The sequence below is a fragment of the Fructilactobacillus fructivorans genome (genome assembly GCF_000814735.1).
Taxonomy (GTDB): domain Bacteria; phylum Bacillota; class Bacilli; order Lactobacillales; family Lactobacillaceae; genus Fructilactobacillus; species Fructilactobacillus fructivorans.
In genome coordinates this window covers 1-57,671 of record NZ_JOJZ01000010.1, presented here as the reverse complement: position 1 = coordinate 57,671, position 57,671 = coordinate 1, and the positions used below count along the sequence as shown (strand labels likewise).

Sequence of the window (57,671 nt, the reverse complement as noted above, 5' to 3'; positions counted from 1 at the left end):
ATAAAGGCGGTAAGTCAATTACTCCAAACAGATAGTTTCCAGAAAACCTATCCTCTCTGTGAATCTTGTAATTACTCATATCCTTAACAACTATCAGTCTAAACAACGACTTGTTTCATGTCAAGAATAATCCTTATTTATTCCGTCGGTTTCTGCCGTTTAATTCGACTGGCCTTGATAAAAATTTTATCCGTTCCATCAAACGCTTGGCCTTCAAGGGTTCGTCATCACCCTGCGAATTGATTTTTAGATGCTCTTCTTCCAATTGATCCATCGAAAAATTAGAACTGAAAAAAGTCGGAAGTTCATTTTGCATTCGATATTCTAAAATTACGCCAAGGATATCATCCCGAATCCAAGATGACATCGAGTCCGCCCCAATATCATCAATCATCAAAATCGGCGCGGTTTTAATTTCATCAAGTTTTCCACCAACTTGATTATTTCCAATTGCATTTTTAATTTCCACTGCAAAGCTAGGAAAGTGAATCAAAACAGTACTAAAGCCATCTGATGCTAATCGGTTAGCAATTGCTCCAAGTAGATAGGTCTTCCCAACTCCAAATGGACCATACAAGTACAATGCCTGCTGAAATTGCTTGGGATTGTCCTCATATGATTCAATAAAGTCAAGGGATTTCTCAAGCGCCTCAGCCCGATCAGCCGTTTGATCATAATTACTAAGACTTGCTTTCTTGATTCCCTTTGGCATTGAAATGGATTTAATTCGAGAAGCAAATTGTTCCTGCTTCTGTTTATTAATCAATGCTTGAGTTGGTCGATAAGAAACATCAATTAGATGATCACTTAAAACTAACGTGGGTTGATAACCCTTCGCAAAGTTTTCATTACCATCTTTTAATTTCTTCTTTTCATTTACAAACTCATACAATTTAGAAGCCGACCGTTTCACTACGTCATCACTAAGCTCTTTTTTATGTTCTTTTAAAAATTGTTTTACGTCCGGATCAGAATAAACAGAATTCATTAATTGTTGGTAATTCTGATTGAGATTTTTCTTTTTCATCAACTCACTCATTTCATCACTAACATTTTTCATGTTTATTCATCTCCTGACTTTTTATTCAATGACTTTAATTTTTCCGAAATTCGTTTCCGTTGTTCATCAGAAAGTTGCTTATCACTTTGCTTTGCTTTTCCTGGCTTTGCCCAATCAGGAAGAGTTTCTCTGACGTTTCCATGTTTTCTATAGTTTCTTTTTCTATTACCTTTACTCTGAACTTGATTTTCCTGATGATGCTTAATGTCATTAATTGCTGCCGCAGCACCATTAATTTTTCTTTGTGACCAATCATTAGCAATGGTATCAATCAAATTTTTATTGATAGTTGGTTTCTCCTCATCAATTAAAATATGATAAACAAGCATGTTAATGGCACCGTTACTTAACGTATTACGGTTAACTAATTCCGATAAAATTCGTTCTTCCGCAGAAGTCGTGAATCCACCCTTCTCATTCTTTAAAGAATCAAGAAAATCAACCGGAGCGGAAGTCTCCGCAATTTGCGCCAACTGTTGTTCTTGAGATGATAAATCTGATTTACCCTTAACCGCTTCAGCAGTTTGGTTAGATCTATCGTTTGAATTCTTAACGTTCATTTGATTTCTTCTTGAAACTAAAATCTTAAACTTTTGGGGATCAAAGCGATTATTAACTAAATTACTAGCTTTTTCAACGTATTGGGCCATCTCGATTTCACTAATTCCGTATAAACGATTGGTGTTACTTAATAACGTTTCATACTTCTTAATGCTCTCGGTTTCAACAAAGGAGTTATCTAAAATATTCAATAATAACTTAAAATCAAATTGATCATTTTGGAGTTTGTCATTGGATTGATCTTCAACTTGACTGGTTTTATCTTTGACCTTTTTAATCACATTGGGTTGGTTATTTACCCGATTATTATTAACGGAAAATACCTGTAAAAAATTATGAGTTTGATCATCTAAATCACTAAAGTCCAATTGTTTCGGTAGCATCTGATCCGATAGTTGTAAATAACGATCTTCGCCCACCATTTCTAATAATAGTAAACTAAGCAAACTATCATTAAAAAACAAATCAGGCTCCAAGGGAGTAACAACATCATACTTGTATAATCCCATTTCATCAGAATGATCCAGGTATGTTTTAAGTAATCCAGTACCTTCAAGCTTCATCAATGCATCCTGAAGTTCCTTGGCATCAATTCCCAAATCAGACATTAATTCAAAGTTAACGTGCCGACTATCATCAACTAACCATAAAAAATTGTATAAAGCATACGCATTTTTCCCAATGATTGGCATGTACAATAAGTCAATATAATGGCGTTCAACGTTACTAATTGGTCGTTTTCGATAAACTTCAAAGTCACTTTTAGGATTAATTCCGTTGATCATTCTTTATTCTTATCCTCGTTATTCTCTTCTTCATCATCCATCAATTCTTTGAGTTTGTTATAAAAGACAGACATATCTTTAAACTGTCGATAAACACTTGCAAAGCGAATATAGGCAATCTCGTCAACCTCTTTTAATCCCTTCATAACACCCTCACCAATTGTCTGGCTTGAAACCTCATGACTACCATCATCAGCGTCATAGGCAATTTTTTCAACTTTATCAACAATGTGATTCATCTGTTCCATAGAAACTGGTCGCTTTTCAGAAGATCTTACGATTCCTCTTAAAATTTTAGAGCGATTGAATTCTTCTCGATCACCATTCTTTTTTACAACTAACAGTGGCGTGGATTCAATGATTTCAAAAGTAGTGAAGCGAAATCCGCATTCTTCGCACTCTCTTCGCCGACGAATACTTTCGCCATCTTTAACACGACGACTTTCTAAAACTTTTGAACCAATATGATGGCATCGTGGACATTGCATTTTTTCACCTTCATTAACTACACATCACTTACTAATGTGTACCAATCTTTAACCAATGATTTCAACTGAGCTGGAGTTCCCGAATTATCAATGCACCAATCCGATAATTGGGACTTAATCGACTGTGACCATTGCGAACCAATCATTTTACTTGCTTGACTAATCGAAACGTTATTTCTTTTCATTAACCGTTTTATTTGAATCATAGGATCACAAGTAATCATAAGATTACCATCCGTCAGGGTTTGAAAACCATTTTCAAAAAGAGTCGGCGCATTTAAAATTACTAAATGACGATCTTGTAACTGATTTAGTTCCTCTTTGACAGTCCGAAAAACAAACGGATTAACGATCTGAACCAATTGCTTCATTTTATCATGATCGGTAAACACCATTTTACCCAAAGCCCTTCGGTTAACTTGGCCATTACTAATTGATGCAGGGCCAAACAATTCGTAAATTTGTTGAATTAAATCATGGTTATTCTGTTCTAATTCATGTGTAATTGCATCTAAATCAAGCGTAGGAATTCCCAGTGCAATTAAATCATCACTGGCTGCCGATTTTCCAGTTGCAATTCCACCCGTTAACCCAATTACTTTACTCACTCAAATCACCATGAACTCTTTGACAGTATGGACAAAAGCTGGTTCCTCTCTGAGCAACTTTGATTTTTTCGATGGGAGTTCCACATCGTTCACATGGTTGTCCCTTCTTACCATAAACATGAAGATGATTTTGAAAGCTACCTTCCTCACCAAAAGCATTTTTATAGGTAAAAACCGTGGTCCCATGACCTTTGATTGCCAACTGAATTTCTTTAATAATATTTTCTCTTAAGGTCTCAATCTCTTGATCACTTAAATAATTAGTAGCTTGTTCGGGATGAATTTTTGACAACCACAGTGTTTCATCAGCATAAATATTTCCAATCCCAGCAATATTAGATTGATCTAACAAAAAAGCTTTGATTTTTCGATGTGATTTATGCAACTGCTTTTTTAAATAGTCAAACGTTAAATCTTCTTCAGTCGGCTCAGGTCCAATTTTATTCAATCCTGACAAGTCATAAACTTGAGAATCCTTAACTAAATTCATTTTACCGAATTTTCTTGTATCGTTATACCGCAATTCACGTTCATCATTTAAATGAAAAACAACGTAAGTGTGTTTTTGGTTCTCAGTTCCCTCAGGAACAACGTCATATTTCCCTTCCATTCGCAAATGAGAAACTAACGTATAATCATCGCTTAAGCGAATTAAAAGATACTTTCCTCTTCGATCAATCTGTAGAATTTCTTTTCCAGCTAACATGTTTTCAAATTCCTTAGCTGGCATATTCAACATTTTTGGATACAAAGCATCCACAGATACAATTGTTGTACCTTGTACAAGATTGGTTAAACCTCTTCTGATTGTTTCAACCTCAGGTAACTCAGGCATCCCTACACCCCATTATTTTTTAATATCATACCAATTTGGACCATAATGACTTTCAACCTTTAATGGTACATCTAAATCAACTGCTGAATCCATAATACTTGGAACTAATTTTTCCAACACTGGAATTTCATCCTTTGGTGCTTCAAAAATTAATTCATCATGAATTTGAAGTAACATCGTAGCTTTTAAACCACGCTTTTTTAATTCCCTTTGCATCCTAATCATCGCAACCTTAACAATATCAGCAGCACTCCCCTGAATTGGGGAATTCATTGCGGTTCTTTCAGCAAATGAACGCTTCTGAAATTGTTTAGAGTTAATGTCTGGCAAATAACGGCGACGCTTCATAATGGTCTCCGCGTAGCCATGATCCTCAGCAAATTTTACACTATCTTCGGTATACTTTTTAACACCTGGATATTCCCTAAAATACTTATCAATGAATTCCTGAGCCCGTTTTCTGGAAATTCCAGTATTTTTAGCCAGTCCATAAGCACTAATCCCATACACAATTCCAAAGTTTACGGCTTTAGCCTGTCTTCTAAGCTCTGAAGTTACATCCTCATTACTTGGTAGTTCAAAAATCCTTCGTGCAGTAGCGGCATGAATATCTTCACCATTTTTAAACGCTTCCTGCATATTCTTATCCCCAGAAATGGCCGCTAAAACTCTTAGTTCAACTTGAGAATAATCAGATGAAAAGAGCTCCCAATCCTTGTGACGTGGAACAAATGCTTCTCTAATTTTGCGTCCTTCCTCAGTTCGAACGGGGATGTTTTGCAAGTTTGGATCAACCGATGATAATCGACCAGTCTGAGTTAACGTTTGCAAATAACGGGTATGAACCTTATGATCACGAGAATAAATATCCTTCTTGATTCCATCAATATAGGTTGAAATTAGTTTTGAAAGCTGTCTGTAAGCTAACACATTATCGATAATTGGATTTAATCCGGCCAGTTTTTCTAAGACATCAACTGAAGTTGAATACCCGGTCTTAGTCTTTTTAACTACTGGCAGTTTTAGTTTATCAAACAGAATCTCACCCAATTGTTTTGGCGAGCCAATGTTAAACTCTTCACCGGCTTCTTGATAAATAGCCTGTTCAATTTCAGAAAGATGCTCGGTAAACTTACTTTTAAGTGCTTCTAAAGTATCAACATCAACGGTAATTCCCTCAATTTCCATCTCGCTTAGAACATAAGATAAAGGAACTTCCATGTTGCGATAAAGATCCAATTGATTGTGCTTTTTCAGATCGTCAATCATTTTATCCTTTAATTCGTCAATTGCCAATGCTTTTCTAACAATGTGAGTAAAAAAGACATGATCATCAGCCGGAATTTCTTTTTTCTTCCCGGTTCCATAAACTTCACTATCCGGCTTAACCCCATAGTAATTATGACGATTAGCCACCTTAGCGAGATCATTACTGTTATCCAAGGTGTTCAACAGGTACGATGCAAGCAACATATCAAAATCAACACTATTTAACTTTATGTTCTCCCGATTTGCAGCCACAATCTGAGCTTTGGCGTCAAAAACATTCTTTTTAATGTTTTTATTCTCTAAAATGTTTTTTATTTTGGGATCATCTAAGAGATCAATATCACGACTTACATACCAGTGGTTCTGATTACCAATAACAAAACCTGCAAAGGGTGCCACGTGATAATTTTCCTCCAGCATTTCAATGTTAAACACAATTTCTCCAGATAGCTGGTCTAATTCATCCAAATTATCCTTAGTTAATACAGTATATTTAACGTCTGGAAGCTTTTCAGCATCCTGATTACTAGCACCTTCCATTTCTCGTAAAAATGATTTCATATTCATTTTTTTATAAAAATCAACTAATTTGTCATTATCAGCTCCATCATATTTCAAATCTGACAATGAAATTGTGAGTGGTGCATCACGATCAATAGTAGCTAATTTTTTCGAAAGCAAAGCCTGATCTTTGTCCCTAATTAGATGTTCTTTTAATTTTTTACCAGAGACCTCATCAATGTGCTCATAAAGGTTCTCAATACTTCCAAATTGCTGAATTAATTTTACAGCGGTCTTAGGGCCAACCTTTTCAACTCCAGGATAGTTATCCGAATTATCACCTTGAAGTCCCTTAACATCAATAATTTGTTCTGGGGTAATTCCCATCGTTTCTTTTACAAATGAGGGGGTATACTTCTCAATTTCACTAACACCCTTTTTGGAAATCGCAACGGTCACTTTATCCGAACAAAGTTGAGTAAGATCACGATCACCAGTTATGATGGTGACGTGATAACCCTTTTTTGAGGCTTCTTTAGCAAGGGTTCCAATAATATCGTCAGCTTCATAATTTTTTAGTTCATAGGTTTTAATACCACGATCATGCAGTAAGTCCATAACAAATGGAAACTGTTCTCTCAATTCATCGGGCATTTTGGCGCGTCCAGCCTTATAATCTTCATACATTTTGGTTCTAAAGGTTGTCTTTCCTGCATCAAAAGCAGCAAGGGCTGACGTAGGTTGAACATCCTTTAAAATATCGTCTAGCATTCGGTTAAAGCCATAAATGGCACTGGTATGCAAGCCATCTTCGTTGGTAAAACGCTCCAATGAAGTAAATAACGCAAAGAATGCTTTATACGTTAAAGAGTTCCCGTCAATTAATAATAATTTCTTGTCTGCCATAAAATTCTCCTTTAGAATTAATTACTATTATTTTAACACTTATAATCAATTCAACTGCGAAAAAAAACATGACCCGTTCGGTCATGTTTTTTATGTTAATCTCGATTATTTCCAAAAATACCAAAGATTTCGAGAAGGAAAGTAAATAAGTTAAGAAAATCAAGATATAACTGAAGTGCTCCTGAAATTGCTAGCCCATTGACATTAATTTCACCAGCATATTGATTGTACATTTTCTTTAAGTTTTGAGTATCAGTAGCACTCAAAGCAGTAAAGATAATGATTCCAATTGCTGAAATAAATAATTCAATCCAAGGGTTTCTTAAGAACAAATTAATTACCATCGCAATGATTAAAGCAATCAAAGCGGCAAATAATTGAGTACTCAACTTAGTTAAATCCTTATGGGTGGTAAATCCAATTGCACTCATCACTAAGAAGATACTTGCGCTGGATACTAATGCTGCCCCAATGGTTCCTAGGTTAAAGGCAATGAAAATGTAACTAAGCGAAAAACCAGTTAGAACCGAGAAGACTAATAAACCAATAAAACTTAACGTCGGATTGCTTTGAGCAAATCCTGAAATCACAAATGAAATAATAAACCAAACTACTAATATGACTAAGCCAGAAGCTCCACTACTAATGTTTGGCATAAAAACACTACTTAAATATGCAGAAATAGCAGAAATCAACACTGCAATTCCCATAATCCCGTATACTTTGGTAAAAAACGCGTTGAGTCCTGCGTTGTCTCCAACCATTCGACGACCGCTTTCTCCATCAAAATTATTCATTTTTTATTCTCCTTTAATTAACCTTCTTGCTCAAGTGACTTAATAATTCTTCATACGCCCTCTCATATTTTTGAATATCTCCAGCACCCATAAATATTACCACGGCATCGTGATATTGCAACAGAGGAGACATATTTTCTTCCTCAATCAGGTCACCATCTTTGGTAATCTTATTGACTAAGTCCTCACTTTTAACGTGTCCAGACTTTTCTCTAGGCGAACTATAAATTTTAGTAACGTAAACCTTATCAGCTTTACTCAAAGTTTTAGCAAAATCATCAAGGTACGCAATGGTACGACTAAAAGTATGGGGCTGAAAAACAGCAATAATTTCCTTATTTGGATATTCTTGTCTTGCAGCATCCAAAGTAGCTTTAATCTCAGATGGATGGTGAGCATAATCATCAATGATCGTCATATCGCCAACTTTAATCTGAGAAAAACGACGCTTAACTCCCTTAAAGGTTTGAAGTTCTCGTCTAATTTCATCTAAGTTAACGTCTTCAAAGTAAGCAACTGCGATTACGGCTAATGAATTCAAGACGTTATGTTCACCATACAATGGAATACTAAATTCTCCGAGATCTTTTCCATTATACTTAACGTTAAAAGTTGATCCGGCAGTTGTTCTCTTGATGTCAACGGCCTGAAAATCATCATCATCACTAGTTCCATAGTAATAAATGGGAACCGACGCCTTTAGCTTTCTTAAGTTCTTATCATCGCCCCAAGCAAAAATAGCTTTCTTCACTTGATTTGCAAACGTTTGAAATGCATCAAACACATCTTCAATCCCGGTGTAATAATCAGGATGATCAAAATCAATGTTAGTCATAATTGCATAATCTGGATAAGTAGCTAGAAAATGTCGGCGATACTCATCAGCTTCATAAACAAAGAAACGAGCATCAGGAGTTCCCTTACCAGATCCATCACCAATCAAAAAGTCAGTTGGAGCAATGCCACCAAGTACGTGAGATAGTAACCCAGTTGTACTGGTTTTACCATGGGCTCCACAAACCCCAATACTCGTGTAACCTTCAATTAATTCTTCAAGAAAATCTGGATAACTATAAATTTTTAATCCTAATTCTTCGGCTCTCTCAATCTCAGGATGAGTATCAGGGAAAGAATTACCTTTAATAATGGTCATTCCCTTTTTGATATTATCAGGATTAAATGGTTCAATCTTAATTCCAGCATTTTCTAGTCCCTGCTGGGTAAATGTATATTTCTCAATGTCAGATCCCATGACCTTGCAGCCACGATCATGCAGAATCAGTGCCATTGCACTCATTCCGGTACCTTTAATTCCCACAAAAAAATAAGTGGTATTTTTATTAATATTAGTCATTTTAGTTGGAATCCCCTTTTTATTGTCTGATTTAATCATACCAATTAAAGTAACGAAAATCTAAGAATTTAGATATTCATTTTAGCAAGTTCTTTCTCATTCAAATAAACATCCCGCGGCTTCGAACCATGCTCACCTGAAATGAAGTTATTTTGTTCCAGATCATCAATAATACTAGCTGCTCGATTATATCCGATTGAAAAGACTCGTTGCAACTTAGAAGTAGAAATTCCATCTTCTTTGGCAATGTACTTTAAGACTGATTTCCATAAATCATCGTGTTGTTGAGCTTGTTCGGCACTTTTCAGTAATGATTTAGGTTGAAATTCATATTTTGGTGTTTCCTGACTCCGCACTTGCGCACATACTCTCTCAACTTCTTGATTCGTCACAAATGCACTTTGAAGTCGGACTGGCTGACTGGCCCCACTACCAAGATAAAGCATATCACCCTTACCAAGTAGTCGTTCTGCCCCACTTTGATCAATAATGGTTCTCGAATCAACCTGACTAGATACCATAAATGCAATCCTAGTAGGAATGTTATTTTTAATTGTTCCAGTAACAATGTCCACACTTGGTCGTTGAGTAGCAACAATCAAATGGATCCCAGCAGCTCGGGCTTTCTGTGTAATTCTTACAATATAATCCTGAACTTCATTTGATGCAACCATCATTAAATCAGCAAGCTCATCAATTACAACCAAAATTTGAGGCATCTTATCAGCATCACGTCCACTCTTGTGAGCCTGTTGGTTATATTGTGTAAGATTTCTTACCCCGGCAGCCGCCAATCGTTCGTAACGATTATCCATTTCTTCCGTAACCCATTTAAGGGCTGCCGAGGCCTCTTTTGGATCAGAAACAACTGGTGTCAAAAGATGTGGAATTCCATTATAAGGTGCTAATTCCACCGCTTTAGGATCAATCAAAATCATTCTTAAATCACGTGGAGAGTTTCGATACAATAAGGAAACCAACAAACTGTTTATAAACACACTTTTTCCAGAACCAGTTGCTCCAGCAATCAAAGCATGTGGCATTTTCTGAATGTCAGCAGTCTTGGATACTCCACCAATACTCATTCCAAGTGCAACTTCTAAAAGTGATTGACTATCGGAAAAAGAACTTGAATCCAAAATTTCAGACAACATTACTGGTCTTGGCTTGGGGTTTGGAATTTCAATTCCAACTGTTGACTTTCCAGGAATTGGTGCTTCAATTCGAATGTCCTTTGCAGCTAACGCCATCTTTAAATCATCAGTAAGATTGGTGATCTTACTGACTTTAACTCCCAACTCTAACTTTACTTGGAACTGAGTTACCGTTGGACCATCCGTCCAATCAACCACATGACCATGAACCCCAAACGCCTTTAAAGTATCATCTAGCGTCTGGACTTGTTTTTCAATCCATTCACTTAACCCATCATCAGAAGAAGAAACTGGTGGATTTAACAGATCCTTTTTAGGAAATTGATATTCTGCACTTCCCTTATTAGGCTCTACTAAATGGTCAGTTTGATCGTTTGGGTTTTCGATGATTGAATTACCATGTTCCTCAACTGGTTTTGTTTTCTCTTCAACATCATTTGGCTGATTAATTTCTTTTCTCGATTCATCATTTACATTATCGTGATGAGCTTTGGGTGCCGACTCATTTGACTTTAACTTAGCACCTTCATCCTTGCCATCACTAAATAATGCCAAATTAGCTGCCAATCCACTTTCCTCTTTAAAAATATCAGCAAGTGAATGGCCAAGTTCCCTGTCACCATCAGGACTTTCTTTATCATTTTCTGAGTTATCCACAGCCTTTGAGTTATCCACAATGTTTTCATTATTATTTACATTATCCTTCATGATTGGCTGTGTATCGTTATCCCAAACATTTAGGTCATCATTCGGGATGGCACCCGGATCTTTAGGATCCAAATAAAGAACAAAATCATCATCGCTTTTTTCCAATTCAACTGCAGCATCCTCATATGGCTTACTAATGGAGTGATTAATTGAGTAAAAATTATCATTTTGAGCACGTGAACGTGGAGTAAACTCCTTAGTTCTTTCAACTAAAGAATTCCGTGATTCAACATAGTGCTTTTTATCATCCTTGAATCGTAGTTGGAAATTACTCCGATACTTGGGTTGATAACGAGAACTAAAATGATTCTGTTTAACATCAGAATCATCATTATGAATGACTTTTTTATTCGGTTGCTTGGTTGATTTTTGCAAATCATTAATTTTTCTATCGCTATTTTTAAAGGGAACTTTCCCATTAAAGTACTTACGATAAAATGCTGGTCCATCATAATGTTCCAATTTACTCACCCTTAAAGAATTATGTATAAAAAAACGAATAGAAACTATTCGTTAAAAAGATTTTTTGCCTTCTCAAAATCAAATGGTTCCCCAACTTGGTAAGAATCTGGCAAGATAAGTGCTCCAGGTCGATCCGGAGCATTAGGAATTCTTAGTTCTCTTCCAGAACAAATCATCCCATCGCTTTTTACTCCCCGAAGTTCACCAGGCCAAATAATTTGTCCATTTGGCATCATGGCACCAACTTCAGCTACTACAACTTTAATTCCTTGCTGCATGTTAGGTGATCCACTCACTAATTGAAGTACTTTATCATTTTGCACTCTTGTCTGGGTTACATGCAAATGATCAGATTTGGGGTGATCCTCCATTTTTTCAACATACCCAACGATAAATTTAGGATCACTTTTAAGCGGTAATTTTTCTTTAAATCCCGCTTGATTTAATTTGTTATTTAATTTTTTTACGTCCGCAGTTGAAAGCTCAACCTGACCGTCTTTAGATTTCAAATCATCAAGGACTTCGCTGGCATCAAAAATATTATAACCAACTACTTCTCCAGCCTTATCCTTAATTTGAACAACATTGTCTGATTCAGACACACTCTGTGGATCTGATCCTTCGCCCAGAACGATAATTAAAACGTCACCCATCTGAGTTGGATTATAACTTGCAATCATCAAATTTAATCACTCCCGAGTTTATTGTGGAAGAGATTTAATAAAGTCTTCAACTTGTGCTTTAGTCTTACGATCCTTATTAACTAATCTTCCTGTTTCAACACCATTATCAAACGCAACAAAACTTGGAATACCAAAAATGTTCATTTCTTTAGCTAAGTCAAGATTGTCATCACGATCAACGGCAATAAATTTGTAGTTTGGAAAATCTTTTACAATTTCTGGCATAGCAGGCTTGATAAATGTGCAATCCGGACACCATGTGGCCGAGAAAAACAAAATGTATTTTCCGTTCTTGATTTTTTGCTTTAATTCTTCAAGATTCATTACTGGTAATTGTTCCATAGTATCCCTCCTAAACATTAATATTATAACCCACTAAGATTAAAAATGTTATATAATAAATTAAACAAATCCAATCGAAGGGATGCTTTTATGATCGTAAAACATAAATTAGCTTTCATTACCGGGACAGCTATTGCTGGGGCAACATTGTACTCACTGATTCGACACAAACAAGAACGTGATCAAGATAAGGTTAGACGTCATTTATCCGATACTCTTACTAAGAAATTTGATAACAGTGAACTTTATGGGTATTGGATTGATTTCAATCAAAATGAGGATGGTCAGTTTATCGGTGGTATCAACCTACTAGATGATGATAATCATAATATCAAATCCTATGGATTTACATTCGATCTAGCTAACGATGAGATCAATAACATCAAACTTTTGAATACTGAATCAATTAATTAGTCAACGAATTGGGCCACAATCTTATAGATTGGGCCTTTTTCTTTAAATTTTTCTTCATATTCAGTTTCGACGTTATCTTTCACTGCATCACTATCGTGCAAGTTAAGGTTTACCGTTTCAAACTTCATCCCAAAATTATTTAAACTAACCAAAGAATATTCAAACAATCCTCGATTATCTGTTTTAAATTCTAATTCAGCCCGATCTGGTAGAACATCTTGATAACTTTGCAGAAAATGTGGCGAGGTTAATCGACGTTTGGTATGCCGTTTTTTAGGCCATGGATCAGAAAAGTTTAAGAAAATTTTTGCAATCTCACCCTTTTTAAAAAAGGTATTAACTAAGCCACCATCAGTGTGAATCAGTTGTACATTACTTAAGTGGTCATTTACAACCTTCTTTAAAGTCATGGCAATTACTGACTTTTGAATTTCAATCCCAATGAAATTAATGTTGGGATTTTTTTCTGCCATTTCGGTAATAAACTTACCCTTTCCACAGCCAATTTCAACGTAAATTGGCGCATCATTAGGAAATCGACTTTCCCATTTACCAATGTATTTCTCCGGATCATCCACAATTGATTCAGGATGGTCCAAAATAAATTGATTTGCCCATGGTTTATTTCTAACTCTCATTATTTAACCTCAATTTCTAATTTGTTTTGCTTTCTTGTTTAAGTATGGAACCGTCAAAACATATCCCTCAATCAACCAAACAACCATTGTAATCAAAATAATTGGAATGGTAATTCGGGCAATTAACATCGCAATTAATAGGACAAAACATTCAAACAACAGTAAAAGTTGCACAATTGCCCGAAAATTTTGGAGCTGTCGCTTTTGATTAACTGGGTAAATATGAGTAAATACATTACTATCAAAGTGCTCGTAGAATGGAATCAATTGGAAACCAACCAAGTATACGAAGATAACGGTCATTAACGCTCCAATAATTTGATTTGGGATAATCAATACCAAAATTAAAGCAATAATTACCAACCGAAAATAAAGAGACCCTGGCCCACTATCTCGTAGTAATGATCGCAAATATAAGTTGGAATATAAATGTCCTTGATCCCTTTTTAATAGCTTAAATACTGGATCCAAATATTTTCTGCGATGAATTCGCCCAGATAATTCAGGGACTTCAGTGAAGAGACTATAAAAATGATAAATTCGATTCATTCGGGCGTCTTCATGATTAATGGTATAGTTCCAATTTAAAAGTTCATTTTTAGTCAAACTAGCTGCATATAACAAGGATGCAGTAATGAGCAATGCTAAAAGAGCTGCTGCCCAGACATTAAAATACAGTGCCAAAACCAAAATAATCAAGGGAAGAACCCATTCGGTGACAAAAGCCATTACCACATGATGATTCAATTGAAAATACAACTTAACGACTTGATATGACATCCATCCAGTTTTTAGTAATAAGATGACCAATAACAGTCCAATTAACTGAGAAATTCCCCATCCAATTGAAACACTTAAAAATGGCATCAAAACAAACCAGGTGATTAAGTCAATTATCATCCCCATTACGAGGCTATAAATAAAAGCTCCACTAAAATAGCTATGAAACTGGTATTCTTTGGGAGCCATAAAGACTTTATCTGCAGACTTGACCAGAGTTGCTAATCCACCAAGTTGCAATCCAATCAATAAAACAACGATAGCAACGGGACGTTCCCACCATAAATTGCCAGATAATTGCTTTAAGAATCCAGAGTAAGCATAACCAAGTCCACCAATAAAAAACATGAGAGCAATCACAAAGAAATCGTTAAATACATACTTAAGGTATTTGGTCATTTCAATCAAATGATTGCTTAAGCGTTTTTGAAAGATCTTATTCATTTTTACCATCCCTTGCTAAAGATAGATAAATATCTGAAAGTGACTTCCCAGCATCAGGATATTTTTCCCTAATCTGATCCATTGTTCCCTCAGTCTGAATCTCACCCTTACTGATCAACACAAAGCGATCACAGTATTTTTCAGCAGTATCAAGAACATGGGTTGACATCAAAATACTTGCACCAGCTTTTTTCTTTTTTTCAATCAAGCGCAAAAGATCATCAACAGCAAGTGGATCAAGCCCTAGAAACGGCTCATCAATTACATATAATGACGCATTCGTGATAAAAGCGCATACGATCATTACCTTTTGTCTCATTCCTTTAGAAAAGTTAGCTGGGAACCAATCAAGTCGTTTATCAAGTCGAAACATTTTTAGTAACTCATTGGCTTGATCCCATGCTTCCTTTTGATCTAAGTTATAAGCCATAATGGTAGTATCAATGTGTTCTTTTAGAGTTAAATCTTGGTATAAAACCGGCATCTCAGGAATGTAAGCAATCTGTTGTTTATACTTTTCAGTATCCTTACTAATTTGCAATCCATTAACTTTAATGGTCCCTGAAAATGGTTTCATTAATCCAATAATATGATTAATTGTAGTTGATTTTCCCGCTCCATTTAATCCAATAAGAGAAACTAGTTCCCCATTCTTAACATCGAACGTCTCATTTTTTAAAACCGGAACGCTAGAATACCCACCAGTTAAGTCTTCTACTTGCAAGCTCATAATTAACCTTCATTTCTTATTCTTATCATTATTATAATTAGTATACCATATTGCTTGGTGGCACTTATTATACAGGTAATGTTAGTGTATAATTGGATTAAATTGAAGGGAGAAATTTATATGACTGATTACGATCCAAACTGTGTTTTTTGTAAAATTGTTAAGGGTGAGATTCCAAGTTATAAAGTTTATGAAGATGATGAAATTTTAGCATTTTTAGACATCTCACAAACCACTCCTGGACATACTTTAGTTATTCCTAAAAAACATATTCAAGATATTTTTCATTTCGATGCTGAAACAGCTGGCAAAGTATTTTCCAAAGTCCCTGAGATTGCACGTGCAATCAAAGATTCCAATCCTAATATTAAGGGAATGAACATTGTTAATGACAACGGAAAAATTGCTTATCAATCGGTTCCCCATGCTCATTTCCATTTAATTCCGCGTTACACAAAGAACGATACCTTTTCCATTAACTTTTCTGATAATTCAAAACAATATGACAAAAATAAATACCAAAAAATTGCTGACTCAATTACTAAACAATTGGAGGAATAATTTATGAAAAAAACTACCGTTACGTTGGTTGCTGCAGGAGTTTTAACTGGGATTACAATCACCGGCTTATTAATGCTCAAAAAAAAGGGTGACTCTAATCCCAAAGATAACGTTACCTTGGATGACTGGAAAAACATCTTCAATTCCGCTTCAACGGTTCAAAAAAATTTGAATCGATTTAATCATGCATTAGAAAATGCTCAGCCAGTAATGAAAAGCTTAGATAGGGACGTAGAACAAGCTAAGTTTCAATTAAAGCCGCGGGTTAACCACCTCTCTGATCAGTTAAATAATTTTTAATTTCAATTAAATTATTTGATCAATCTTAACTTGTCACTAATGTATGTTATATTAAGAATGAATGGTGTACATAAAGTCCTTGTGTGCCCAATATTTTGAAGAAATGGATGTGCTAATATATGAAGAAGAAATGGCTCGTTGGAGCTGCAGCATTACTTTTGAGTGTTTCACTAGTTGCCTGTGGTAGTAGTAAGACAGTGGCTACTACAAGTGGTGGTAAAATCACCGAAAGTCAATATTACAATAGTATGAAGAAAACCCCACAGGGTAAAACCGTTCTTCAAACTATGATTTTGAACAAAGTTCTTAATAAAGAATATGGTGACAAAGTTAAATCATCACAGGTTGATGACCAATTTAATCAATACAAGTCACAGTATGGTTCCCAATTTAAGGCCCTTCTAAGTCAACAAGGATTAACCGAAAAGAGCCTGAAGGAACAAATCAAGGATAACCTATTATTGAAACAAGCTGTGATTGCTAACACTAGTTTCTCCGATAAGGATCTTCAAAACCAATTCAAGAAATATCAACCTAAGGTAACGGTTAATGAAATCACCACTAAGAATCAGGGTGACGCTGAGAAAGTAATTTCTGGCTTAGAAAATGGTCAAAAGTTCTCTGATTTAGCTAAGAAATACTCAACTGATGCCAACAAGAAAGATGGTGGCAAGATGGCTCCATTCGATAACACTGATACCAGTCTTGATAACAACTTCAAGAATGCGGCTTTCAAGCTTAAGAATGGCGAGTACACTAAGGAACCCGTAAAGACTAAAGCTGGTTACCAAGTAATTCAAATGGTAAATCATCCTTCTAAGGGTAAATACGAGGATCACAAGGCTGAATTAAAGGATCAACTTGCTACTGAACGTATGAGTGATAATACTGTTCTACACGCGGTTGTATCTAAAGTTCTTAAAGATGGTGATGTAAAGATACAAGATAAAGACTTACAAAATATCTTGGCTGATTACACTTCAACTCCTAAGGCAATGAAATAAAATAATTTAAATATAAAAAGGTGAGTAACTTAAGTTACTCACCTTTTTCTTTACTCTCAGGTTTATAGAATTTATTTCGATCCATTCCAAAAATTCGTTTGCTAAACGATCCAAATTCTGTGTCGCTTAAAGCACCAGTAATCATGTTAATGGAAGCATCCAAATCATCTAAATCGTGTAAAATTTGAGCTTCCAATAGTTCTGGCGTCACTGGTGATCCATATTCTTTGATACCATGATGCGATAGAACCATGTGTCTCAAAAGAAGTAAATCTTCAGAATGTTGATTAATCTTTAACTGATCGGCTGCCTCGACAATTTCACCATCAATAATACTAATATGTCCCAGTAAGTCTCCCTCACTAGTATAAGATGTAGCAACTGGACCAGATAACTCGGTTGTTTTGCCTAAATCATGCAAGATTGCTCCCGCATAAAGAAGCGATGGATTTACCTGTGGGTATAATTTAGCAACTCCCTTAGCTAATTTTAAAATCGAAATCGTATGAAACGCCAATCCACCAGCATAAGCATGATGATTAGTTTTAGCTGCTGGATAAGTGAAAAACTCATCTTGATGTTTTTTAAGTAGGGTTCGAACAACTCGATTCCACGTTGGATTAATGATTTCAAAAATAGTTTGACTAATGTATTCTTCCATTTCGAAACGAGTCATCTGAGCATGCTGCATAAAACTACTGGGATCATTGGGTTCACCAGTTTCAGTTTGACGAATATGATTAATCTTAATCTGGGGACTTCCTTGATAAGCTTCCCGTTTTCCATTAATATGAACAACTTGTCCAGATTTGAATACTTTTACATCATCGTTACTAGCACCCCACAATTTTCCGCCAATTTCTCCCGAATTATCTTCAAATACAAAGGAAATAAATTGTTTCCCATTTTTCGCAATTCGAGCATCGGCTGATTTGATCAATACAAAAGCATCAATGTCTTCATCCAATTGATATTCTTTTAATTTTTTGCTCATTTGACTCCACCTCCACTATTTTAATTCAATTAAGTTCTCATCATTTACGTCACTTCTAATTCGATCATCGGCCGTGAAATAAACTACCTGTGTGCTTTTAGCTAGTTCCTTCATCAGGTCGATGGCTTTATCGGTTCGAAAATGATCAAAGTCAACAAACCCATCATCGATCATAATTGGCATTGGATATTCATCACTAAAAGCTAATGTTAACGCAAAAACAAGTGAGAGATACAACTGTTGCATCGTTCCCTTTGACAACTCTTCCACTTTAAATTTGATGCCATCATCACTTAGGACTGAAATACTCTTCTTATTGTAATCAATCTTCTTGTAATGACCATCGGTTAAGGTCTTAAAGAACTTAGCGGCATCTTTTCTGACCTTTGGAATTCGACCACTACTTGCAGCATCAAGAACTTTTTCAATCCACTGGTTGGTTAATCGGTAAACTAACCATTTCTCAACTAACTCGTTAACCTTAGTATCCATGCTTGCTAACTCCTGAGTTAATGAATCGAGTGTTCCATCCTTTTCCATATTTTTAATCTGAACGTTTAATTGAGCAACCTGGTCTGATTGGTCAGCAAAATCAGAATCCAGTTGATCGATTTGTTCCTGAAGATCATGCCTAACATTCTTCAATTGATCAATATTGTCATACTTTTGCAGTCTTTCAATAAGAGCTTGATCCAGTGAGTATTCTAACTCCTCTTTTCGTTTGCTTTTCTCAGTTGTATTTCGTTGCTCATCATACTCTTTCTTGAATTCAGTACCGTTTGTAACATCACGTTCTCTTAAGAAACGATTCAACCTACCATTAACATCCTTCATTTGTGCTCGATGGGTATCAGCATTTGACGTTAAATAACTGAGCTCATGATTAATTTGTTCAGACTTTCTTTTTTGGTCCCTAACGTTTGAAAGAAACTGTTTAATTTTGTTTAAAGCCACCATTTCGCTATCATAATCACTCAAACCCGTTCTATTTGCCGCAAAATTCCATCGATCTAGATAACTTTCTACCCTCTCATTCATAGTCTTTTGGGATTGCACAAAATCACGTAAATGATCACGATCCGAATCACGTCGTCTCATTGCCTTTTGCAGGGAGTCATTCCACTGATTATAAGGGATATTTTCAATATGATGTTTCTCCCCCATCTGATCTAGCATTTGGTCAATTTGCTCCAGCTTAGTCTGAAAATAATTATTTTTTTCATCCTTATTTTCAACTGGTTGTTTGGATTTCTGTACATAACGATAAAGGCCAAAGCCCATGCATAATAACCCAATTACAACTAAAATCGGAATGGCTAATCCGCCCATAAAGATTCCAATTCCAATAAGTACTAAACCAGTAGCACCAACCACTAGTGATAAAGTATTATCTCCATTACTAGTAGTGGAGCTAGATTGGGCATAATAATCCATTTGTTCCTTGACATCTTGATATTCATTCATAAGATGATTGATTTGATCAATTTCATCATCATCAAATGGAACACTTTCGCTGCCACCCGCATCAGGTTCATCCTCAGACAAACGGACCTGGGCACTTTTAATATCATGATCCAGTCGTTCAATCCGGCTTACTTGTTGAATTTGACCATCAAGTTCTATTTCTAAACTCCGAATTAAATCAGCATTATCATTATAAAATTGTAAATCGTCATTTGATTCATGATGTTGACTTTTAAATCGATCAATTTTTTGCTCATCATCTTGAACTTCAGATTGAATATTAGCAAGCTTATTTTGGATATCCTGAAACTTTTCAAAATCACTTTCCGCAAAGCCTTGTTTGATATCCAAGTCATCGTTTTGAAGGTGTTTTAGTTGGTCATATTTATCCCAACTAGATAAATCTTGATCAACCCGACTCAGTTGTTGAGATAACTCATTACGATGAATTCGATTTTGACGCTTCTTTTCTTCATCCTTCTTTGCTTGAATCGTCAGTTCACGGTATTTTGGGTATTCATTACTTGCTTCATGAACCTTGGCGTTTAATCTTTCCCTTTCAACTAGTAATTGATTTAACTCCGGCTTTTTACCAGTTGGCTTATAAATCTTCCCACCATTTTCTTGGTTTTCATTCTCTAAATCGATCCAACTGTCAATTCCAACTACTCCGACACGCTGAATTCGTTTAGAAAGTTCTTCCTTATTTAAGCGAGAAATATCATTTAAACTGACGTTTCCAAAATAAAACAAATTATCATAAGAATCACGATTAATCGGTCCTAAAATCCGATCCAAGATTCCATCCGGTAACTGATTTTCATCTTCATCGAAAACCGTCAGTTTTCCGCCGTTTTTTCCTTCATTTCTCTGAATAATGTAGGTCGTTCCGTCTTGCTCGACAATTAAGCGACCACCCATCTTATAATCATCCTTCGGGGTAAAATCCCGTTTACTCCGACTATCTCGAAAGCCAAATAAAACATCTTTAATGAAATTCAAGAGGGTTGTTTTTCCAGCTTCGTTTCTTCCATAAATCACTTGAAATTCATGAAAATCAAGTGTTAGATTATGAAGTTTTCCAAAGCCAGATACTTCAACTTTTTTAATCCTCATCTTCCACGTTTCCCTTCGTTTTATTAGTAATTAAATTCATACTCTCATCAAGTAACTTGGTAATGGCATCATCACTTGAAAAATTATCGCGAATATAAGAGTGCTTAAATAATTTCTTGGCTAAACTCTTAATATTTTCATCATTATATACTTCATGCTTAGTCTCATCCCAAAATTCTTGGTCAAGATCATTAAACTTCATTTCCGCATTTTCAACCACATCAATTTCATAGACCCAGGCATGAAGATTTTCAAAATCATACTGCAACTTTTCTTTAATTCGATCTAGTAAATCATCTGATGAGATTGTTCCATCATCAACAAAATTTAATTTTACATCCAACAAATGAAGCTTCGAAAAATTTTGTGACTCAATGTTGTCAATAATACGATTAACAATTCCTTCTTCAGTCTCATTACCATCTAATTTCATTGTTAACGTTGACCACACCATGGGACAAGTAGGCTCAAAATGCACTTGTAAGTTGCCATCAGTACCATCAGTGACAAGAAGATATCCCTTTTCACCAGCTTCATTTTTATGACGCCCTTGAATGTTTCCAGGATATTCAATTAAGGGATGATCATCTAGTTGTTGCCGTTTATGAATATGTCCCAGTGCCCAATAATCATATCCTAAATTTTCCATTTCGTTAATAGTAAATGGCGCATACTGTGAATCTGTGCCACTTTTAATCGCTCCATGGACCATTCCAATCTGGTAATCCGCATCGGAACGTTCTGGAAATTCAGAAATCATGTCGTTTACAATATTACGAGTCGCATAACTAAAGCCCGTAACCGCGACGGTTTTACCGTCCTTAAGCGTTAAAGTATGAGTTGTTACCTCTTTAGGAAATACGTAAACATTTTTGGGAAAGGCGAAATCTTTGGCCCCTTCACTTTGATAATCGTGATTACCAAAAGAAAGAAGAACGGGAATCTGATGTTCATCTAATCGATTTAACTGTTCAATTAGGAAACTAATAGCCTTTACACTCTGGTGACTCCCATCAAAGAGATCGCCTACTAGCAAAACGAAATCAACATTTTCATCAATAGCATCATCAACAATTTTCCTAAAAGAATCAAATGGAGCTTTATGTAGGATTTTCCACAACTCACTGGGAGTAGTAGTATCTTCCTTTATTCCTAAAAATGGACTATCCAAATGTAAATCTGCAGCATGAATAAACTTCATTATAATTTCTCCCATACAAAAAAATCGGAGCACCAATGGGCGCTCCGATTAATGATTAATTAAGCTTCGTACATATCACGCAAAGGCTTAGTAATTAACATATTAGCATCATCAATAACCTTACCCATTGCTTTTTCTTTACCCATCAATTTTTTGATGATATCAAGACTGTTCATCTTATTAGCAAGTTCTTGAGCTTTTTTCATGTCATCTTGCGAAATTTGTTGACCAGCCATTTGTTTTTGTCTTAATTCATTTTGGTTAGTTTGAAAGTCCTTAAATGTCTTGAAGGCATCCTGATCCTTCTTTAACTCATCATATGTTGCTTGGAGTTCTTTGAACTCATCAGTCTTTACTAATGCATCTTGTAAAGTTTGTGCATCTTTCATTACATCATTTTCTGCCATAATTCCTTACCTCCTTAAATGTTGTTACAATACACATTTTAACATACGTAAAGCTATCGTCCTAGTAAAGCCTTTGCTCCACTAATAACTTCTCCAGCGCCTTTTTTAATTCCACTGGCTCCTTCTTTAACAATTCCCTTTACAACTTTACCAGTATCATTAGTAATTCCCTTAAATAATTTGGAATCATGATTGTCATTATTAGTGTTATCACCGTCACGTGCAACCGTCTGGGCATCTTGAACCCCAAACTGGGTATTGTTAGTGTACGGTAAAATTTGTTGCATTTGGGTCTTATAAAGCGGCCCAACATCGGTCCCGGTTAGATTCTCTAAATGATGAGTCGAATTGGTACTATCAAATCCTTCCCAAGTTGCCACAACCACGTTCGGTGTATAACCAACAATCCATTTATCTTTAGTGGCATCAGAATCAGGAGTGTTATCGGCCTCAGTACTTCCGGTTTTACCAGCAACTTGATAACCACTTGGTTTGGCGTCAACCCCAGTACCATTATCAAAGACGCCAAGCATCATACTGGTCATCTGACGAGCTGTCGATTCAGACATAATTTGTTTTGAACTTGGATGCTCATTATCAACCACGGTCTTACCCGTCGAATCAACAATCTTAGTAATGTAGAAGGGCTGTGAAATGCGTCCCTTATTCGCGAAGGCAGTGTAGGCACCTGCCATTTGCTGTGGCGAAACCCCGTTTGAGAGCCCACCAAGTGCTAAGGCTAAGTTTTTGTCTTTATCTGTAACTGGTAAATTGAATTTCTTAACCGAATCGTAACCCTTATCAACACCAATTTTGTTTAGTAACCACACTGCAGGTGCATTCATACTTTGAGCCAGTGCTTGATACATTGGTACTTTCCCGGTGTAAACATCATTATAATTGTGTGGAGTGTAATGATTAGCTCCATATGATTTCTTCTCATTTTGAAGTTCAGAATCATAGTAATAGCCATTTTCGAGCGCCGGCGTGTAAACCGCAAGTGGTTTCATGGTTGAACCAGGTTGACGTTTAATATCTGTCGCACGATTATACCCACGGAACACGGTCTTTCCACGTCCACCAACCACGGCCTGAACTCCGCCATCTTTAGGATTTAAGGCCACTGAAGCAGCTTGAACCTTGGTTCCGTCGGCTGCATCATTAGGAAAAAGACTAGGATTTTTAAAATCAGTTTGAAAACTTTGTTGTTGCTGCTGATTAAGATTGGTATATATCTTGTATCCGTGATTCATAATGTCAGATTCAGTTAACCCATACTTCGAAATGGCTTCGTTAATTACCGCATCAAAGTAATACGGATACTTGTAGCCATTGGTTGATCGATAAGAATTCCTGGTATTCAGTGGCATTGCTTGATACTTCTTAGCCTCTGAATTCGTAATCTTATGATTCTTTGCCATCAACTCAAGGACGACGTTTCTTCTTTGTCGAGCTGCCTCAGGATGATCAATTGGATTATTGCTAGGGTTTGATAACATCCCCGCAAGTACCGCAGCATCCTGAACCGGTAAGTCTTGAGCTGATTGACCAAAGTAACGTTTAGAGGCATCTTCCACCCCATACACTCCATTACCAAAGTACGCATTGTTCATATACATTGTTAAAATTTGATTCTTTGAGTAAACATTTTCAATTTCAATGGAGATAAACAATTCTTTTAATTTTCGGGTCAATGTTTGTTGTTGCGAAAGAAATGTATTCTTAGCTAATTGTTGTGACAGCGTACTTCCACCACCGCTAATGTAATCTCGACCCATGACTTTATTCTTTACGGCTAGTAAAATGGCTCGTCCATAGCCACTTACTGAATAACCATGTTCTTTATAAAAGTTACGGTCTTCCGTTGAAAGAATCGCATTGGGAATATTCTGCGAAATTTTATTCATCTGAACATAAGTACCCTTTTGTGCGTATAACTTGCCAGCTTCATGATGATGAGAATCATAAATTACAGTAGATTTTGATAAATTCGACTGTAAATCACGAACGTGCGAAGTTTTTGCCACAATTGTTAAATAACTACTTAAAACTAGGGCAATGAATAAAACAATTACAATAATCCATTTTGTGATTTGAAATCGTCGCCAGAACCTTCTGAAGTAACCCCAAATCTTTTTAAATATTGACTTGTGTTTGCTGTTGTTATCCATAAAAGTCCAAATCTCCTTTTATCATTAATTGCTATTGTACCACATGGACATTAATGGATTTTAAAAGATAAAGGATGGACATCGATTGACATCCATCCTTTTTATTACATTTGATCTGGAGCTTCAATCCCCAACAATCTTAACGATTCCTTTAAAACGATTGCTACACTTTTTACTAGGTCTAAACGAGCATCTTGTTCGTCATCATCAGCCAAAATCTTAGAATGAGCGTAGTATTTGTTAAATGCTTTCGCCAATCTCAGAGAATACTTCGCAACATCAGAAGGCTCGAATTCATTGCGAGCTTGCTTAACTACCTCTGGAAAAGCTTGAAGCAATTTGATAACTTCCCAGGCACCCTCATCAGTTAATTCGTTAGCTGACTCATTTAATTCTTTTTTGCCTGATTTTCTTAAAATACTTTCTGAACGTGCGTGAGCATACTGAACGTATGGCCCAGTCTCACCCTCAAATTTCAATTGATCTTCAAGAACAAAATCAATACTATTGATTCGTTCACTCTTAAGGTCACCAAAGATAATAGCACCGACACCAACTTGTTTGGCTACTTCATCCTTGTTTGGCAGGTCGGGGTTCTTTTCAGCAATTTGTTGTTTAGCCATTGCAATTGACTCGTCCAAAACTTGATTAAGCAGAATGATGTTACCCCGACGAGTCGAAAGTTTCTTACCATTGACCGTAATTAATCCAAACGGAATATGATGAACTCCGTCCGCATTTTCTACTCCCATCTTCTTTAACACCGCTTTTAACTGATGGAAATAATTAGTCTGCTCAGAGCCCACTACATAAAGATTCATAACGGGATGATATGTCCGTTCACGGTATAACGCGGTCGCAATATCCCGGGTGATGTAAAGGGATGCCCCATCACTTTTAAGGATCAAGGCAGGATTCAAATTATCATCACTTAAATCAACGACTTGAGCTCCTTGAGATTCCTGAAGTAATCCGTCCTTTTTAAGAATATCAACGACTTCATCCATTTTATCGTTATAAAATGATTCACCGTTATAAGTATCAAAACTAACCCCAAGTGTCTTATAGGTATTATTAAAGGCTTTAAGAGACACGTCTCTAAACCATTCCCACAATTTAGTGGCTTCAGGATCGCCATCTTCAAGCTTCTTAAACCATTCTCGTGCTTCTTCGTCTAATTCGGGATCTTTTTGATCTTCCTTATGAAACTTAACGTAGTACTGAACCAGGTAATGAATTGGGTCACGCTTGACATCATCCTCATTTCCCCACTTCAGGTAGGCCGTAATTAGCTTACCAAATTGGGTTCCCCAGTCTCCTAGATGATTATCTTTAACTGTCTTATATCCATTTTTCTTTAGAATTTCAGAAATTGAATTACCAATGACAGTAGAACGTAAGTGTCCCATTGACATGGGTTTAGCAATGTTAGGAGATGACATATCAATGGTAACCGTCTGATCCTTACCATCATAGTTATCACCATAGTGTTCCTTGTCAGTCAAAATATCTGACATAACTTGTTTACTTACTTTCCCTTTGTCCAAGAAGAAATTAACGTAGGGACCAACCGCAACTACCTTATCAAACTGACTCCCATCAATATTGTTTACAATATCTTGTGCGATCATTTGAGGAGCCTTATGCAACTCTTTTGCTAAAATAAATGCTGGAAAGGCAAGGTCCCCGTTCTCAGGTGTCTTTGGTTTTTCAATCTTTCCATAAATATCATTGGTTGAAATTTGGTTGTTAATCGAATCTGCAACTGCATCAGCAACTTGTTGTCTATAATCCATAATTCTCCTCCTCATAAATAAAAAAAGTCTCTTACACTAATTCAATTAATGTAAGAGACGAGATTACCCGCGGTACCACTCTATTTGGAAATACCCACTTGTTATTAACTTATATACCTAGAAAGGACGCCTTCACCATCATCGTTTGTCTAACTCACATCAACTTAGACTTGCTTTAAAACCATCACGACTACTACACTTTCATCATTGGTAGCTTCCCAAAAGCGGGTGACGGGAATCGAACCCGCGACGTAAGCTTGGGAAGCTTAAATTTTACCACTAAACTACACCCGCAATACATAAATAATTGTATCATGAATTATATCAATTGTCATCAAGACTTCCATGGTGCCTTATGATAAACTTTGTTTGGAGGGACAAATATCATGTTAATTTACATAATTACTTTCTTATGGATTCTTTTATTAATCTCATTAACAATTGGTATCACACGCAAACAAGACAAGCAGATCATCAAGGGTGTCATTTACACGCGAGCTTTTTACATTCTCTTGTTGATTGCCGAAGTAATCTTCACCATTAACCATTTCAATGAACACCGTTACCTGGTCTTTTTAAGCTTTGTCATGACAATCGTGGCCATTTCTTTCATTGACATTTGCTATCAAAGAAAAATTCAAGGGAACTTAAAAACGTATATTATTTTACTAACGTTAATTTCAATCTTGGCTTCAGTTGGATTACTTTTCTTTATCCAATAAAAAAGCATCCCATTGTTAGGATGCTTTATTTTTTTGCATTTTTTCGGCAAGACGAATTGATTCATCAACTAATTCAGACTGCGCATCGATTACCGGATAGTCATGGTTTCCAGCTCGTTCCTCGGCCACGGAAATTTCTGTGCAACCCAAAATAACTACATCACTACCAAGTTCATTTACCATTTGGTTCAAAATATGATGATACAATTTCGGGTCAACGTAATCTTGCTCTTTAACGCCTTTATAAATCAAATCCATTGTTTCATCAGCAATTTCATCGGTGGGATGAACAATTTCGTAACCAGCGTCTGCAATTTCTTTATCATAGACTTTGTCTTTAAGTGTCCCCTTAGTGGCAATCAAGCCCACTTTTCTTGCATGAGGAAACTTTTTAGCAATAGCACCTACTGCCAGCCTTGGCATATGCAAAATTGGAACATCAGTTACACTTTGCAACTGATCATAAAAATAATGAGCGGTATTACATGGTAACGCAAAAAATTCTGGACCCAATTTACTTTGCTGTTGAATGTCTTCTTCAAGTGGTGGTAATGGGCTTGGATTATTTTCTGGATCAGTAATATAAGCAGTCCGATCAGGGACAGTTGCATGATTAACTAGTATATAGTTTAGATAGTCTTGATCATTGTGAGCTGGGGTACGCTTATTTAACAAATGCACATAACTTTCAGTGGCTTGGGTACCCATCCCTCCAATGATTGTAAAAAATTTTTTCATTCGCTTATTCCTTATTTATGTGAAAATACTTTTTAAAGTTCTTTGCGTAATTATGATCCATCCACTTCATTAGAAGCCAACGCATAAAGTTTTCGTCCTTTTTATACCAGAACGTAGTCCCCCACTGGCCTTTTCGAATCAATTCTTCCGCTTTTTCTTTATCATAATTCTTCTTGGCGTATTTTTTAAAGACGCGATTAGGAACTCCTAGCCACAAATAGTAATTTTCCGGATCCTTATTTGCATAAACGGTCTGATCATTAGCTAAATTATCCTGCACGTAATCACGAACAACCCATTGAGCTAAATTATAACCATTTAGAGTCACAAAAAAGCTACTTCGACCCTGACGCAAATTAATTTCAAATAACTTATAGGTATCATCCCGCACGTCATACTTCATATCAAAATTAGCATAACCCGTGAAATTGATTGATTCCAAAAACTTTTGAATTTGATCATAAATACGTTGATCAAAGTCGGGAATAATTGTGACATAATTACCAATTGCTGATGGAGCGGGATCTTCCAGAAGTGGGTGACCCAAGCACATCATCTTAACGTGATGATTCTTATCAACATAGGCGTTTAAGACCCGCATGTTACTGTCATCACCAGGGATAAAATCTTGAACGATCAAATCCGAAGTATAGCCATTATTATAAATCTTTCCAACAATATTCCGATATTCAGCCTCACTTTTAATGGTGAAGGCTTTTTTTCTACCTTCAAAGTGAATGTCCAACCACTCCACACTATTAGTTGGCTTGAGTGCAATCGGATAATCAAAAGGTTGAGCAAAGTTATCCTTTTCAAAATTATTTTTAGAAATAATCTTGGTACCGGGATATGGCATCCCATACTTGTCACACATTTTATAAAAGTTTTCTTTACTATTCAGTTGTTTTATCAGTGAATAATCCACGTATGGACATACAAAGACATCTTCTAAATCCTTTTTGTGTTTTGAGATTAGTTCAGCATACCCATCACCACAACCAATTAAAATCACTGGTTCTTTATGACTAGCGTACTTTTGCTTTAATTTCTTCATTTCTTCAAACCAGACTGGATCTTCACTAAAGCCTGGTATGAAAGTAAGGTCCACAATCTTGGTAAACCTAGTAGGTGCAAGTCGTTCCTGAGCGTAGGCCTTAACACGCTTCCCATATAATTCGTAGAAAGAACGTGCCATTCCGTATACATTAAAATCACTTCCTAAAAGAACGGGAGTGAAATTTGGAACATTTTCATTTGTCATTACTGTTTAAATCCTCCAAGTAATCTTCCACGATAACTGAATCAGTAGGATAAGGTGTGTCAACACCGTTAATCTTTTGATAAGGATCGCGACCCTTTCCAGCAACTACAATAATATCACCAGTTTTACCAAAATTAATGGCGTCTTTAATAGCCTTTTCACGGTCCATTTCAAAATGAACATCAACCTTATCATGATCGATATGGTTATCAATTTCTTTTGCAATTTTCATTGGATCTTCATAAGCTGGATCATCAGTGGTTAAAAAGGCAACATCAGCATTTTGAGTAAGGGCTTTACCAAACCCCTTTCTGCGATCAATTCCTTTATTACCCGGGCTTCCAACCACTACGATCACTTTTCCATTGGGATCTTGACGCTTTAAAAATCCTAATAATGCATTCATACTAGCATAATTATGTGCATAATCGACGTGAACATTTCCATGATTTTTGGATTTAAAAATCTCCATCCTACCTGGGATCCGAGCACTCGCCAATCCGTCTATCATGTCACCACGTTTAAATCCGGCAAGTCCCGCTGAAATAATCGATGCTGTTGCGTTCGATTCATTATAATCTCCGGGAATTCCGATTCGATAATTTCCATCCAATCCTAACTTCTTTGCTTTTTCAGAAACTGAGTTCAACTGAATATCATTATTGGTTAGACTGTCCGAAATTGATTCATAAACAAAGTCCAAATCAACTTCAATTTGTGGCGTAGTTCCCTTTTTACCAAATAAATAAATGTTTTCCGGATCAGTGGTAGTTTTAGCTGCATAGTAAATATCAACTAAATGATCCGAATCAGCATTTAAGATACACGTATGGGAGTTAACCAATAGTTGTTCCTTACAGTGTAAATAATTAGCAAACGTGGGATGCTCATTTTCCCCGATATGATCAGGTGAAATGTTCAGAAAGTTTCCCACATTGTATTTTAATCCGTAGACTCGATTCTTAAGGTAAGCTTGTGAAGAAACCTCCATAATGAGATATTTCATACCATTATCGACAGCTGCCCGCATATTCTTAAACACATCTAATGACTCAGGTGTGGTTAAATGAGACTTAAAAGTTTGATCTGGTTTATTTCCCACTACCGTGTTAATGGTTGAAAACAATGCCGTTCGATCACTAGTTGCTTTTTCAATGGCATCTCTTGTGAAATAAGACGAGGTGGTCTTCCCTTTCGTACCTGTAAAGGCAATAATAAACAAATCATCTTGTGGATAGTTAAAGAAAGCGGCAGAAATTAGTGACATTGCCTTTTGAATGTTAGTAACCAGGATTTCATTCATTCCATTACTTTCAGATAAATGTTTTTCACACACAATGCCTGTTGCACCAGCATCTTTAGCTTTAGTAACAAACTCTGGCTTAAAATTTCCTTTTCCAAAGAATAACGTATTGGGTTTAATATCTCGCGAATCATAACTAACGTAATCAAAGTTATGATCGCTAACTTGATTAATCGACTTCAGCAAATCATGCTCGCGAAGAATGTTTTTAATTTCTTGAATACTTAGTGACAAAAAGATTCAGCTCCATCCCATTAATTTTTGTAATGGAAATCTAAACAATTCGTTTAGATTTTAATTTTAAATTCATTTACTCTTAGATAATTCTACCAAAATAACAAGCCAATGACTAATTCAAAACAACTAATGAAACCATAAATTAATATAATAAAAAACATTCCATTCAGATTAGATAAATCTAATCTAAACGAAATGCTTTAATTACTCGACATCTTTTAATTTTTGTTCACTAACATTATCCAAACGATCGCCGACGGCATTAACCATCTTTAAGCACTTTTGGATATCTTCTTGACTCATGTCTAAGACGGAAAAGCACTGATTGACGTGTTCATATACTTTATCGCGTTGTTCCTTTGCATAATCGGTAGTATCAACGATAACTACACGTTCATCTTTATGACTTCTAGTTCTGGTAACCCATCCTTGTTTTTCAAGGCGTTTTAGTAGCGGCGTCAACGTTCCACTATCAAGATCGAGGTATGAGCCAAGCTCACGAACGGTCATTGGTGCATGCTCCCAAAGTACCAACATGGTAATGTACTGGGGATAAGTTAAATTAAATTGAGATAAGACGATTTGGTAGTACCGACTAAACTTTTTACTTGTATTATAGATTCCAAAGCACAGCTGGCTTTCAATCTTACGTGGTTCAACCATAATAATCTCTTCTTTCTAAAAACTCTTGTACTATCTTATATTTTACACAACTAAATAACAAATACAAGGATACATAGAAATTAAGTGTTTATTTTATGATATTTTTATTGTATGATTGAAAAGTAGTAATTGCCCGAGTGGCGGAATTGGCAGACGCGCAGCGTTCAGGTCGCTGTTCAGTTTACTGAGTATGAGTTCGAATCTCATCTCGGGCATTTTGTGTGTTTTGGCTTATGTGTGATTACTGTTATATCAGCATTCTTATATATATGATCTAATCAAAACTAACCAAACCTAATTAAATTGTGTCCTTTTTGTGTTCTTATAAAAGACGTTACCAAAATTAATTGGTTACGTCTTTTTTGTTGTTTTCTTCAAACCTCTTTTTGATTATTTCAGAAAATCTATTCAAATCATCTTGAGTAGCCCATTCTTTCGATAAACTTTTAACCTAATTGATTAATGCTTGCACAAAAAAAGAGCAGACATAACGTCTGCCCTTCTTACATATCTTAATTAATATAATCACCTAAGTCATAAATTAACTTATTCTTTGCTTGATAATAGTAATCACGCAACGGATGAAGGCGATTATTTTTAATAATCCATGGTTTCTCGAAATTAGTGTAATGAACAATTACAGGATTCTTAAGTGCCTTTGCTTCAGCTGCTCGACGCTCAGGGATTGGGTTTAATCCACTCTCACCCTTAACCAAGTGACTTTGCAAATTATACTTAGGATCAAGCTTCTTCCAATGGCCATTAAAAATGGCATTAAGAGCATCTTGATCTTGGTACTTCAACATTTCAGGCTTATCAAGTGCCAATTTTCTTACTTTTTCAGAAGTATCATTATCATTCCAAGCTTTGGTGTCGATTAATAACAATCCAGCATTAAAATACTGGCCTGGTTCATCACTAACATGCATTTCTTTTAAACGATCAACGTATCCAGAATCTTCCACTGCTCCAACAATGTTTCCATCTAGATCAGTGTCCCAAAGATCTGAAATATTACCAACACACGTCATATCAGCATCCAGATAGAGAATTCTTGGCCTGTGAATTTCTTCAGGAAGCTCAATTCGATAGTAAGTGTTTTCTTTAATAGCACTATCTGGAGATGTCACGTTAGCACCCTTATATGCTGCGGTGTTGGGTTTAAGAAAGTTAATCGACTTACAATTATCATAGACTTTGGCTAGTGATTTTAACAAATCAACGCTATCAGAACTTAAATGATCATCAACGACATAAAATTCAAAGTCGGAATCTTTATTATTGTTCAATATTGACGAATAATTAACCGCAAGCGGAATCGCCATATTGTTATCAGTAGTAGATGCAATTGTAATCATACACATCATTCCCTTCAAAAAATTATTTGCAAACATTACTTAAAATGTTTTTGTATACCTAAACAAGCATTATCGATTAAAAATGCGCTTGATTTAGGTACTAAATCGTTTTACTCTATCTGTTTCTAACAACGACACATTTACCATACTAACTGTATTTGGAGTTTTTAAGATTGTCTTATCACCTAACTTAATTTGGTGAAGGTTACGTTCACCATTCATGAAAGCGGACAATCTGTCCATTTTAGTAACGTGGAATTTGTCTAAATTGTTTAATCCATTCTGACCTATGTGCCATAATCATACGATAATTTAGCTAATTCTGGTTTTGCTTGTGATGTCATAGAAGCATTAGTGTTTACTGACACCGCGTATGTAGTTTCCATATGATCAACTGAATAGCTAACTAACTGAAAGCCAAGAAGTGCTACTCCTACACTAATCATTATGGCTCTCTTAATCGCTTTTTCATTGAATCATCCCACTTTGATATATTTCGTTACACTTATAAAGTAGGCCATAAATGCCGCCAAGTCAACATTTATGCCTTGCTATGTGAAAAAAATATCATAATTACACAAAAAGAGATAATAATTAACATTATTATCTCTTCATTTTTTGGTTCTCTTGAACCTATATTAGTGGATTTACATAATCTTAATCAGTCCACAGAAACTTTAATTAAATCATTACCACATCAATAAAAATTATCGGAGTCTATGTAAGAGACAGAAGAATAATCTTCTGTCTCCCCCATCATAACTAGTCGTTTAGACGAATAGTAGCATGGTACGAACTACCATCTGTGGCTCTGCCAGAGTAGTCGTCTGTGATCGAGCGAAAAACAATATTACCATGAGGTAAATTCAAATACTCAGCATCATATGGAAAAACGACTGAGTAGTTGTTCTCATTTCCAATACTGTAATAGTAAATTGTTCTTCCATTAAGTTGAACACTACGATCTGTACTTGGAACTACTAGCTTAAACTCCTTCATTATGACTCACCTCCTTTCCCACAATAAAAAAAGAGGTCACACTACGAAGTAGCGTGACCTTAATGGTATTTCAGAGTATTCATCATATTGAAATATACGAATAAATTCGCATAATTGTTTTAAATTCAAATTTCTAACAAGACATAGTGCTCCCACTAAACGGTTGTCTTCACCATTAATGAGTCATAACATCTGATATAAAAGGCTTCTCACACCCCGTAATATCTTAGTTAGAGTTAGCTCCTACACAAGCTCTAACTAAATTGTCTCGTTGTTTAATCTCAACATTCAATATTTCACTATGAAACTCTTACTGCTTACTTCTCGTTTTAGATTATAAACTTTATTAAAAGCAACGACAATAACGTCTTTAACTTTATAACTTATAATTATAAATCCTTTTATACCAGCATTTAAATTTATTTTCAATCTAATTTTTACTTATAATATAATAATTATTATCATGTATTCGAAGCAATATAACTATTTAGTTTTTCCTGCATGGTGACGTAATTTTAAAAGATTCTTGGATAGTTTGCTATAATTAGTTCATGGAGGGAAAACTATGAAAACAAAAGCTTACGAAACATATAATTTAGTGGAATATGATAAAGACTTACCTTACGAAATCGGTGATTTAGTTGAGGTTACCTTTGTTAACCCAACTGGAATGGGTGATAATCAGGATGACTGGTTAAAGGTGGTTAGACATGATGTTGGTGAGTCAACCAGTATTCATGATGAGTTTAGATTTGATTCCAAGTGCATCAAAGCCGTAAAAAAAGCAAAATAAAAAAGATCCTCACCAAATAGTGAGGATCTTTTTTTAAGCATTATCATGTGCAATTTTGGCAGCGGCTGCTCCAGCAAGGGCTCCTACAATATCATCAATAAATGTATTAACCAACTGACCATTAGTATCCAATTCTTTTACAATCCCATTTTTATTGGTATCAATTTCACCATAGTTAGTCACACCAATTGTTCCATAAATAGAAGCAATCCCAAGTGCCAAAGTTTCATCAACTCCAAACACTCCCAAATCGTGTGAGACGATACTCTCTAGTGGTTCTTCTAACTCGCCTGCTTGAGCTAATCGATCAAGCTCTAGTCCCACCATGGCATTATTTAAAACTTCCCTTTTATGCAGAATGTCATTGACAATTCCACATACATAATCTAAATCAGGAACATTTGAATATTTTCGTTGCAAATCCACCGCAATTTTTGCGATATCTTTAATTGTTACCCCATGCTCATTCAATCGCTTAACCACAAAGTCATACGCTTGAGTATCAGGATATTTATAATCTCTTCGATCTACCATTAATTATCTTCCTCCGTATCTTCAATTCGGGTCATATCATATTCATTTGGATAGTTATCCTCGGAAATCATCATAGAAATAACTTCTTGCTTACGCAGATGATCCTTGATAATTTCATCGACATACAATTCTTTACTAAAAAACTCTTGAAAATGAGTAAAATCTGATAAAAAGTTAAAGTGAAGAATTGTATCACTGCTATTTTTTGAACTTGATATTTCCGTAACTTCTACCATTTTACTCTTTTTCATCTTATCAATTATCGGAATAGCACTATTCTTATAAAATCTTTCAACTTCCGTCAATTCATGATTAAGTTCTTGAACTTGTTCCTTTAAATACTGACATTTCTGAAAATCGGTATTATTTAACATCTTCATATTACTCAATAAATAATTTTCATCATTGTTAAGTAAGGCATTCTTGATATCATCAGTCTTCTGATCATCATCACCATTGTTCAAGACACTGGCAAGTTCATCAATGGTATCAACATCATAATCATTTTTTAATTGATCCAAATCAGCAACCCAGCTTAAATAACGTTGCTTTTGCTCTTCTAATTCTTCACTGACGTTGGCTAATTGATTTTTTAACTGATTAAAATAAGCAAATTCAGATATATTCATTTTTTTACTCCATTACAGTACAGCAAGTAACATAAATCCAGTTGCGATCAGATTATTTAAAAAATGAACTCCAATCGAAACTTCAATTTTCCCTGTTTTTTTGTATACATAAGCTAAAATTATCCCTAGGATGGCATAAATCATGAAGCTAATGACGTTTGAACTCATGTGACCACAAGAAAAAAGTAGGCCACTGAGAACAATTGGTAGCCAGAAAGCATTCTGATTAAAAAAAGCATTGATGAAAAAGCCTCTAAATACTAACTCTTCTAAAACTGGTGATAAAAAAACAGCCGAAATGCTCATTAAAACAAGCACCGTGGTATTACTCTGAAAAAGACTCAGAATCGCATTATTATTTTTCGTACCAACTTGATTGAAAATCAATTTATTAAAAAATTGCAGCACAATTTCAATAATAAAGAAACTCAAAATTGCCATTAAAATAATTTTTAAATCATGAAAAGTAATCTTATGGCTATGCTGACGGTACACACTTCGATAAGCCCAGAATGCCAAACCAATGATCACTAAAAAAAGAGCAAGGTAAAAGGCACCCCAAAGAAATGCTTTTATCCCATGATAATTTTTAATCCCAATCAACTGCACCGGTATTTGAACGGCAAAAATCAATAGGATTAAACCAATAAAAATGACTGCTCTTTTCAAAAAATTAATTAGATTCATTTCCCATTTCATTAATTAAATTCATCTCCAAATTTTCTCACTTACATAGAATACCATAATACCAATCTCTCAGACAAAGGGGGTGATTTTGACTTCATATCCATCATTAACCTTAAAGATTTGAAATGATATACTAAAAGACGTTATTAAACTAAAAGAGGAGCTAAGCATGGTGATTATTACAGCTGGAATGATTGGTGTGGGGAAAACCACCTTAACGGGAAAAATCGCTGCACATTACGGAACAGAGCCCTTCTATGAGCCAGTAGGTGACAATCCTGTCTTGCCACTTTACTATAAGGATCCAAAGCAGTATGGCTTTTTACTTCAGATTTATTTCTTAAATAAACGGTTCTCGATGATTAAAAAGGCACTAAAACAAGATAATAATGTACTTGACCGTTCGATTTACGAAGATGCTTTATTTACCAAAGAAAACAACGCCGAAGGAAACATTTCAGACGTTGAACTTGAAGTGTACTTAAAATTATTAGATAACATGATGGCCGAATTAAAGGAACTTCCAAAAAAGAGTCCTGATCTGTTGGTCTATGCTTATAGTGATTTTGATACGATTCTATATCGCATTAAGAAACGTGGTCGTGATTACGAACAGTGGGATAACGATCCTGGCCTGGAAGAATATTACTACAAAATGTGGAAAGCATACCAAAAATGGTATGCAGACTATGACATTAGTCCTAAGATGAAAGTAGATCTGCAAAAATATGATCTAGAAGATCCCAAAAACGTAAAAATAATTTTGAATCAAATTGACGACAAATTAAAAACCATCAGATAAAAAAGGAACCTCGATCAAAATGATCTAGGTTCTTTTTTGTATCTTACTTAGATAATTCATAAATTGATTGACCATAAATGGACATTGCCAGAATCAAATCATTAACTGGCGAATACTCATTAGCCTGATGCATTGTATCTTCAGCTCCAGGGAAAAGTGCTCCAAATGCTACACCACGCTTCATCATTCGGGCATACGTTCCACCACCAACAACTTCTGGTTGAGCATCATCCTGATCGGTTTGTTCTCGATAGATTCCCATTAATTTCTTAACAATTAGATCGTTTTCATCAACGAAATGAGGATCCATTTGTGAAATTTGCTTAGTTGTTCCATTGAAACGATCTGCCGCATCCTGCATCTTAGCTAGGATTGTATCAGTAGTAATTCCCTTAGGATACCTGAAATTAGTGTTGACCATTCCTCCGTCTTTGTGACTAAAGTTCATTAATCCAACATTCATGGTTAATTCACCCATTACATCATCCGTAAAATTAAGTCCGAGTTTATGGGCCCGAGAATCATCATGAAGCTTTTCATCAATGAAATTAATAATGTTGGCACCGCTAGTATCAAAACTGTAATCCACCAGAAAATCTGCCAAATAAGTCCCGGCATTGATTCCATTCTTAGGTTCCATCCCATGAGCAGCTTTACCAACGACGGTTAGTTTGATGTTGTCACCCTCAATTTCATAACTTCCAGTAACTGGAACTTTATCTAAGTATTGCTCAAACTGGTCTGCCATATTAGATACATTGGCCGCCGTAACCTCAGCTTCAGCATCTCGTGGAACCATGTTTTCACGTAATCCAGCTTTAAAGTTAATCAGAGTATTATCTCCATCACTTTGATTGGAATCAAAATGAGTTTCAAGGGTAACATTCCCTTTTTCACCATTGATTAAAGGGAACTCTGCATCCGGCGAAAAGCCAAACGAAGGAGTTGGCTCGACTTCAAAGTAACGTTTCATACCAGTCCAATCACATTCTTCATCAGTTCCAATAATCAAACGAATCTTAACTTGGGGTTCAATTCCCTCATCCTTAAGCATCTTAAGTCCATAGTAAGCGGCAAGTCCAGGTCCCTTATCATCAGAGACACCTCGTCCAATTGCATTATCTCCATCGATTTTCAACTCAAATGGATTAGTATCCCAACCAGCTCCACCAGGCATTTCGTCTGCATGTGACAAAATTGCCATGGTTTCATCTCCAGAACCATATTCAATGTAACCAACTACATTATCAATGTTCTTGGTGGTAAAGCCATCTCGATCACCAAATTCAAGAAATTGTTGTAGTGCATGTGCTGGACCTGGTCCTAACGGGAACTCATCCGTTGCGTTGTCGAGATCTCTAGAACTATCAATTGAAACTAATTTTTTTAAATCATTTAAATAATCATTTTTATAATCTTGTGCTTTACTTTTCCAGTCAATTGCCATGTTAAAATCCTCCTACGTCATTATTTCTTATTTTAACATAATCAAGAAAGCAGCAACTCGTTTAACCAACATTCAATCTCTGAATGATATAATGCAAACGAGGTGAATAAAATGAAAAAAATTGACAAATCAATCTTAACTAAAACCATTCGAATCCGTCCTAAAAATAGTTTTAAGGGAACTTACGGCAAAATTGCTCTAGTTGGTGGTAATGAAAACTTTGGTGGTGCAATTATCATGAGCTCGCTTGGAGCAGTTTACTCAGGCGCTGGACTCACTACCACTATCACAGATCCCACCAATCAAAGTTCTCTTCACGCTTGGCTACCAGAAGCCATGTTTGCAGATTATAACGATACTGATCAAATGGTTCAATTAATTAAATCAATGAAGGTCATTACGATTGGTTCTGGTCTTGGAACTGATGATCATAGTTGCGAAATCATGGAAACCGTCTTTGATACTGTTACTCCAGATCAAATTTTACTAATCGATGGGTCAGCCATTACCATGGTTGCTGAACGTGGTCTCAAGCTTCCAGATGCTAAATTAATTTTTACGCCACATCAGATGGAATGGCAGCGTCTTTCAGGAATTAAAATGGCGGATCAAACCGAAGAACGTAATAAGGCCGCTCGTGACAAGATCGGTGGAATTGTCGTTCTCAAATCCGATCGAACTGAAGTTTACACTCCCGATGAAGTCTATCAAAATACGACTGGAACGCCTGCTCAAGCAACTGGTGGTATGGGTGATACCCTTGCTGGAATTATCGGTGGATTTGTAGCCCAATTTGATAACGAAGTTGACGCGGTTTTAGCCGCTGTTTATTCTCATAGTGCCATTGCTGATGAATTGGCAAATACACAGTATGTTGTCCTTCCCCATCAGATTTCAAAGAGACTTCCTCAATTTATGCATGAACACGAAGCATGAAATTAATCATAATAAAAAATGACAGGATTTAAATCCTGTCATTTTTTTAATTTTATCGAATGTGTAATAATCTTCTAACACTCTTCATTTTATTTCCTAAAACTCGATCCGCAACCCGGCTCCTTAGTACTAAGAATAAGTACACAAAGCCACCAGCTGCTGTTGCTAAAACAGAAACAAACAAACTAATCAGTGAACTATTGTAATTAAATATCAATCCAAGTCCAAAGTTAGCTCCGTATACAACAATCAAAGCCACCAGATATGTGATTAGTGCAAACGTTAAAATTTTAACTGAGTTAGTTTTAATATCATCTATTTCCAATCCGAATTCACGTTTAAGAGAATGAATAATCAGATAATTAGCAATTGTAAATCCAACTGCAGTAGCCATCAAAGCACCAAATGCACCGAAAAAGTATACAAGCGGAACTTGAGTAACTAATTTAATGATGGTCCCTACCACAAAGTATTTAACAGCCCGTTTGTTCTCCGAAATTCCTTGCATTAATGCGGTTACAACGGTAAATAGTCCAAGACTGATCGAAACAATGGCAGAAAAGGTTAAAACGTCTGCCCCAAGATCCATATTAGCCGTCCCGTAAAAAGTTCGGTTAATCGGTCCAGCAATGGCAGCCATTCCTAATGCTGCTGGGAACATCACAAATTCAAACAAAATCAACGCATTACTAAGTTGTTTACTAATCGAGTGATTATCACCCTTAGTACGGGCTTCTGATAACAATGGCACTACGGTAATTGCTAAAGCCGATGCTAACGAAACCACAATCATAATTAATTTATTAGCATTGGCGGCAAAAATTGCATAGATATATTGAAGATTAGTATTAGTGTAATTAGTTGCCCAATGCATAATGTTAAAGAATGAGTATTGATCAATCAATTGAAAGATGGTAATGCCAGAACCTAGGATGATAAAAGGAACCGCTTGACTAATAATCTCCTTATAGAGGTCATTGGTCTTAACGTTAATGGCATTATCACTTGAAGCAATCAATCCTTGAAAATGATCACGTCGGCGCCAGTAATACCAGCCAAGGGCCAGAAAACCAAAGACAGCACCAACAAAGGCCGCAAACGTCGATTGGGTAACGGCCGTTACCCAACTACCATGAATAATCACCATAATGAAAAAGGCGGAAGCCAACATATAAATGACACGCCCTAATTGCTCAACAAATTGAGACATGGCAGAAGGAGCCATCTGTTGGAATCCTTGAAAGTATCCACGGGTCAAACTCATGGCTGGAATGATTAAAATTGCCCATGCCAAGGAACGAATAACTGGAATGGCATTTTTTCCACCACTACCAGCTAAGATAGGCGCACAAAAATAAATCAAAAGAGCACAAACAACTCCGGTCACAACCGAAAGCGTAATTCCCTTTTTATAAAGCTTGGCACTCACTCCATACTCATTTAGAGCATTGTAATGCGCAACTTCTTTGGCAACAGCTGAGGGAATTCCAGCAATAGCAATCGTCAGAAATTCACTATAAATATTGTAACCCATGGTATACAACGTATTAGCAAGTGGGAACAATGAAGCTCCAAAAATCAAACGCCAAGGAATAATATAAATGGCACCAAGGATTCGAGAAAGAATGCTACCAATGGTCATCCAAGCTGATCCTTTAACCATCTTACCTTGAGATTTTTCACTATCTTCAATTTCATCTTTTTCTAATTCATCTTGTTCAAACTCGTTGTTCACAAATTTTCCCCTACTTTCACGTTACAAATATAAATTTTAAATATTTCAAAAAATAATATCAAATTTTCCATGAATAACCTTTTTACTTTGCAACAATATTAACGATTTTCTTTGGAACAACGATCACTTTTCTAACCGTCTTCCCATCAAGGAATGATTTAACGTTTTCATCATCTAAAGCAATTTGTTCGGTCTCATCTTTGCCAGCATCGACGCTCACTTTAATATGACCACGCACTTTACCATTGACCTGAACAACTAGTTCAACTTGATCTTCTTGCAGTTTACTTTCATCAGCTTCTGGCCATTGTGAAAGTTCAATTGAGCGATCATGACCCAATTGTTGCCACAATTCTTCAGCCACGTGAGGAGTAATTGGTGAAAGCAGTTTAATAAAGCCTTCCGCATACTTTTTGGGTAGTTTGTTAGCTTTATAAGCTTCATTAATGAAAACCATCATTTGTGAAATGGCAACGTTAAAACGCATATTTTCAAAATCGTCAGTAACTTTCTTAACGGTTTGGTTATAAATCTTATCTAGGCTTCCATCATTATCATCAACAATCACATCACTAAGCGTATTATCATCATTCATGTAAAGACGCCAAATTCGTTTGATCCATCGATTAGCTCCAACAATTCCATCCGTATTCCATGGTTTAGATTCAGAAAGTGGGCCCATGAACATTTCATATAATCGCAATGTATCTGCCCCATACTGCTTAACAATGTCATCTGGGTTAACCACATTGCCCTTAGATTTAGACATTTTTTCGTGATTAGTCCCTAAAATCATTCCCTGGTTAACTAGTTTCTGAAATGGTTCTTTAGTAGGAACGACCCCTAAATCATAAAGTACCTTATGCCAGAAACGAGCGTAGAGTAAGTGCAAAACTGCATGTTCAGCCCCACCAACGTATAAATCAATTGGAAGCCAGTACTTAAGTTTTTCTGGATCGGCAATCATCTTATCATTATGAGGATCAACGTATCTTAAATAATACCAAGAACTTCCTGCCCACTGTGGCATCGTGTTAGTTTCTCGCCTTCCGTGACGTCCATTTTTATCGGTAACGTTAACCCAGTCTGTCAGGTTAGCAAGTGGACTTTCACCAGTTCCAGATGGTTGAATGTCAGCAGTCTTAGGTAATCTTAATGGAAGCTGATCTTCTGGGACAAGCGAGGTAGTGCCATCATCCCAATGAATTACTGGAATGGGCTCACCCCAATAACGTTGACGACTAAAGATCCAGTCACGTAAACGATAATTAACCTTCTTGTTTCCAGCATGATGGTCTTTTAACCATTCGATAATTTTGTCAATGGCTTGTTTTTTATCCATCCCGTCAAGAAAACCAGAATTAATGTGAACTCCATCACCAGTGTAAGCTGCCTCACTAACGTCGCCACCTTCAATAACTGGAATGATTGGCAAATCGAATTTTTTAGCAAAATCAAAATCACGTTGATCGTGTGCCGGAACCGCCATTACTGCTCCAGTTCCATAGCTTGGAAGAACATAGTCCCCAATCCAGATTGGAATTCTTTTTCCGTTAACGGGATTAATAGCGTAAGCACCAGTAAATACTCCTGATTTATCCTTATTTAAATCAGTCCGTTCCAAATCAGACTTAGAAGCAATCTTGGCCCGATAATTCTCAACTTCAGATTTCTGCTCTGGCGTCATGATCTGATCAACGATTGGATTTTCTGGGGACAGAACTAAATATGATACCCCATAAATTGTGTCCGGTCGAGTGGTGAACACTTCGATCTTCTGATCTTCTTCATTGACATCAAATGAAATGCTAGCTCCTACCGAACGACCAATCCAGTTCCGCTGCATTTGTTTAATACTTTCAGGCCAGTCTAAATCATCAAGATCATCAAGTAAGCGATCGGCGTACGCGGTAATCTTTAAAACCCATTGCTTCATGGGCTTTCTGTAAACGTCATAACCACCCCGTTCGGTTTTTCCGTTGACAACTTCTTCATTTGAAACGACAGTTCCACCCATAAAGTCAGGTGCCCAATTAACTTCAATCTCGTCTTCATAGGCAAGTCCCATCTTATATAGTTGTTCAAAAATCCATTGAGTCCACTTATAATAGCTAGGGTCAGAAGTATTCACTTCCCGGTCCCAATCATAAGAAAATCCTAATGATTTAATTTGTCGTTTAAAATTCTCAATGTTTTTCTTAGTGAAGTCCCGCGGATTATGTCCTGTCTTCAAAGCGTATTGCTCAGCTGGTAAGCCAAAAGCGTCCCAACCAATTGGATGCAACACATTTTTGCCCTGCATCCGTTTAAAACGGGCCATGATATCAGTTGCCGTATATCCCTCCGGGTGACCAACATGAAGTCCTTGACCAGATGGATAAGGAAACATATCTAAAACATAGTATTTATCTTTTTCTTGTTTATCACTGGTTTTAAAGGTTTGATGATCTTCCCAGTATTTTTGCCATTTCTTTTCAATCTTTGAATGATCGTAAGCCATTAAAGTTCACTCCTTAGTAAAAATTGCCATAAAAAAAGCCTATAGAAACACAATTCTATAGGACGAGGATTCCGCGGTACCACCTAAATTTCTCATAAGAGACTCTTGATTCCATAACGCGGAAAACGTTTAACTTTTAATTCGGTTAAAATTCGATGATAAGTTCAATTATTTCAAATCCAAGTTTACATCACCCACTTGGTTTCTGAAAAATGAAATCAATCTAATAGTTCATCTCAACAATATTAATATATGAATAAATAAACTCTACCAAATTTTCTATAAAAAAACAAGCCAATCTTGATTCCTGATATAATGATGATTGAGGTGTTTACAATGAAACTACAATCAGCGTTAAATTTTAGTCATACCCTACTTAAAAAAGCGGTTAATCCTGGTGATAATGTCATTGACGGAACCGCCGGATTGGGACATGACACCCTCTTCTTAGCCCAACTTGTTGGTCAAAAGGGAAAAGTCTTTAGCTTTGACATTCAGCAAAGTGCCATTGATGCCACTAACCATCGAATAAACGAAAATGAGGTTCAACATCAGTGTGAAGTTATTCATGACGGACACGAAAACGTAAAGAGGTACATTAATGATCAACCAATTTCTGCCGCTATCTTTAACCTGGGATACTTACCCACTGGAAATAAAACCATCATAACTAAACCGGCAACAACTCTAAAAGCCGTTTCGGCCATTCTCAATAATTTAACCCCAAATGGCATTATTATTTTAGTTTTGTACTATGGACATCCTGGTGGTAAAGAAGAAAAAAATCAGGTCTTAGATTTTGCAGGTAACCTTGATCAACATCAATACAACGTCTTAAAATATCAGTTTATCAATCAAATTAATGATCCACCAATATTAATTGCAATTCAAAAACGAACTAAATCATCTTAGTTCGTTTTCTTTTGCATTTTTTTATGATCAAACCAGTTAACAACATACGATAAAATAACCAATAATAGGGCCAAAATAAAGATGTTATGAATCGCTGTATAAAGAATCTCATGAAGAACAGGCAGTACTTTTTCAGAAAGATTTACCGCCGTCTGAGGATTAATTAAAGTATTCATCATTTTTAAACTAGTTCCCGGATGGTTACTTACACCCTTCGCCATAGAAGTATTCATCACAATTCCAAAGATAGAGATCATGATCGTCTGGCCTAGTGTTCTACTCAATGTATTAAATGACGACGCTACCCCCACGTGCTCTGGTGGCACCTCATTTTGAACCGTAACGGTTGATGTCGTAATGGTAATTCCAAATCCAGTTCCTAGAACAGCCGATAGAACAAAGAAAATCCAGAATGGCGTAGAAATTGGTAAAAATACCATACAAATAGCCCCAACTAAAATAAAGGATAAACTAAAATTCATAATTTGTTGTGGCCGGTACTTCAAAATCATTTTCCCTGATACAAAAGAACCAATTAACCAGAGAACCGAACTTGGCGTGATGGCAAAGCCGGCCATGGTGGCTTTCAATCCTAAAATTCCTTGCGTCCAATCTGGAAGATAAACTTCATAACCAAAAATAAACCCACTAATCAAAGCGGCAATTAAATTTTGCGTGACAAAAGTCCGACTTTTAAACATTTGAATTGGGATCAAGGGATCAGCGGCACGTTTTTCTTGTTTATAAAATAAGAAACCACTCACCAGGGCAACAATTAGACATCCAATTACCATGACCCAATTAATTGGTGCTTCACTCAAAACTTGGAACATATACATTATTGAAAATAAGAGCACGGCAATTAAAACCACTCCCGGGAGATCCATTTTACTTTCAATTTTCCGTTTTGGTTCATGCAAAAATAGTGCAATTAAAACAATCGTTAAAATTCCAATGGGAACATTAATGAAAAAGACCCAGTGCCATGATAGATTATCAACTAAAAAGCCACCAAGTAATGGTGCAACCACGGAAGCAATCCCCCATGCTGAACCATTCAATCCAACGATCTGAGCCCGCTTTTCAAAAGAATACATGTCAGCAATAATGGTAAATGAAACCGGCATAATCACACCAGCACCAACTCCTTGAACCGCACGCCACAAAATCAAAGTCCCCATACTATTGGACATTCCCGACAGCATGGACCCAATAACAAAAACTACAAGTCCAAAGATAAAGACTGATTTGCGACCTAACTGATCAGCTAACTTACCATAAATAGGAGTTGCAATTGAGTTTGTCAATAGAAAAATTGAAAAAACCCAGTTCATTAATGAAACTCCGTGAAGATCCCCAACAATCGTAGGCATAGCGGTCGATACAATGGTTCCCTCAACCGCACTCATAAACGTTGCAACAAATAGTGCAATTGTCACAACTTTGACATTTGTTTTACCTTTCATTTTTCATCATCTTTCTAATTGATCAAATAAAAAAGCGACCATTGAAGGTCGTCATTTAAAACTTTATTTAAAATAATCTTGCAGTGCTTTCACCTTGTCAGTGTGCTCCCACGGAAGATCCACATCAGTTCTTCCGAAATGACCATAAACAGCAGTTTGCTTATAAATTGGTCGTTTTAAATCAAGCATCTTAATGATGCCAGCTGGTCGCAAATCAAAGATTTTTCTAATTGCTTCCACTAGTTGATCATCGGAAACTTTCGAAGTTCCAAACGTGTTAACTGAGATAGATACAGGTTCGGCTACCCCAATTGCATATGCCAATTGAATTTCAATCTTTTTGGCAAGTCCAGCTGCTACGATGTTTTTAGCAATGTAACGGGCGGCATAACTTGCGGAACGATCTACCTTCGTGGCATCCTTTCCAGAAAAAGCGCCTCCACCATGATGAGCGGCACCACCATACGTATCAACGATGATTTTTCTTCCCGTCAATCCAGCATCACCCACTGGTCCTCCAACCACAAATTTTCCGGTTGGATTAATTAAATATTTGGTATGATCATCAAGGTATTTGGCAGGAATCGTAGTTTTAATGACCTTCTCAATGACATCTTTTCTAATTTGATCTTGTGTAACATCAGGATCATGTTGAGTACTTAAAACGACAGTATCAACTCGCTTAGGGTTGTCATCATTATCATATTCAACGGTTACCTCAGCCTTAGCATCAGGACGTAAATAAGGAATTTCATTACTTTTACGCAATTTAGCTAACTTTTGCATTAAGTGATGACTCAATGAAATTGGAAGTGGCATTAATTCCGGCGTCTCACTATCAGCATAACCAAACATAATTCCTTGGTCACCGGCTCCAATCTTATCAAGTGGGTCAACATCCCCGCCACGTGTTTCAACGGACTCATCGACTCCCTGAGCAATATCAGGCGACTGTTCATCAAGTGATACTAAAACAGCAACACTGTCAGCATCAAACCCATATTTTGGGTCATTATATCCAATCTCACGAATGGTATCTCTGACCACTTTTTGAATGTTCACATATGCAGTAGTTGAAATTTCTCCAAATACTAAAACTAATCCCGTAGTAACAGATGTTTCACAGGCAACTCGAGCATCTGGATCTTTTTTTAAAATTGCATCCAAAATTGCATCACTAATCTGATCAGCAACCTTATCAGGATGACCTTCTGAAACTGATTCAGAAGTAAATAAACGCTTCTCTGACATTTTTATTCCCCCTATGATTGGTGGTTACAAGGCAACTTCACTTTCGTGAATCCTATCGGGAATCTGCTCATAACTTTATAATAATAACATATTTATAAGTAATTAAAAAGCTCATAAAATCTCCATTGTACAAATTTCGATAATTGATTAACATAGATTTATCAATATAAAAAGGACATTATTATGAAAACTTTTATTGAAAATAATCAAACCGCGGTTAAGGCGGTCATTTTATTCGTTTTTATCATTTTAAATACCTTAATCTGGCTCTTTGCCTCCCAAGTAGATCTTTTATCAGTTCATTGGACCTCTCGGCTCGTAGTTTTAGTGATTTCAGAATTTTTATGGTCCGCTTCTCTATTACTTTTTATCATCCATTATGATCCTCGAATTAATCTCTTATTAAATATAATTCCAGTGGTGCTAGCATTAATTACGTTATTTCCAATTCTGTTAACCATTTTGTTTGCCATCCTCGGAATTACTAATATTATCGTGATGATTCCCAAATTTAAGTTGGAAAATTATTATGGTTTAGTTTGTTTTTCATTTCTCAATTCAATTGCACCTGTAATTTCTTTTTGTTATCTGGATAATCAATATCTAGAATCAAGTGTTCTAGTCAACGTTGGTATTCTATTCTGTCTATACTGCCTGTTCTTTGTACCCTTCTTTCATCATCGTCTTGAAAGTAAATTGAATTTTATTTTTATTTTGATTTTTGCTGGCTTTTTACTAGCTAATTTTTCAATCGTTAAATGTATTATTTTAATCGCCCTGGTCTTAATTTCATATGGAATTCAGATTTTTAGCGAAAAAGAAACTCTGGAAAATTGTTTGCTTTCATTTATAATCATTGGACTTGCTGCTTTTATATAAAAAATGGACTTCAGATTACTGAAGTCCATTTTTGTTTATTGTAATGAGATAGCATCCAAAAACTCTTTAATTCTTGATGAAGGATTATTAAAGAATTCATCCTTAGAACCGTCAAAGATCTTTTCACCATTCTCAATAAAAAGCATTTTATCTGCTGATAATTTTGCAAATTCAATGTTATGGGTAATCATGACCATTGATTGACCCTGCTGAGCTAATTCTTCCAGCATTTCTAATACTTGCGTCTCAAGTTCTGGATCAAGTGCACTCGTTGGTTCGTCCAACAGAATGTATTTTGGCTTAACTGCCAGAGCTCTACAAATTGAGATCCGCTGTTGCATTCCACCTGATAACTCATCAGGATAAAAATTAGCGTATTTCTCAAGACCAACTCGCTTTAACAATTCATTTGCTTGCGCAATGGCCTCTTTCTTAGGAACCTTATGAACATGAATTGGAGCAGCTGTGATGTTATCAATCACACGCAAATTAGGAAAAAGATTCCAATTTTGAAACACCATGCTGGTTTGTGCACGGAGTTCTTTACTCTGCTTGCTGGTGATTTTATCCGCATAGTTCAACGAAAAATTAGGGAAACTAATTATCCCTGAATCTGGATGAACCAACAAATCCAACGAACGGAGTAAAGTTGACTTTCCCGACCCAGAAGGACCAACGATTACGGTTGTTTTCCCCTCTGGAAATTCAGTACTAATATTATCAAGGACCGTCTTTCCGTCATATTTTTTTACGATATCTTTGATTTTAATCATTAGCCTTCATCCCCCTTTAAATATCTTGAAGAACGCTTCTCGAGATAATGTTGAAGGATCGTTAAAATACTGCACAAAATGGCATAGAGAGCAGCTACTTCGGTATACATAAGTAGTGGCTGATAGTTGTGAGCCGCAATCTGTTGACTAACCTGAAACATTTCAGTGATAGTAATTGTACTTGCCAAAGAAGTATCCTTAACTAATCCGATGAATTCATTAGATAGTGGTGGAAGTACAATTCGAGCTGCTTGTGGCAAAATGATATACCAAAGGGTCTGAGTAGTACTAAAACCAAGTGTATAAGCTGCATCCCATTGATCTTGGGGGACTGACATTAAAGCTGAGCGAATTGTTTCTGAAGCATATGCACCCGTATTTAATGAAAATCCAATTACAGCAGCTGTAAACGCTGGAATTTCAAAATTAAAACCAGGGATGAAATTTTGCAGATTAGGTAATCCAAAATAAATGATAAACAACTGAACCAACAACGGAGTGGAACGAAAAGCCCACACATACACATCCGCAATTACTCTTAAAATTCCCCAAATAGATCTAACAAATGCATTTCCATGAGGCTTCAAGAATTTTATTAATGCAGTCACAATCGCAAGAATCAAACCAAAAAAGAAAGAAATAATGGTTAGCGGAATGGTGTATTTAATCATTGCTTCTAGAAGACTAGGCAATGATGAAATGATAATGTCCCACATAATTCTTTAATCTCCTAACTAAACTAAATATTATTTATCTGTAATATTTTCTCCAAAGTACTTCATTGATAGACGCTTCAAAGTCCCATCTTTTCGAAGTTCATTGAGCGCTTTGTCCATCTGTTTGTTCAATTTAGCGGACTTCTTATTCATCATTGGGGCAATTTCACCTTGAGGAATGATATTTGTTGGAATTAGTTTAGCTTGTAGATCGGTATCCTTGTGACTAGCATACCAAGTTTGCCATGCTGGTTGAGCATTGATTGCTCCGCTAACTCGTCCTTGATCAATCATTTGCATTGAAGTATTAAATTCTGGTGATGAAACTGGCTTAGCATGAAGCTTTTCTGCGTTGTCCCAGTTGTCAGTTCCTGTTCCTTCGGCAACTTTCTTACCCTTAAAGTCCTGGGCATTCTTGATTGGTGAACCCTTCTTAGTAATCATGATCGACTTTGAGTAAATGTAAGGAGTTGCAAAACGATACTGTTTCTTACGTGAAGGATTAATTGCCATATTGTTAAAGATGACATCGTATGAATTAGAATTTAACCCTTGGATTAATGAGTCCCATCCAGTTAATTTGTATTGAACCTTCATGCCCATCTTCTTAGCAACATCCTTAGCAAGATCAACTTCAAATCCAGTTAATTTACCGTTTTTATCCTTGTAGGAATAAGGAGCATAAGTTCCCTCCATTCCAACAGTTAACGTGCCAGGCTTCTTAGTTTCTGACTGTTTCCCACAAGCAGTAACAGTTAGTGCTAAAGCAGCAACACCTGTCAGTAAAAGTAACGGCCATCTTTTCTTCATAATTAAAATCCCCATTCATTAAAATATGTTGTACAAAATTAATTAATTCACTATGTTTATTTTACTCTAAAAATTTAAACAGACAAGTAACTTTCTCATGACGCTACCTCCTAAATTGATCATAAATGAACACAAAAAAGAGGACTGGATCCACCAGTCCTCTCATAACTATAATTATTATAATAAAATAATATCATTTATAGAGAAGCCTTTGAGTGCATACCAAAATTGTCGTTAGATTGTTTTAAATCTTTTTTGCAACAACAAGGTTTACACATAATTACTTCTCCTTTCGTATTCATCAATATGAAATTATAATATTACTATTTCTTTACTGGGTCAATAGTTTGATCTTCAAGATCTGGATCATCATGTTCATCCTTTGGTAAAAGAAGGTTTAAAACAATTCCAATGACAGTAGCTAAAGCTACTCCTGTAAATTGAAAACTTCCGATTTGAATGTAGGCATTCCCAATTCCAATTACCAAAATAACCGATGCAATCATTAAATTACGCTTTTTATCCATGTCTAACTTATTATCAATCATTACTTTGGCACCATTAGCGGCAATTGTTCCAAACAAGAGAAAACTAATCCCACCAATTACAGGCAGTGGCATTTGCATGATAAGAACATTCAATTTGTTTACAAAGGCAAAAATCATTGCAAAAATTGCCGCACCAACAATTACCCAAACACTGTAAACTTTAGTAATCGCCATCACTCCGATGTTTTCACCATAACTAGTCACGGCTGGTCCACCAAGAATTCCAGCAGCAAGGGATGCTGCTCCATCTCCTGCAAGGGTTCGATTAAGGCCCGGATCTTTGAAGAAATCCTTATGAGTCATTTCGCCTAATACCATTAAATGCCCCATGTGTTCAGTCATGGTTACAAAGGCAATCGGAGCCATAATCAGGATGGCATTCCAATCAAATTTAAAACCCCTTTCGGTTCCAATGAGGTGAAATGGCGGCATTTTAAACCATGGAGCAGCCACGATGGCGTGAATATCTACCAATCCACAAGCCACTGAGATCAAATAACCACAAACAATGGCCAATAAAATGGGAATTAAGCCCAAAAAGCCCTTGAGTTTGACGTTAAAGAAAATAGCTAAAAACAGGGTCGCCATTGCGATTCCAAAAAAGACTAAGCTATACTTTCCATGATCCATCATCGCATTTTGGGCAGCACTTCCAGCAAGCGATAATCCAATTACCATCACAATGGGTCCTACTACGACCGGTGGTAAAATCTTATCAATCCAATCAGAACCAATAAATGAAATAATCGTAGCCACAATTACGTAAACCAATCCTACGGCTACTACTCCTTGAGAAACTCCAGCAATTCCAGTCGTTTTCATTAGAGCCATCATTGGGGTTACAAATGCGAAACTTGATCCCATGTAGGCGGGAATTTTTCCCTTCGTAATTAAAACATGGAGCAAAGTCCCGATCCCTGATGCAAACAGAGCAATACTTGGACTTAACCCAACTAACAATGGAACGATCACAGTACTACCAAACATTGAAAACATGTGCTGTAAGGAAAGCCCAATCCATTTTAATGGTGTGGGTCGATCATGAATTCCTAATACATAGTCCTTTTTCTGATTCATTTTCTACTGACATCCCTTCTAATAAAAAACTGCCGTCCATTTGGGCAGCAGTTCTCGATTAGATAAAGTTATACAGTTTCACTTTAAAAGTCGAAATCTTGCTGCCTCACTGGACAAACTTAAAGATTCATTTAACTAAAACAATATCTTTTTTATTTTTATTTGTCAATAAAATTTCTAAATCAAAATGATAACGGAGCCCCTTATGACACTATGTTTAACGGACTTTACTCACTATCTAATCCCACATTTAAAACACAAGCACCCTTTAGATCACCCTTAGCAACCCGTTTTAGTGCTTCATCTGCTTTAGCAAGTGGAAATTCAGTTACATCAGGTTCGATGTGTAAACGATCAGCTAAAGTTAAAAATTCTTCACCATCACTTCTCGTATTACTTTCAACACTGGTTAAGTTCTTTTCATGAAAGATATGATCCTCATAACTCATTTGCGGAATATCAGACATGTGAATTCCAGCTAAAGCAAGGGTCCCACCAGGAGCTAAACTTTCTAGAGCATTGGGAACGGCTTCTCCAACTGGTGCAAAAATAATGGATGAATCTAGAGGAACCGGCGACATATCATAAGTGTTATTTACTGATTTAGCTCCAAGTGACAGCGCAAACTTTTTGGCGTCCTCACCCCGAGTGAAAACGTGAACTTCAATTCCCTGATCAATTGCTAACTGAGCAGTGATATGGGCTGAACCACCAAATCCATAGATTCCGAGAGTACCTCCAGCTGGGATGTTGGCTCTCTCGAAAGCACGATAACCAATAATTCCCGCACAGAGAAGTGGAGCAGCTCTGAGTGAATTAAACCGTTCTGGAATTCGATATGCAAATCCCTCAGGAACGGTCGTATATTCTTCATATCCGCCATCATGGTCCCATCCCGTGTACTTAGAATATGGGCATAAGTTTTCTCTACCAGAACGACAATATTTACATACCCCACAGGTTTTTCTTAACCATGGAATTCCAATTCGTTCACCGATTTTAAATCTGCGAGTATGAGGACCATTTTTAACTACTTTACCAATAATTTCATGACCTGGTGTTAAATTCTTCTTATGAACTGGAAGATCACCTTCGGTAACATGAAGGTCTGTGTGACAAACTCCACATGTCAATACTTTAACGAGGACCTCACCGTCACCCGGCGTTGGTACTTCTTTTCTTACGTACTTCAATGGTGATTTATCCCCATTAATCGGTCCTGGTTTAACGATCTCCCATGCATTCATGGTTTTAGGAATATTAATCTTAGTTTCTTCTACCATTACAATTCCCTCCTCAATTAATCTTCGCGTTCATCGTATCACAAGATAATTTAAAATAAAGTAATCTAACTAAGAACTAATCAAAATAAGTTTGAATCTTTTCAGGTTGTTTTTGAACCAATATTTTCCCATTTCTAATTGAATATAAGAGTGTCTTTCTTTCGTTAATTTCATTATAAAAATTATCAGTATCAAAAATTAAAAAGCTAGCTGGTTTCCCCTCATCGATCCCATAATGATCACTTACATGAAGTGTTTTAGAAGCATTAGTGGTAACTAACTTATATGAATCCATAATTTGATGATAACCCATCAATTGACTTGCTAGGATTCCAACGTAAAGTGCATCAAGCATATTACCATTTCCCATGGGATACCATGGATCTTTAATATCATCTTCACCAAATGATACGTTAATTCCATGCTCTAAAAGTTCTTTCACTCGGGTTAAACCACGTCGTTTTGGATATGTATCAAAACGTCCTCCTAAATGCATATTAACCAACGGATTAGCTACCATATTAATTTGGGACATCCTTAGTAGCCGCATGAGTTTGTCGGCGTAAGCGTCATTATAAGACCCAAGAGCAGTGGTATGACTAGCAGTTACTCGATCCTTCATTCCAGATTCATAGGCTAAGGTGGCAAGAACCTCTAAATTTCTGGAATTGGGATCATCAATTTCATCACAATGAACATCAACCAATCGATCATATTTTTCAGCTAAATTCATTAAAAACTCTAATGAATCACGCCCATAATACTGATTAAATTCATAATGAGGAATTCCACCCACGGCATCGACACCCATTTTAACGGCTTCTTCAAGTAATTCCCTCCCATTAGGAAAAGAGAGAATTCCCTCCTGAGGAAAAGCAACTAGTTGTAAGTCAATGAAATCAGATACTTCTTCGCGGACTTCAAGTAACGCTTTAAGGGCAGTAAAATCAGGATCAGTCGTATCAACATGACTTCGGACAAATTGAATTCCATGTTTAGCTTGGTTTTTTAGGGTTTGGATGGCACGACCTTTTACATCTTGTGCAGATAGACTCTTCTTTCGATCAGCCCAAATGGAAATTCCTTCAAATAATGTCCCACTTTCATTAAAACGTGGTTCCCCTGCTGTCAGGGTTGAATCCAAATGAACATGTGAATCGACAAATGGCGGAATAATTAGTTTTCCATTGGCATCGATAACTTTTTCCTCTGGAGCATCAATGTGATTAGCAATTCGTTTAATTTTTCCATCCTTAATTAAAAGATCTTGCTTTTGCTTGGAATTTTCAATATAACCTTGTTTAATAATCATCTTAATTGCCTCGTCTTTCTGAAATACGACCAATCATATAGTAAAGAATTGCGATAATTCCCATCACAATAAATGTGGCTCCAATGGTATTTTTTATAATTGAAACGTTTTTTAAAGCTAAGTATAGCAAAACACCTAAAACCCAAAGTCCAAACGCAAACCAATTTACACCATGACTATACCAAAATTCTCCCTTGGGATCACCAAATGAACTCAAATTATAATCACGATCATTAAGTAAGAAATAATCAACTAGCATAATTGAAATAATTGGACCTAAAAACATCCCAATATAATCTAGAAAAGCGGTAAAAGCTGATAGGAAACTGCCACTTAAAAGAGGAATGAAAGTTAAAGCCATCGCCACAATCGTTACAATTAATAAAGAATGTTTCAAAGTTATTTTATGATTCATATTGGTTAAAGCAGAACCAGCAGCCTGAAGATTAACGGCATTAGCAGTCATACTAGTCAAAACAATTACAATCATTGCAATGATTCCTAACCCAAGTTTATTGGCCACTGTACTTGGGTCAGAATTATTAGGATCATAAACCCCAGACGTAATGGCAATACTAATTGTGGTACATAATCCAATTGAAGCAAAACTCACGGCACCAAGCAAAGCACCCCAAAATGGTGCACTTGTTGAAACTTTTTTCTTATTAGTAAATCGTGTGAAATCAGCTCCACTAGTTACCCACGCCAAGTTAAATGCGGCTAAACTATCAATGGCAGCTCCAAATGGCATTTGATCTTTCTTAGGAACTACCCAATGAGATAATTGAGAAAGTGAGACATCTTTAAAGACGGCTATTGCTTCCCATATTACAAAAATAATGACAAGAATGATTCCAACTCTTTCAATGACTCTAATGGATCGTTGTCCCGCAATAACGCTTAGAATATGTAAAATACTCATAATTAAAATTCCAATTACTAATCCGAACGTGCCACCTGGTTTTCCGAAAATTGGCCACCCAAAGAACGTGTTAAAAATATATGATAATGACGTAGCCGCAATGAATGTATTAACAGCTGTCCACCCCATAAACATGACTAGATTAATGATGGAAGGAATGATACTTCCCCGGATTCCAAAGGTTGCTCGACTCAACGTAGTAGTGGATAAACCCGTTTGGTACCCTTCATATCCAATTAAACTAAGAAACAGATAAGAAACAACGGAAGCAAGCACTAGAGCACTAAATCCACCCCAAAGTCCACAGGCGGCAATAATTCCACCAATAAACCACGTTCCATTATTAGCATTGGCACCAAACCAGTTTGCAAACATATCCCAGTAACCCATATTCCGTTCACCCATGGGAATGGGATGAATCTCATATTTATTATCTTGCGCCATTCTTCTCCTCCTTAACTTATAATTAAAGCATTACATTGCTTTAATTATAGTAATCCGCAAGATAATTGAAAAGGTAAAATTCATTGATGAAACAATAATTGGAATTCTAAAAGGAAGAGCGTATCATAAATAATAGTTTAATTAAGGAGTGATAAATTATGCTTGGAAGCCGCGAAGCTAGAATTAAACGCGATAAATTAAGAATTAAAAAGCAAAAGCTTAAATTAAAGAAACAAAAGTTAAAACTTAAAAAGCTCAAAATAAAGTTAAAAAATAAAAGAAAATAGAGAGCACCATTTCTGGTGTTCTCTATTTTATATACAAAACCATATATTATAATTTTGGACACAAAAACAGGTCTAAGCCCGGGCAGTTAAATAAATTAACAACAATGAAGGATCAACAGAACCTTAATGTACTCGGACTCATCCCTGCATCATTAGTATATGCTATATTCATCAAAATTAGCAAGCAAAACGACTAAAAGATAATTACTATTTCAACCTTAAACACTCCTATTTAAATAAAAACAAATCAAATTGGAGATAATAAAAAAGAACATTAGTTTTTTAAAACTAATGTTCTTCTATGTAACTATGTTTATACCGGAGGTGGGGTTCGAACCCACACGATCGCAATGATCACTGGATTTTGAGTCCAGCGCGTCTGCCAGTTCCGCCACTCCGGCATGCTAATGATTGCTAAAGCAGTAAAACAAAGGCGGTAACCGGATTTGAACCGGTGATGAAGGTTTTGCAGACCTCTGCCTTACCACTTGGCTATACCGCCATAAAGGCACTAAGCCTTAAATAACTGCCCTTCCCTACTGGAACCAAGCAATCAAAAGGGCGGTAGGTGGGAATCGAACCCACGCGTGTCGGTACCACAAACCGATGTGTTAACCACTTCACCACTACCGCCATAACATCATAAACAGGGATAGTAGGAATTGAACCCACATCAACGGTTTTGGAGACCGGTATACTACCGTTGTACGATATCCCTATAAATAAAATGGAAGGAAGTGGATTTGAACCACCGAACCCGAAGGAGCGGATTTACGGTCCGCCGCGTTTAGCCAGACTTCGCTATCCTTCCATATAATGGCGCGGGACAGAATCGAACTGCCGACACACGGAGCTTCAATCCGTTGCTCTACCAACTGAGCTACCGAGCCATTGTCTTTTATGACATTTACAATAATAAAACTATTTAATTAATGTTGCAAGTGTTTCTACAACAAACGGTCCGTACGAGACTCGAACTCGTGATCTCCTGCGTGACAGGCAGGCGTCCTGAACCAACTAGACCAACGGACCATATGTTATGGAGGATACAGGGATCGAACCTGTGACCTCCTGCTTGTAAGGCAGATGCTCTCCCAGCTGAGCTAATCCTCCA

52 protein-coding genes, 10 tRNA genes, 1 riboswitch and 1 other annotated feature are annotated in these 57,671 nt (G+C 36.3%); of the genes, 11 read left to right on the top strand and 51 right to left on the bottom strand.

Annotation, left to right across the window (positions count from 1 at the left end; genetic code table 11):
• Positions 1–133 precede the first annotated feature (133 nt).
• From dnaI to LfDm3_RS02470, 11 genes are all read right to left on the bottom strand, one after another.
• Entirely contained in the window at positions 134–1,060 is a 927-nt protein-coding gene (gene dnaI, locus LfDm3_RS02520; RefSeq protein WP_039143906.1) for a primosomal protein DnaI, read from the bottom strand.
• A gap of 2 nt (positions 1,061–1,062) precedes the next feature.
• Positions 1,063–2,406, bottom strand: coding sequence for a DnaD domain protein (locus LfDm3_RS02515; RefSeq protein WP_039143904.1), 1,344 nt, complete (start codon positions 2,404–2,406; stop codon positions 1,063–1,065).
• Positions 2,403–2,894: a transcriptional regulator NrdR gene (nrdR, locus tag LfDm3_RS02510; RefSeq protein WP_010021591.1), complete on the bottom strand. Its 492-nt coding sequence runs from the start codon at positions 2,892–2,894 to the stop codon at positions 2,403–2,405. The genes LfDm3_RS02515 and nrdR overlap by 4 nt, the downstream gene beginning before the upstream one ends.
• Positions 2,895–2,911: 17 nt before the next feature.
• Entirely contained in the window at positions 2,912–3,502 is a 591-nt protein-coding gene (gene coaE, locus LfDm3_RS02505; RefSeq protein WP_052236579.1) for a dephospho-CoA kinase, read from the bottom strand.
• A complete protein-coding gene (gene mutM, locus LfDm3_RS02500; RefSeq protein WP_039143902.1) occupies positions 3,495–4,337 on the bottom strand; it encodes a DNA-formamidopyrimidine glycosylase in 843 nt (280 codons plus the stop codon). The genes coaE and mutM overlap by 8 nt, the downstream gene beginning before the upstream one ends.
• Before the next feature lie 12 nt (positions 4,338–4,349).
• Positions 4,350–7,013, bottom strand: a complete 2,664-nt coding sequence (gene polA / locus LfDm3_RS02495) for a DNA polymerase I (RefSeq protein WP_039143900.1) — start codon at positions 7,011–7,013, stop codon at positions 4,350–4,352.
• Between the two features lie 95 nt (positions 7,014–7,108).
• Entirely contained in the window at positions 7,109–7,810 is a 702-nt protein-coding gene (locus LfDm3_RS02490) for a Bax inhibitor-1/YccA family protein (protein ID WP_010021598.1), read from the bottom strand.
• Between the two features lie 13 nt (positions 7,811–7,823).
• Positions 7,824–9,155 carry a UDP-N-acetylmuramate--L-alanine ligase gene (murC, locus tag LfDm3_RS02485; protein ID WP_039144007.1) on the bottom strand — a complete coding sequence of 444 codons (1,332 nt, stop codon included), beginning with the start codon at positions 9,153–9,155 and terminating at the stop codon, positions 7,824–7,826.
• A 77-nt stretch (positions 9,156–9,232) separates the two neighbouring features.
• Positions 9,233–11,488 carry a DNA translocase FtsK gene (locus LfDm3_RS02480; protein ID WP_039143897.1) on the bottom strand — a complete coding sequence of 752 codons (2,256 nt, stop codon included), beginning with the start codon at positions 11,486–11,488 and terminating at the stop codon, positions 9,233–9,235.
• A 44-nt stretch (positions 11,489–11,532) separates the two neighbouring features.
• Entirely contained in the window at positions 11,533–12,171 is a 639-nt protein-coding gene (ytpR, locus tag LfDm3_RS02475; protein WP_039143895.1) for a YtpR family tRNA-binding protein, read from the bottom strand.
• Positions 12,172–12,189: 18 nt separating this feature from the next.
• Positions 12,190–12,513, bottom strand: coding sequence for a thioredoxin family protein (locus tag LfDm3_RS02470; protein ID WP_010021602.1), 324 nt, complete (start codon positions 12,511–12,513; stop codon positions 12,190–12,192).
• A gap of 45 nt (positions 12,514–12,558) precedes the next feature.
• Between LfDm3_RS02470 and LfDm3_RS02465 the strand changes: the two genes are divergently transcribed.
• A complete protein-coding gene (locus LfDm3_RS02465; protein WP_156112341.1) occupies positions 12,559–12,927 on the top strand; it encodes a hypothetical protein in 369 nt (122 codons plus the stop codon).
• Here the strand turns inward: LfDm3_RS02465 and trmB are convergent.
• The 3 genes from trmB to LfDm3_RS02450 are packed head-to-tail and all read right to left on the bottom strand — an operon-like array spanning position 12,924 to position 15,519.
• The gene (trmB, locus tag LfDm3_RS02460) at positions 12,924–13,565 is read right to left on the bottom strand and encodes a tRNA (guanosine(46)-N7)-methyltransferase TrmB (RefSeq protein ID WP_039143890.1); all 642 of its coding nucleotides are present in this window, start codon (positions 13,563–13,565) and stop codon (positions 12,924–12,926) included. The genes LfDm3_RS02465 and trmB overlap by 4 nt on opposite strands.
• 9 nt (positions 13,566–13,574) lie before the next feature.
• Positions 13,575–14,789, bottom strand: a complete 1,215-nt coding sequence (locus LfDm3_RS02455; protein WP_039143888.1) for an ABC transporter permease — start codon at positions 14,787–14,789, stop codon at positions 13,575–13,577.
• The gene (locus tag LfDm3_RS02450; RefSeq protein WP_039143886.1) at positions 14,782–15,519 is read right to left on the bottom strand and encodes an ABC transporter ATP-binding protein; all 738 of its coding nucleotides are present in this window, start codon (positions 15,517–15,519) and stop codon (positions 14,782–14,784) included. The genes LfDm3_RS02455 and LfDm3_RS02450 overlap by 8 nt, the downstream gene beginning before the upstream one ends.
• A 120-nt stretch (positions 15,520–15,639) precedes the next feature.
• On the opposite strand from LfDm3_RS02450, the gene LfDm3_RS02445 reads away from it, so the two are divergent.
• The 3 genes from LfDm3_RS02445 to LfDm3_RS02435 all read left to right on the top strand — a co-directional run bounded on the left by LfDm3_RS02445 (position 15,640) and on the right by LfDm3_RS02435 (position 17,384).
• Entirely contained in the window at positions 15,640–16,080 is a 441-nt protein-coding gene (locus LfDm3_RS02445; RefSeq protein ID WP_039143884.1) for an HIT family protein, read from the top strand.
• 3 nt (positions 16,081–16,083) lie between these two features.
• Complete coding sequence (locus LfDm3_RS02440) at positions 16,084–16,380, top strand: hypothetical protein (RefSeq protein ID WP_039143881.1); 297 nt, start codon at positions 16,084–16,086, stop codon at positions 16,378–16,380.
• 119 nt (positions 16,381–16,499) lie between these two features.
• Entirely contained in the window at positions 16,500–17,384 is an 885-nt protein-coding gene (locus LfDm3_RS02435) for a peptidylprolyl isomerase (protein WP_039143879.1), read from the top strand.
• Positions 17,385–17,418: 34 nt separating this feature from the next.
• Here the strand turns inward: LfDm3_RS02435 and LfDm3_RS02430 are convergent, their stop codons facing one another.
• From LfDm3_RS02430 to LfDm3_RS02400, 7 genes are all read right to left on the bottom strand, one after another.
• Complete coding sequence (locus LfDm3_RS02430) at positions 17,419–18,378, bottom strand: 3'-5' exoribonuclease YhaM family protein (RefSeq protein WP_039143877.1); 960 nt, start codon at positions 18,376–18,378, stop codon at positions 17,419–17,421.
• Positions 18,379–18,393: 15 nt separating this feature from the next.
• Positions 18,394–20,958: an AAA family ATPase gene (locus tag LfDm3_RS02425; protein ID WP_039143874.1), complete on the bottom strand. Its 2,565-nt coding sequence runs from the start codon at positions 20,956–20,958 to the stop codon at positions 18,394–18,396.
• Entirely contained in the window at positions 20,948–22,159 is a 1,212-nt protein-coding gene (locus LfDm3_RS02420) for a metallophosphoesterase family protein (RefSeq protein ID WP_039143873.1), read from the bottom strand. The genes LfDm3_RS02425 and LfDm3_RS02420 overlap by 11 nt, the downstream gene beginning before the upstream one ends.
• A 59-nt stretch (positions 22,160–22,218) precedes the next feature.
• Positions 22,219–22,566: a YlbF family regulator gene (locus tag LfDm3_RS02415; protein WP_010021616.1), complete on the bottom strand. Its 348-nt coding sequence runs from the start codon at positions 22,564–22,566 to the stop codon at positions 22,219–22,221.
• A gap of 53 nt (positions 22,567–22,619) precedes the next feature.
• A complete protein-coding gene (locus LfDm3_RS02410) occupies positions 22,620–24,737 on the bottom strand; it encodes a transglycosylase domain-containing protein (protein ID WP_039143871.1) in 2,118 nt (705 codons plus the stop codon).
• Between the two features lie 104 nt (positions 24,738–24,841).
• Positions 24,842–26,533 (bottom strand): arginine--tRNA ligase, encoded by a 1,692-nt coding sequence (gene argS, locus LfDm3_RS02405; protein WP_039143869.1) that lies wholly within the window; start codon positions 26,531–26,533, stop codon positions 24,842–24,844.
• 223 nt (positions 26,534–26,756) lie between these two features.
• Positions 26,757–26,827: transfer RNA gene (locus tag LfDm3_RS02400), tRNA-Gly, on the bottom strand.
• Between the two features lie 92 nt (positions 26,828–26,919).
• On the opposite strand from LfDm3_RS02400, the gene LfDm3_RS02395 reads away from it, so the two are divergent.
• A complete protein-coding gene (locus LfDm3_RS02395) occupies positions 26,920–27,255 on the top strand; it encodes a DUF1516 family protein (protein ID WP_010021621.1) in 336 nt (111 codons plus the stop codon).
• Positions 27,256–27,270: 15 nt separating this feature from the next.
• Here the strand turns inward: LfDm3_RS02395 and LfDm3_RS02390 are convergent, their stop codons facing one another.
• From LfDm3_RS02390 to LfDm3_RS02375, 4 genes are all read right to left on the bottom strand, one after another.
• Positions 27,271–27,993 carry an aspartate/glutamate racemase family protein gene (locus tag LfDm3_RS02390; RefSeq protein ID WP_039143867.1) on the bottom strand — a complete coding sequence of 241 codons (723 nt, stop codon included), beginning with the start codon at positions 27,991–27,993 and terminating at the stop codon, positions 27,271–27,273.
• A gap of 4 nt (positions 27,994–27,997) precedes the next feature.
• Positions 27,998–29,254 carry a carboxylate--amine ligase gene (locus LfDm3_RS02385; protein WP_039143865.1) on the bottom strand — a complete coding sequence of 419 codons (1,257 nt, stop codon included), beginning with the start codon at positions 29,252–29,254 and terminating at the stop codon, positions 27,998–28,000.
• The gene (locus LfDm3_RS02380; RefSeq protein ID WP_039143864.1) at positions 29,244–30,791 is read right to left on the bottom strand and encodes a UDP-N-acetylmuramoyl-L-alanyl-D-glutamate--2,6-diaminopimelate ligase; all 1,548 of its coding nucleotides are present in this window, start codon (positions 30,789–30,791) and stop codon (positions 29,244–29,246) included. The genes LfDm3_RS02385 and LfDm3_RS02380 overlap by 11 nt, the downstream gene beginning before the upstream one ends.
• 207 nt (positions 30,792–30,998) lie before the next feature.
• Positions 30,999–31,457, bottom strand: a complete 459-nt coding sequence (locus LfDm3_RS02375; protein WP_010021627.1) for a MarR family winged helix-turn-helix transcriptional regulator — start codon at positions 31,455–31,457, stop codon at positions 30,999–31,001.
• 131 nt (positions 31,458–31,588) lie between these two features.
• On the opposite strand from LfDm3_RS02375, the gene LfDm3_RS02370 reads away from it, so the two are divergent.
• Positions 31,589–31,672, top strand: a tRNA-Leu gene (locus tag LfDm3_RS02370).
• A 297-nt stretch (positions 31,673–31,969) separates the two neighbouring features.
• Here LfDm3_RS02370 and LfDm3_RS02365 read toward each other — a convergent pair.
• The 3 genes from LfDm3_RS02365 to LfDm3_RS02360 all read right to left on the bottom strand — a co-directional run bounded on the left by LfDm3_RS02365 (position 31,970) and on the right by LfDm3_RS02360 (position 33,814).
• Positions 31,970–32,815 (bottom strand): glycosyltransferase family 8 protein, encoded by an 846-nt coding sequence (locus LfDm3_RS02365; protein WP_052236578.1) that lies wholly within the window; start codon positions 32,813–32,815, stop codon positions 31,970–31,972.
• A 287-nt stretch (positions 32,816–33,102) separates the two neighbouring features.
• Positions 33,103–33,261, bottom strand: a complete 159-nt coding sequence (locus LfDm3_RS06830) for a hypothetical protein (RefSeq protein WP_156112340.1) — start codon at positions 33,259–33,261, stop codon at positions 33,103–33,105.
• Between the two features lie 316 nt (positions 33,262–33,577).
• Positions 33,578–33,814, bottom strand: a complete 237-nt coding sequence (locus tag LfDm3_RS02360; protein ID WP_039143860.1) for a hypothetical protein — start codon at positions 33,812–33,814, stop codon at positions 33,578–33,580.
• A gap of 565 nt (positions 33,815–34,379) precedes the next feature.
• Here LfDm3_RS02360 and LfDm3_RS02355 point away from each other — a divergent pair.
• Entirely contained in the window at positions 34,380–34,607 is a 228-nt protein-coding gene (locus LfDm3_RS02355) for a hypothetical protein (protein WP_039143857.1), read from the top strand.
• Positions 34,608–34,640: 33 nt separating this feature from the next.
• Here the strand turns inward: LfDm3_RS02355 and LfDm3_RS02350 are convergent, their stop codons facing one another.
• From LfDm3_RS02350 to LfDm3_RS02340, 3 genes are read right to left on the bottom strand one after another with little or no spacing between them, the layout of a single operon-like run.
• Entirely contained in the window at positions 34,641–35,141 is a 501-nt protein-coding gene (locus LfDm3_RS02350) for a phosphatidylglycerophosphatase A family protein (protein ID WP_010021706.1), read from the bottom strand.
• Positions 35,141–35,770: a hypothetical protein gene (locus tag LfDm3_RS02345; protein WP_039143855.1), complete on the bottom strand. Its 630-nt coding sequence runs from the start codon at positions 35,768–35,770 to the stop codon at positions 35,141–35,143. Before LfDm3_RS02345 ends, LfDm3_RS02350 begins: the two co-directional genes overlap by 1 nt.
• A gap of 12 nt (positions 35,771–35,782) precedes the next feature.
• On the bottom strand, positions 35,783–36,457 hold the full coding sequence (locus tag LfDm3_RS02340) for a type II CAAX endopeptidase family protein (RefSeq protein ID WP_191978915.1): 675 nt from the start codon (positions 36,455–36,457) through the stop codon (positions 35,783–35,785).
• 169 nt (positions 36,458–36,626) lie between these two features.
• Between LfDm3_RS02340 and LfDm3_RS02335 the strand changes: the two genes are divergently transcribed.
• Positions 36,627–37,259, top strand: a complete 633-nt coding sequence (locus LfDm3_RS02335; protein ID WP_010021710.1) for a deoxynucleoside kinase — start codon at positions 36,627–36,629, stop codon at positions 37,257–37,259.
• 43 nt (positions 37,260–37,302) lie between these two features.
• Here the strand turns inward: LfDm3_RS02335 and pepV are convergent, their stop codons facing one another.
• Positions 37,303–38,706 carry a dipeptidase PepV gene (pepV, locus tag LfDm3_RS02330; protein ID WP_039143851.1) on the bottom strand — a complete coding sequence of 468 codons (1,404 nt, stop codon included), beginning with the start codon at positions 38,704–38,706 and terminating at the stop codon, positions 37,303–37,305.
• Positions 38,707–38,817: 111 nt separating this feature from the next.
• Here pepV and LfDm3_RS02325 point away from each other — a divergent pair, with 111 nt between their 5' ends.
• On the top strand, positions 38,818–39,642 hold the full coding sequence (locus LfDm3_RS02325; RefSeq protein ID WP_039143850.1) for an NAD(P)H-hydrate dehydratase: 825 nt from the start codon (positions 38,818–38,820) through the stop codon (positions 39,640–39,642).
• Positions 39,643–39,694: 52 nt separating this feature from the next.
• Here LfDm3_RS02325 and LfDm3_RS02320 read toward each other — a convergent pair whose 3' ends face one another.
• On the bottom strand, positions 39,695–41,377 hold the full coding sequence (locus LfDm3_RS02320) for a putative polysaccharide biosynthesis protein (RefSeq protein ID WP_191978914.1): 1,683 nt from the start codon (positions 41,375–41,377) through the stop codon (positions 39,695–39,697).
• A gap of 82 nt (positions 41,378–41,459) precedes the next feature.
• Complete coding sequence (gene leuS, locus LfDm3_RS02315; RefSeq protein WP_039143849.1) at positions 41,460–43,877, bottom strand: leucine--tRNA ligase; 2,418 nt, start codon at positions 43,875–43,877, stop codon at positions 41,460–41,462.
• 55 nt (positions 43,878–43,932) lie between these two features.
• Positions 43,933–44,126 (bottom strand) — a binding site (T-box leader).
• 87 nt (positions 44,127–44,213) lie between these two features.
• Between leuS and LfDm3_RS02310 the strand changes: the two genes are divergently transcribed.
• Positions 44,214–44,789, top strand: coding sequence for a tRNA (mnm(5)s(2)U34)-methyltransferase (locus LfDm3_RS02310; protein ID WP_039143848.1), 576 nt, complete (start codon positions 44,214–44,216; stop codon positions 44,787–44,789).
• On the opposite strand, the gene LfDm3_RS02305 is transcribed toward LfDm3_RS02310, so the two are convergent.
• Both LfDm3_RS02305 and metK read right to left on the bottom strand, forming a co-directional pair.
• Positions 44,786–46,255 (bottom strand): MDR family MFS transporter, encoded by a 1,470-nt coding sequence (locus tag LfDm3_RS02305; protein WP_039143846.1) that lies wholly within the window; start codon positions 46,253–46,255, stop codon positions 44,786–44,788. The genes LfDm3_RS02310 and LfDm3_RS02305 overlap by 4 nt on opposite strands.
• A 63-nt stretch (positions 46,256–46,318) precedes the next feature.
• The gene (gene metK, locus LfDm3_RS02300; RefSeq protein WP_039143844.1) at positions 46,319–47,506 is read right to left on the bottom strand and encodes a methionine adenosyltransferase; all 1,188 of its coding nucleotides are present in this window, start codon (positions 47,504–47,506) and stop codon (positions 46,319–46,321) included.
• Positions 47,504–47,584, bottom strand: a riboswitch (SMK box riboswitch). (Overlaps the previous gene by 3 nt.)
• A gap of 105 nt (positions 47,585–47,689) precedes the next feature.
• On the opposite strand from metK, the gene LfDm3_RS02295 reads away from it, so the two are divergent.
• Positions 47,690–48,385: a hypothetical protein gene (locus LfDm3_RS02295; RefSeq protein ID WP_039143842.1), complete on the top strand. Its 696-nt coding sequence runs from the start codon at positions 47,690–47,692 to the stop codon at positions 48,383–48,385.
• 35 nt (positions 48,386–48,420) lie between these two features.
• On the opposite strand, the gene LfDm3_RS02290 is transcribed toward LfDm3_RS02295, so the two are convergent.
• The 15 genes from LfDm3_RS02290 to LfDm3_RS02220 all read right to left on the bottom strand — a co-directional run bounded on the left by LfDm3_RS02290 (position 48,421) and on the right by LfDm3_RS02220 (position 57,670).
• Complete coding sequence (locus LfDm3_RS02290) at positions 48,421–49,158, bottom strand: amino acid ABC transporter ATP-binding protein (protein ID WP_039143840.1); 738 nt, start codon at positions 49,156–49,158, stop codon at positions 48,421–48,423.
• The gene (locus LfDm3_RS02285) at positions 49,158–49,874 is read right to left on the bottom strand and encodes an amino acid ABC transporter permease (RefSeq protein ID WP_039143837.1); all 717 of its coding nucleotides are present in this window, start codon (positions 49,872–49,874) and stop codon (positions 49,158–49,160) included. The genes LfDm3_RS02290 and LfDm3_RS02285 overlap by 1 nt, the downstream gene beginning before the upstream one ends.
• Positions 49,875–49,904: 30 nt before the next feature.
• Positions 49,905–50,684, bottom strand: a complete 780-nt coding sequence (locus LfDm3_RS02280) for a transporter substrate-binding domain-containing protein (protein WP_010021726.1) — start codon at positions 50,682–50,684, stop codon at positions 49,905–49,907.
• A 323-nt stretch (positions 50,685–51,007) separates the two neighbouring features.
• The gene (locus LfDm3_RS02275; protein ID WP_039143835.1) at positions 51,008–52,309 is read right to left on the bottom strand and encodes a uracil-xanthine permease family protein; all 1,302 of its coding nucleotides are present in this window, start codon (positions 52,307–52,309) and stop codon (positions 51,008–51,010) included.
• 227 nt (positions 52,310–52,536) lie between these two features.
• Positions 52,537–53,592 carry a zinc-dependent alcohol dehydrogenase family protein gene (locus LfDm3_RS02270; RefSeq protein ID WP_039143833.1) on the bottom strand — a complete coding sequence of 352 codons (1,056 nt, stop codon included), beginning with the start codon at positions 53,590–53,592 and terminating at the stop codon, positions 52,537–52,539.
• A gap of 76 nt (positions 53,593–53,668) precedes the next feature.
• Positions 53,669–54,904, bottom strand: coding sequence for a cytosine deaminase (gene codA / locus LfDm3_RS02265; protein WP_039143831.1), 1,236 nt, complete (start codon positions 54,902–54,904; stop codon positions 53,669–53,671).
• A gap of 1 nt (position 54,905) precedes the next feature.
• On the bottom strand, positions 54,906–56,270 hold the full coding sequence (locus LfDm3_RS02260) for a purine-cytosine permease family protein (protein ID WP_039143829.1): 1,365 nt from the start codon (positions 56,268–56,270) through the stop codon (positions 54,906–54,908).
• Positions 56,271–56,873: 603 nt separating this feature from the next.
• A tRNA-Leu gene (locus LfDm3_RS02255) sits at positions 56,874–56,958 on the bottom strand.
• A 30-nt stretch (positions 56,959–56,988) separates the two neighbouring features.
• Positions 56,989–57,059: transfer RNA gene (locus LfDm3_RS02250), tRNA-Cys, on the bottom strand.
• A 58-nt stretch (positions 57,060–57,117) separates the two neighbouring features.
• Positions 57,118–57,190 (bottom strand) — tRNA-His (locus LfDm3_RS02245).
• Between the two features lie 14 nt (positions 57,191–57,204).
• A tRNA-Trp gene (locus LfDm3_RS02240) sits at positions 57,205–57,275 on the bottom strand.
• Positions 57,276–57,285: 10 nt separating this feature from the next.
• Positions 57,286–57,368, bottom strand: a tRNA-Tyr gene (locus LfDm3_RS02235).
• Between the two features lie 6 nt (positions 57,369–57,374).
• Positions 57,375–57,447: transfer RNA gene (locus LfDm3_RS02230), tRNA-Phe, on the bottom strand.
• 67 nt (positions 57,448–57,514) lie between these two features.
• Positions 57,515–57,589, bottom strand: a tRNA-Asp gene (locus LfDm3_RS02225).
• Positions 57,590–57,597: 8 nt separating this feature from the next.
• A tRNA-Val gene (locus LfDm3_RS02220) sits at positions 57,598–57,670 on the bottom strand.
• Position 57,671: the final 1 nt, after the last annotated feature.

What these genes read in the sequence shown, in the direction of transcription:
- LfDm3_RS02295 (WP_039143842.1), top strand. Translation starts at nt 47,690, where the DNA reads ATGAAAACTTTTATTGAAAATAATCAAACCGCGGTTAAGGCGGTCATT.
- LfDm3_RS02425 (WP_039143874.1), bottom strand. Translation starts at nt 20,958, where the DNA reads ATGAGGATTAAAAAAGTTGAAGTATCTGGCTTTGGAAAACTTCATAAT.
- LfDm3_RS02285 (WP_039143837.1), bottom strand. Translation starts at nt 49,874, where the DNA reads ATGTGGGACATTATCATTTCATCATTGCCTAGTCTTCTAGAAGCAATG.
- LfDm3_RS02310 (WP_039143848.1), top strand. Translation starts at nt 44,214, where the DNA reads ATGAAACTACAATCAGCGTTAAATTTTAGTCATACCCTACTTAAAAAA.
- LfDm3_RS02335 (WP_010021710.1), top strand. Translation starts at nt 36,627, where the DNA reads ATGGTGATTATTACAGCTGGAATGATTGGTGTGGGGAAAACCACCTTA.
- LfDm3_RS02305 (WP_039143846.1), bottom strand. Translation starts at nt 46,255, where the DNA reads ATGAAAGGTAAAACAAATGTCAAAGTTGTGACAATTGCACTATTTGTT.
- LfDm3_RS02450 (WP_039143886.1), bottom strand. Translation starts at nt 15,519, where the DNA reads ATGAGCTTGCAAGTAGAAGACTTAACTGGTGGGTATTCTAGCGTTCCG.
- LfDm3_RS02465 (WP_156112341.1), top strand. Translation starts at nt 12,559, where the DNA reads ATGTTATATAATAAATTAAACAAATCCAATCGAAGGGATGCTTTTATG.
- LfDm3_RS02340 (WP_191978915.1), bottom strand. Translation starts at nt 36,457, where the DNA reads ATGAATCTAATTAATTTTTTGAAAAGAGCAGTCATTTTTATTGGTTTA.
- polA (WP_039143900.1), bottom strand. Translation starts at nt 7,013, where the DNA reads ATGGCAGACAAGAAATTATTATTAATTGACGGGAACTCTTTAACGTAT.
- LfDm3_RS02415 (WP_010021616.1), bottom strand. Translation starts at nt 22,566, where the DNA reads ATGGCAGAAAATGATGTAATGAAAGATGCACAAACTTTACAAGATGCA.
- dnaI (WP_039143906.1), bottom strand. Translation starts at nt 1,060, where the DNA reads ATGAAAAATGTTAGTGATGAAATGAGTGAGTTGATGAAAAAGAAAAAT.
- LfDm3_RS02420 (WP_039143873.1), bottom strand. Translation starts at nt 22,159, where the DNA reads ATGAAGTTTATTCATGCTGCAGATTTACATTTGGATAGTCCATTTTTA.
- codA (WP_039143831.1), bottom strand. Translation starts at nt 54,904, where the DNA reads ATGATTATTAAACAAGGTTATATTGAAAATTCCAAGCAAAAGCAAGAT.
- LfDm3_RS02270 (WP_039143833.1), bottom strand. Translation starts at nt 53,592, where the DNA reads ATGGTAGAAGAAACTAAGATTAATATTCCTAAAACCATGAATGCATGG.
- LfDm3_RS02430 (WP_039143877.1), bottom strand. Translation starts at nt 18,378, where the DNA reads ATGAGCAAAAAATTAAAAGAATATCAATTGGATGAAGACATTGATGCT.
- mutM (WP_039143902.1), bottom strand. Translation starts at nt 4,337, where the DNA reads ATGCCTGAGTTACCTGAGGTTGAAACAATCAGAAGAGGTTTAACCAAT.
- LfDm3_RS02395 (WP_010021621.1), top strand. Translation starts at nt 26,920, where the DNA reads ATGTTAATTTACATAATTACTTTCTTATGGATTCTTTTATTAATCTCA.
- leuS (WP_039143849.1), bottom strand. Translation starts at nt 43,877, where the DNA reads ATGGCTTACGATCATTCAAAGATTGAAAAGAAATGGCAAAAATACTGG.
- LfDm3_RS02410 (WP_039143871.1), bottom strand. Translation starts at nt 24,737, where the DNA reads ATGGATAACAACAGCAAACACAAGTCAATATTTAAAAAGATTTGGGGT.
- LfDm3_RS02515 (WP_039143904.1), bottom strand. Translation starts at nt 2,406, where the DNA reads ATGATCAACGGAATTAATCCTAAAAGTGACTTTGAAGTTTATCGAAAA.
- LfDm3_RS02345 (WP_039143855.1), bottom strand. Translation starts at nt 35,770, where the DNA reads ATGAATATATCTGAATTTGCTTATTTTAATCAGTTAAAAAATCAATTA.
- trmB (WP_039143890.1), bottom strand. Translation starts at nt 13,565, where the DNA reads ATGAGAGTTAGAAATAAACCATGGGCAAATCAATTTATTTTGGACCAT.
- LfDm3_RS02490 (WP_010021598.1), bottom strand. Translation starts at nt 7,810, where the DNA reads ATGAATAATTTTGATGGAGAAAGCGGTCGTCGAATGGTTGGAGACAAC.
- LfDm3_RS02360 (WP_039143860.1), bottom strand. Translation starts at nt 33,814, where the DNA reads ATGAAGGAGTTTAAGCTAGTAGTTCCAAGTACAGATCGTAGTGTTCAA.
- LfDm3_RS02280 (WP_010021726.1), bottom strand. Translation starts at nt 50,684, where the DNA reads ATGAAGAAAAGATGGCCGTTACTTTTACTGACAGGTGTTGCTGCTTTA.
- LfDm3_RS02260 (WP_039143829.1), bottom strand. Translation starts at nt 56,270, where the DNA reads ATGGCGCAAGATAATAAATATGAGATTCATCCCATTCCCATGGGTGAA.
- pepV (WP_039143851.1), bottom strand. Translation starts at nt 38,706, where the DNA reads ATGGCAATTGACTGGAAAAGTAAAGCACAAGATTATAAAAATGATTAT.
- LfDm3_RS02470 (WP_010021602.1), bottom strand. Translation starts at nt 12,513, where the DNA reads ATGGAACAATTACCAGTAATGAATCTTGAAGAATTAAAGCAAAAAATC.
- nrdR (WP_010021591.1), bottom strand. Translation starts at nt 2,894, where the DNA reads ATGCAATGTCCACGATGCCATCATATTGGTTCAAAAGTTTTAGAAAGT.
- LfDm3_RS02275 (WP_039143835.1), bottom strand. Translation starts at nt 52,309, where the DNA reads ATGAATCAGAAAAAGGACTATGTATTAGGAATTCATGATCGACCCACA.
- metK (WP_039143844.1), bottom strand. Translation starts at nt 47,506, where the DNA reads ATGTCAGAGAAGCGTTTATTTACTTCTGAATCAGTTTCAGAAGGTCAT.
- LfDm3_RS02385 (WP_039143865.1), bottom strand. Translation starts at nt 29,254, where the DNA reads ATGACAAATGAAAATGTTCCAAATTTCACTCCCGTTCTTTTAGGAAGT.
- argS (WP_039143869.1), bottom strand. Translation starts at nt 26,533, where the DNA reads ATGGATTATAGACAACAAGTTGCTGATGCAGTTGCAGATTCGATTAAC.
- LfDm3_RS02375 (WP_010021627.1), bottom strand. Translation starts at nt 31,457, where the DNA reads ATGGTTGAACCACGTAAGATTGAAAGCCAGCTGTGCTTTGGAATCTAT.
- LfDm3_RS02290 (WP_039143840.1), bottom strand. Translation starts at nt 49,158, where the DNA reads ATGATTAAAATCAAAGATATCGTAAAAAAATATGACGGAAAGACGGTC.
- LfDm3_RS02355 (WP_039143857.1), top strand. Translation starts at nt 34,380, where the DNA reads ATGAAAACAAAAGCTTACGAAACATATAATTTAGTGGAATATGATAAA.
- LfDm3_RS02455 (WP_039143888.1), bottom strand. Translation starts at nt 14,789, where the DNA reads ATGAATAAGATCTTTCAAAAACGCTTAAGCAATCATTTGATTGAAATG.
- LfDm3_RS02365 (WP_052236578.1), bottom strand. Translation starts at nt 32,815, where the DNA reads ATGATTACAATTGCATCTACTACTGATAACAATATGGCGATTCCGCTT.
- LfDm3_RS02325 (WP_039143850.1), top strand. Translation starts at nt 38,818, where the DNA reads ATGAAAAAAATTGACAAATCAATCTTAACTAAAACCATTCGAATCCGT.
- LfDm3_RS06830 (WP_156112340.1), bottom strand. Translation starts at nt 33,261, where the DNA reads ATGATTAGTGTAGGAGTAGCACTTCTTGGCTTTCAGTTAGTTAGCTAT.
- LfDm3_RS02440 (WP_039143881.1), top strand. Translation starts at nt 16,084, where the DNA reads ATGAAAAAAACTACCGTTACGTTGGTTGCTGCAGGAGTTTTAACTGGG.
- LfDm3_RS02350 (WP_010021706.1), bottom strand. Translation starts at nt 35,141, where the DNA reads ATGGTAGATCGAAGAGATTATAAATATCCTGATACTCAAGCGTATGAC.
- LfDm3_RS02445 (WP_039143884.1), top strand. Translation starts at nt 15,640, where the DNA reads ATGACTGATTACGATCCAAACTGTGTTTTTTGTAAAATTGTTAAGGGT.
- LfDm3_RS02390 (WP_039143867.1), bottom strand. Translation starts at nt 27,993, where the DNA reads ATGAAAAAATTTTTTACAATCATTGGAGGGATGGGTACCCAAGCCACT.
- LfDm3_RS02435 (WP_039143879.1), top strand. Translation starts at nt 16,500, where the DNA reads ATGAAGAAGAAATGGCTCGTTGGAGCTGCAGCATTACTTTTGAGTGTT.